Below are 57,671 nucleotides of genomic sequence, written 5' to 3' on the forward strand. Positions count from 1 at the left end.
CACCACTTCTTCTTTTCTCAAACGCTAAATCATTAACAAAACTTCAGCTGATTAATAAAAGCTTTTTAATACGCTAGTATTCAGAATGCGCCTTAAAACAGTTCGAACGTCGAAACGTAGCTTAAATACTCATACAGCTTAACGTTTCAATTTAGCCACAAAGCAACTGTATTATGCGATAGTCTCCATAAAGAACTATACTTAGGTCGTACATACCATGATAAGGTAAGTAAAAGTGAGAATTCTCATGACACAGAGGCTGCCATTCGATGAAACTACACTTAGCTAGAGATACTAAGTTGTTGATTGCTGAAGATCAGGTGCTTGCAAAAAGTCACATGCACTATGCGCTTGAGCAATTAGGTTTCAAGAATATGGATTATGTCGACCGACCGTCCCATGCTTTATCTGCTTTGCAAGAGCACGATTATGACGCCATCATTTGCTCATACAATTTACGCTCTGAACAAGGCGGATATTTTTTACTTGAACAGCTAAACGAATCTCACGCTCTTCCTCTTACCAGTGCATTCATCTTTACCAGCGCAGATACTTCAGCAGAAGTTGTACACGCAATTATTGAATTACAGCCCGATGAATTTATAGCAAAGCCTTTTTCGGTGAACGAGTTAGACAGACGGCTATCTAGAGTTTTATCAAGAAAGAAAGCGCTGAGAAACGTATATGCTTTCATGGATAAAGAAGACTATGAAAAAGCACTTGCTGAGGTTGAATATTTTTTGTTGCAGCCAGAGTTTGCCGAGCATTTCCCACTAGCAATGAAAATAAAAGGCGACTTATTTATTATTACCGAAAGGTTTCGTGAAGCGGTCGCTTTTTTCGAGTCGATTATTAACGTTCAAGATTTTGGCTGGGCAAAAATGGGAATTGCAAAAAGCCTTCTTGCACTTAACGAATTTGATGATGCAGAGCGCGAAATAATTCAACTAGCTATGCGCCCCGATTCAGCACTAGAAGCATACGACCTTTTAACCAAGCTGCAAATTAAACAATCTGCCTTCGATGACGCCTTAGAATGCACAACGCTTGCGTGTGATATATCCCCACAAAACATTCCAAGACACATGATGGCAATTAATTTAGCCCGCATTACTCATGATTACGAAAGCCAGTTTGCTAGTGCCAAAAAGGTAGTGCGCTATGCTAAAGATTCTATTCATGATAAACCTGAAATTTATCTAACCGCTGCCCGAGCGGGCGTTGATTTTGCAATGACATCCGAACCTGAGCACGTAAACAATATTGTAAAGCAAACCAATGAATATTTAAGGCAGTTAAAAAAAGCTCATCCCAAAGCCGCTTTAAATGATGAATTGACGGTTATAGATGCGCGTCTGCACTATTTGAAAGACGACACAGCTAAAGCACAAATGCTGCTATCTGACTTCCACACAGACCATGCTCAGCACCATTCAACAGAAGCCTTGTTAGACAGAGCCAAAGCGCTTCATGAAATTGGAATGAAAAAGGAATCCATTGCTATCTTAGATGCTATTTCATCAAGACAGGATGAAGAGCATGACGATTTAAACCTAATGGCTACTTACCTTAAACAAGAAAAAGCGGAAAAAGAGGCAATTACGCTCAGCCCTAAAGTGCTAAATAACACCGCTGTTGCACAGTACAAACAGGGTAACCTTGAACAGTCCTACACTACGTTTTCTCACGCATTTCGAGTAATGCCTAAAAACCCCTCTATCGCACTCAACTATTTACAAGCGATCGTTAGAGCAAGAAAAACAGGGGCACAAAGGGTTCCCAGTGCGCTTACCGAAGTTAAGAAGTGCCGTGAGATTCTAGAAACAGCAATATTATCTGACGAACAGAGGTCTCGTTACGAAAACGTGAAAAGCATTCTTAAAAGCGAGTGACGCTCTCTAATAAAGAGCGACTTAACGCCTGAGTTCATACCTAGTTTGTATAAACCACTACGGTTTCGTGATAAAGCTTATCTTTGTATTCCAACTCGTGGCTAAACGTCATACCTAGCTTTTTCATAATGTTAATAGACGCACTGTTTTGCGGATTCGCAATTGCAGAAAACTTCTCAACACCTATATCGTACAGCGCTTCCTTTACTGTACTTGCGGCCTCAGTGGCATAGCCTTTGCCCCACGTATGACGCTTGAAACGCCACCCTAGCTCCATATTGTCACTCTCTGGATCTTGGGTAAAGAAGCCAAAGGGGCGAACTAAAATCCACCCAATACTTTCTTTGTCGGCCAATGTTTCCACGCGCCACAAGCCCCAGCCTAAAGCCGGGTTGGAGTAAGCTTGAAAACGTGGAACAAAGATATCGCGAACATCTTCTTTTGAAGACTTTTTTCCACCGTTTATATACTTCATTACAAGCTCGTCTTGGTCGAGCTCCCATAAAAAGTCAGCGTCTTGTTCGGTGATGTAATGGTAGGAAAGACGCGCACTGTCCTTGATATGCATTTACTTCCTTTATCGTTATTATTTTATTTTACTACACCGCTGAATATAGCTCATTTTTACAACAAACCAAACTAATTCGGTGCATTAATTCACCCACATTTTCCTTAATGCAGACCAATCTTGAATTCTTCGTTAGCCACCTAGCATCGCAAGATGCTTGGTAGCGCCTGTTTTACCTTCATGTAAATAATGGGTTTCATGTTTTTGGCCCAGCACTTCTTGCAAAAACGCAACAACTTCATCAACGTTCCCATTGGCAAGAAGGTGCCTCATGTCGATACCATTTTCACTAAACAAGCAAAGGTGCAATTTGCCGGGTGCAGAGACGCGAAGGCGATTACACGTTTTACAAAAATCTTTACTATAAGGCATGATCAACCCAATCTTTCCAGCATAATCAGGGTGATAAAACTCCTGTGCAGGGCCTGCGTCTTTCCTGCGTATTAATGGCTGCCAGCCCATCTCTAACAACGTCGTTTTTAAAGGCGTACCGCTTTGATGTTGTTTATTGAAAAACTGATTTAAATTGCCTGTTTCCATTAACTCAATAAACCGAAGCGTGACTGGCATATCTTTAAGCCAAGTAAGAAAGCGGTGTAATCGACTATCAGAAAAGTCGTTAAGTAAAACTGAGTTCACTTTTACATCAAGGTCGGCATCAATTGCCGCATCTAACCCTCGAAGTACTGCCTTTAGCTTGTCTTGCCCAGTAATTGCTGCAAATTGGCGAGGGTCTAAACTATCTATGCTAACGTTAACTTGGTGAAGCCCGGCTTCTTTCCATTGGTGCGCAAATTTTTCCATACGCGCACCATGCGTGGTCATCGCCACACGCTCGATGCCAGGTGTACTACTGGTGAGTCGCAAGATATCAAGAAAATCTCTTCGCAGCGTAGGCTCCCCGCCTGTTAGCCGCACTTTTGAAGTGCCTAGTTTGGCAAACGCTTTAAGTAGAGTATCAATTTCACTTAGCGTCATAAACTGATCGCTAGACGGGCCTTCATAACCGTCAGGCAAGCAATACTGGCAGCGAAAATTACACGCTTCGGTCACTGACAAACGCAAATAGTGAAACTGTCTACCGAAACTATCTTGTAACAAATTAACTCCTTACCCCTTACCTGCTTAATGGAATGTGTGTTATTTTTTATCTTGCGAGCAGATGTCTAAATCTATTTTATGAACAACATAGTAACTAAATAACACTGCTCCTAGTCTACGCCCCGCAACAGGATAATTAAACATATTCGTTGCTATAAATAAGACCAATTTAATCTCTAAGTAATTTCAATACGTACACCCAGGGGCAAATATCACTATACTATGGCAGATTTGAATTTGCCTGTTAAATGGCGCTGGCGCTTTTATATTCAATTAATCTACGCCGCCTTATCACCAACGTTATAAACAATAAAGCACACTATAAAAATGAGAAAAAACCGATTTCCCACTAGCCCGGATGAACCTGTGAAATGGCAGGTTCTCTCGCAGCTTTGGCCCTATCTCCTTGAATTTAAACATCGCGTTTTTCTAGCGTTACTGTGTTTGGTGGCAGCAAAACTGGCAAGCATTGGTCTTCCTTATGTACTGAAATATACCGTAGATAGTTTGAATGGAGACCTCACTACGCTAGCTTTAGCTGTTCCTATTAGCTTAATTGTTGCGTACGGTACTCTGCGTTTACTGAACGTTTTACTTGGTGAAGTTCGCGATACGTTATTTGGTAGAGTAACCGAACGCGCCATGCGTAGACTTGGCTTGAAAGTGTTTAAACACTTACACAACCTCGATTTAGGCTTTCATTTAAACCGACGAACTGGCGGGCTTTCTCGTGACATTGAACGGGGAACAAACGGCGTTAGTTTTCTAATGCGTTTTATGGTTTTTAACATCGTCCCCACCCTTTTAGAAATTGCGCTAGTTGTTGGGTTGCTGTTATTTCAATTTGGCGTTTCTTTCGCATTAATCGTAGTAGTTAGTGTAGTGGCTTACATAGGCTTTTCGATGAAAGCTACCGATTGGCGTACCCGATTTGTCACCCAAATGAATGAAGCCGACTCCACCACTAACTCTCGGGCTGTTGATAGCCTTCTCAACTTTGAAACCGTGAAGTATTTCAACAATGAAGCGTTTGAAGCCAATCGCTATGACACTGATTTAGCAAAATGGGAAAAAGCGAGAAGAAAAAACCGTTTATCATTATTTGCATTAAATGGCGGACAAGCCGCTATTATCGCCATAGCCATGACATCCATGATGGCAAATGCCGCATTTGGCGTAATAAATGGCGAGATGACTATTGGTGACTTCGTGCTTATCAACGCCTTTACTATGCAAATATTTATGCCACTCAATTTTTTAGGCTTTGTTTACCGAGAAATTAGAGGAAGCCTTGCTAACATCGACAAACTGTTTGAACTGTTAGCTCAAACCCCGGCTATTAAAGATGCAGATAATGCCACTGAGTTAACATGCCTAAATCCGGCACTTCGCTTTCAGAACATTCACTTTTCATACAACGAGAACCGAAAAATTCTAAACGGCCTAAGTTTCGACGTACCACCAGGTGCGAAGGTTGCCGTAGTTGGTGAAAGTGGCGCAGGTAAATCGACACTAATGAAGCTACTTTTTCGTTTTTATGAGCCCACCGAAGGCAGCATCACAATAGACGGAAAAAACATCGCATCGCTCACTCAACAAAGTTTGCGCGCTCATATTGGAATAGTGCCGCAAGACACCGTGCTTTTTAACACGACATTGCTGGAAAACATACGCTACGGCAACCCAGATGCGACAGACGACGATATAAAACACGTATTAAAACTTGCCCACCTAGAAGCATTTGTAAACAGCCTGCCTGATAAGCTAGATACTACAGTTGGGGAGCGCGGCCTTAAGCTTTCTGGCGGAGAAAAGCAGCGTGTTTCAATAGCAAGGGCACTACTTAAAGGTGCGCCTATTATGATTTTTGACGAAGCCACTAGTTCTCTAGATAGCACGTCAGAACGCGCTATATTGTCTGCCCTTCGTGATGCAGCGAAAGGCCATACAAGCTTAGTGATAGCCCATAGACTTTCTACTATTGTTGATGCTGATAAAATACTGGTACTCAAAAACGGTACCATAGTAGAAGAAGGGACACACACCTCCTTGTTAGAGCAAGAGGGTGAATATGCCACGTTATGGCAAGCGCAGCAGCGTGAAAACGACGGCAATGGTATAGAGCACAACCCCGCAGGTATTTGATAGATGGACGCCACCCAAATAAAATCAGCCATTAACCAAGTTATGCCATTTGGAAAGTACGCGGGAAGGCGTTTGTTCCACCTGCCAGAGCCGTATTTGGTTTGGTTTCACAAGCAAGGCTTTCCAGAAAACAAACTGGGTGAACAGCTCGCACTTATGTACGAAATAAAGCTTAACGGATTGGAGTCGGTTGTAGCGCCACTCTTAGATGACGATTAAACGCTTAGTAACTCAATTTGTGTTACCTTTTTTCATGGACGTTTTGTTCCCACTATCAATAGAAGCTAAATAAAGAAAACATGTTTGCAAGACCACGAAAGTTACGTCGTAGCGACGTAAACGAACGAATCAAAAAAATACACAGTGCTATGGCAGATAAGTTATTGTCACGTCCAGAGCTGTTTACCCTTGCTGAAGATACGCTAGAGCAATGCTACCAGAACAACATGATGCGTTATGGCAGCTATCTTTTGTGGCAGGGCATTTTAGAAGCCAAAAGCGAGCCCAAAGTATTTAAAGCGCTCCTACTGGCTGACGACGAGCGTACAGCCAATTTAAGAAGAGAAACCATATTCACAGGTATCCTAAGCGAAGAGGAACGTGCTGCTTCGCTGGAAAGCTAGCCAATGGCTAACTTTGCCTCTGAATATTTGATACGACTAATTCGGGGGCTAGCAATAAAATAAGCCAACGTTAAAGGGCCAAGCCTGCCTGCATACATAAGCAGAATAATTACCCACTCACCCGCTTTTGACAGTTCGCCGGTAAGCCCACGTGAAAGCCCAACGGTGCCGAGCGCTGAAACAGCTTCAAACACTATATCTAGAAAGTCAGCGTTCTCGGTAATTAATAACAAGAAAATCGCTATCCACGTAATCCCAATAGAAATCATCGTAAGCGCGAGTGCTTTACTGATTGTATCTCTTGAGATTGTTTCACCAAACAGTCTAGGCGCAGAACCTCGCTGAATATAATTGTACGCAGCAATAAGCAATACAATAAATGTCATTAGTTTTATACCGCTTGCTGTACTCATAGAGCCGCCGCCGATGAACATGAGTAACAACATTATTGCCGTAGTTGGGTCTTCTAGTGACGCAATATCTAACGTATTGAAGCCCGCGGTTCTCGGTGTTACCGCTTGAAACCAAGATGCCCACAACGCCGTTTGAGTATCAAGGTTTGCCAGCGTTGCAGGATTATCGCTTTCAATGAGGAAAATAAGAAAAAAGGCAGTTACGTTAACAATGAGCGTACCTAAAACCATGGTTTTCGCGTACACCGATATCAATTGCCATTTGCGCTTTTTGCGTAATTCAATCCAAACAGAAAAACCAAGCCCACCGATAATAAACAAAGCCGAAATTGTAATGTTTATTATTGGGTCGCCAACATAGCCTGACAAACTATCACTGCTTAATGCAAAACCTGCATTGTTAAACGCCGATATGGTATAAAAGAACGCGTGGAATAACGCTTCCCCCACGTCTTTTTCTTGCATCCAATAAAGCGACAGTATGCTAAAGCCTATTAGCTCGATAAAAAAAGCAAAGATCAGTACCGACTTGGCCGTAGATACCAACGTTGAAAGGTCGGTTTGGTTGAACGCCTCTTTCACCGCCGACTGCTGTAGAAAGCTTATTTTGCTGCCTAGGGCAATAAGCGTTACGATTGCAAACGTCATCAAACCTAAGCCGCCAAGCTGTATTAGAATAGCGATTATTGCCTGCCCTACCGTGGTGAATGCGGTGCCAGTATCTACAACAACAAGCCCAGTTACAGTTACCGCAGACGTTGCCGTAAATAAACTCTGAACCCAGGAAATAGGTTCATGTGTCATCATCGGAAGTTTAAGCACTAAGGTGCCAACCAAAATGACTGTAATAAAACTCAGAGACAAAATAAGCGGTGGGCCAACCTGAATTTTATTGATTCCTTTGGGTGAGCGCTCAATAGGTCTATATGCCGGATCCCACTTATTCATGGCAACAACCTAGGCGCTATTTTTACAAGTTGCTCTCTTTGACCACAAAGAATAATGGTATCTTTTGGTTTGATTTCAAAGTTTGGGGACGGGTTGTGATGAAGTTGACTGCCTCGCATCACAAGCAAGCAGGAAACCTGCCCCTTACTCACCGACAATAGTTCACTGATAGGTTGCGTTGGGAAATTATCGACTAAGATTACGTCAACTATATAGATACCATGGCCTATACCTAGATAGTCGTTAACCATAGGGTAGTTAAGCGCTTGAGCTACCCTAGCCCCCATTTCTTCTTCTGGGTGGATAATTTTTGAAACACCTAATTTTGATAAAATGGCATGATGCGCTGAACAATTTGCTTTTACCCAAATATCACTAACACCTAAATTTTTAAGGGCTAATGTGCACATTAAACTCGCTTGCATATCTTCCCCGATAGCCACCAGCACCGCATCGCTTTGGCACAAGTTCAATTCTTTGAGCGCTCTTTCATCGCTGGCATCACACGCTACACACTGAGTAAATTCACCGGCGTATTGTTCAACCAGCTTCTCACTTTTATCAATGCCTGTAACCGTGTGCCCCATATGAATTAATTCCAAGCTAGCTGTTAAGCCAAATTTACCCAGCCCAATTACACTAAAATGCGACATTAATTATCCTCCGCTACATCAACAATTAATCGATAACCTTGTTTAGGCATGGTTTCAATTACCCCCTTATCAAACACATCTATTTTCTTTCTCAGTTGCCTTACAAGAATTCGAATATAGTGCGTATTTTCACTATGGTGAATGCCCCAAATTCTTCTAAGCAATTCTTGCTGACTCACAAACGCACCAGGATGCTTTGTAAGCTCATCGAGTAGCTGAACTTCTTTAGGTGCAAGCGCAATGGTGTGACCATTAATAACAAGCTCTCGTTCGTTAAATATCTAACGCTATATTGCCAACCTTTCTTTTAGGCTGGGATAGTGTCGGTTAAACATGGAAATAGCGTCTCGAACCGTTGAAGCATCAACGCAATAAAATCCTTCGGCTCCTAGTGCGATATTAAGCATCTTTCGAATGTTCATATCGTCTTCAACTATCAAAATAGTCTGGCTCATTGCGCTACGACCTCATAGAAACTGTAATGTTGACCAATAACCCTGGCTTGGTATTTACAAGCTCTATAGCGCCTTTGTGTGCGCTCACAATGCCAGCGGCAACACTTAACCCTAGGGCCAATCCCGCCCTTTCCACTGTCGCGCTTACGAGTCGTCTGAAAAAGCTGAAAAGGCTTACGAATTTGTGCGTCATCCAGCCCTACACCTTTGTCGGCAACGCTAAATGCTACGCCCTCTTCGGTATTGCGAACGTTTACTATGACGTCCTGTTCGCTGAACTTTAGGGCATTGTCGATAATGTTATACAGCGCTTGCTCGAAAAGAGATTCAGAAATAAACAGATTTGGCTGTGTACAGTTATTTTCTATTTTTAAACGCGAATTGCTCAAACGGTTTTCAAGGGAATTTAAAAACGTATCTAGGTTTATATTTGTAAGATTAAGTGCTAACGCATTGTGCTCTATTCGCGTTGCTTGAAGTAAGTTCTCGATATACACATATAGCCGCTTACCTTCATCATGCCCCTTTTAATAGCGCCTGCCTCTTAACTTCATCAAGCTTATTTTGGTAAGTCGTATAGGTTTCAACAGAACCAATAATGGTTGATAGAGGCGTTCGTAGGTCGTGTGATACCGAACGTAAAACGCTCGACTGCGTTTTAACAACGTGAAGCGCGTACTGCTGAGCGTTCACATATACCGCCAGTTCACTAATGAGAATTGCAACGATAATAAAAACAACGAAATTTATGCTGTCCTCAACCCGTTCAATTTGGAAAGAATACAGTGGGTCGGTAAAACAATAATGAAAGCTAAGAGCACCAGCAAGCCCAGCTACAATGCCGAAAAAGCGCGACGTGGTAAGCACAACAATAGCGCACGCTAATTGAAGTATAAGTAAAATTCCCCCAAGGGGTAAAAACCAATTACTAAGCGCTAAACAGCCCAAAATAGCCACTTCCATGATGAGCAGTGCATACAAGCCGTATTTTAATTGAGTCATATGGCATCATCTCAAACTTCGATTGTCTGAGCATACCAACCAAATAAAAAATAAACGCGTAAAAATTAGGTAAAAAAAGCGGCATCAAATTGATGCCGCTTTTTGTATTTATACTACGCAAGTTTTTGGCGTTATGCGTTACGCAGATGGTCCGCTACAAGGAATGCCATTTCAAGCACTTGGTCTGCATTAAGACGTGGGTCGCATTGTGTTTTATATGCTTGCGCTAGGTCTTCATCACTTATTTTATAAGCACCACCCGTACACTCAGTTACATGCTGGCCAGTCATTTCAAGGTGAATACCACCTGCGTGCGTTCCTTCTGACTCATGGGCTTGGAAGAATTGTTTTATTTCTTTCAAAATTGCATCGAAGTTACGCGTTTTATAGCCGCTAGACGCCGAAAATGTATTACCGTGCATTGGGTCTGAACTCCACACAACGTGACGGCCTTCCGCTTTCACTTTGCGAAGTAAGCGCGGTAAGTTGTCTGCCAAGTTGTCAGCCCCCATTCGTGTAATTAGCGTTAAGCGACCTGGGTCGTTCAGCGGGTTTAGTGTATCAATCAAACGAATAAGCTCGTCTTCTTGCATGCTTGGCCCTACTTTAACGCCAATTGGGTTGTGAATGCCACGGAAGAACTCAACGTGAGCGTGATCTAGCTGACGAGTACGCTCGCCAATCCACACCATGTGGGCCGAACAGTCGTAAGGCTTGCCAGTAAGCGTATCAACACGCGTTAACGCTTGCTCGTAGTTTAGTAGTAATGCTTCATGTGAAGTAAACAGCGACGTTTCATGCAGCGTAGAGCTGGTCTGGGCATTAATGCCGATTACATCCATAAATTCAAGGGTGTCTTGAATGCGGTTCGCCATATCAGAATAGCGTTCTTTAAGCGGGCTATTTTCAACAAACGCCATGTTCCAGCGATTTACCTCGTGAAGGTCAGCCAAACCACCTTGGGCAAATGCGCGAAGTAAGTTCAACGTTGACGCACTGCGGTGGTACGCTTCTAACAAGCGATCTGGGTCTGGTCGACGAGCGGCTTGTGTGAACTCAAAGTTATTGATGATATCACCGCGATAACTTGGCAGTGTCACGCCGTCGCGGGTTTCAAAATCTGATGAACGAGGCTTAGCATATTGGCCAGCCATACGCGCCACTTTGGTCACCGGGCAACGGCCAGCAAAGGTAAGCACAATGGCCATTTGAAGAATGACTTTGAACGTATCGCGAATTTTAGGTGCGTTAAACTCGTCAAACGACTCTGCGCAGTCACCGCCCTGTAAAAGAAAACCTTTACCGAGGCTTACTTCGCCAAGCTGGCGTCTCAGTTCACGGGCTTCGGCCGCGAATACTAGTGGAGGGTAAGAACCTAGTGTTTGCTCTACTTCTTTTAATCGTACTTTATCGTCGTACTCTGGTTGCTGAAGAATAGGTTTACTTCTCCAACTGTCTACTTGCCAATTATTCAACGGTATTCTCCTGATAAAAAACGTAGGGCAAACGTTTTACTGAAAGTATTTAATTGAAGCGCGTAGCTTCAAACAGCAAGACTGTAGTGCGCTTTATAGAAAAACTGCTGCGCTTTTTATAATCAGTCTAGTGTAAAAAATTTGAATCTATATTAAATGTGCTGGCACTTTACCACATTTATTCTAGGGAAATAGGGGCGCAAACTTGAATTTCTAGAAAGTTATCGTGCTTGCTTATAGCGAAATGGCATTCAAACACATTTTCAAGATTTGTTTGGGTAGCGACATTTTGCGGCGCGCCGCTCGCAACCATGCGACCGTTTTGCATTAGCCATAAGCTGTCGCAATAGTTGGCGCTTAAGCCGATATCGTGAGAGGTCATAAGCACTGTGTTTCCCTTATTACAAAGGGCCTTCGCTAAGCTGGCAAGGGCATACTGATGGCGAATATCAAGGCCTTGCAGTGGCTCGTCAAGAAAAGCTATGCCTTCCCCTCGCTCTAGCTGCGGCCAAATTTGCAGTAGCGAACGACAAATTTCCACCCGCTGACGCTCGCCGCCAGAAAGCTGAGTAAGGATCTTGTTTAAGAATTCAGACACCTCAAGTGCCTTTTCCAAAAGCTCAGGAATCAGTGAGCCTTGTTGCGCCGTTGTATAGAAGCTTAGGTACTCTTTTACCGACAAGTGAAAAGCACTTTCGCTTTGTTGTGCTAACAAGGTGCGAACACCTGCAAGCGTTGCCAGCGACCAACTGCTCATTGACTTACCATGCAGTTCAACCTCACCCGCATCGGCTTCAATAAGCCCGGCCAGGGTAAGCAATAACGTTGACTTCCCTGCACCATTTGGACCAATAATGTGAATACATTCGCCTTTTTCTGCGCTTAAACTTTCCACACAAAGTCGTGATGCGACCTTTACATTTTGAATGCTTAACACGGTTTGACTGTTAGTAAAATTACCTGTTTCGCTGAATCGCTGATTTTGATTCAGTTTACGGCTGACGTTTTCGCTATCGTGCTTTTCAACCCCGGCATTACCACTCTCCAAGGTTGACTGCTGAGGCTTTGAATGAGGAGGCTTTAAATGAGCAAGCTTTGAATAAGAATTTCGCAACGTCATACACTCACCCTCTAATTTGACCTTTCGCAAGTGCCCAAATAAGTAACGGTCCGCCGAGCGTTGCAGTAACCATTGAAACTGGCAGTGTAATTGCGCGGGTCATTTCAGAGCTTAACGCCACAAGCATCAAAAGGCTTGCGCCGCTTAATGCGCTTAGCGGCAACAGGTAGCGATTGTTGTGCCCTATAAGTAAGCGTAAAATATGGGGTACTAACAACCCAACAAAGGCGATAGACCCCGCCATAGAAACCGCCGTTCCCACAGCAACTGCACATACAATTAACGCGCGTTCAGTTAGCTTTTCTACATCCACCCCACTGCTTTTTGCTGCAAACTCTCCGGCATAAAGCTTATTTAAATCGCCTGAAAAATAAAGCTGAATTCCCACAGCAATGGCTATCAGCGGCCCTCCCACTGACAAAATCAACCAATTAGTTTGATACAAGCTGCCCATTAGCCAGAATGTAAGGTTACGAAGGGCGTTGGCGTCGCTAAACATATATAGCCACGCAATGATGGCGCCGCTCAGCGTCGATATTGCGATACCAGCCAATATAACGGCGGTGGAAGAGCCAAGAAGCTTTCTAGCCAAGCGATAAATTATAAAGGTTGACAGTAGTGCGCCAACAAAGCAGCCCAAAGGCAGCAGGTAATGCAAGTAAGCCGATGCCCACTGAGGCGTTAATAGCAGCAATAAAGCAGCGACCAAACTGGCCCCACTGGTGATGCCGATAATTCCTGGGTCGGCAAGTGGATTTCGCAGTACAACCTGCAAGGTTGCGCCGCTGACAGAAAGTGCTGCTCCTACTAAACACGCGGTAAGAATAAGCGGTATTTGAAGTTGAACAATGATGTGCTGCTTCAATTCGGCAGCCGTGTCAGAAAGGCCTGTCGCTCCGATGATCCCCATTACTCCGATTAAAAACGAAAAGAGTACAGTGAAAATCACCCAGGTGAAGGCCGCGCGTTTAGTCAACGTAAGTTCTCAACGTGTGTTTTCAATGCAAACTCCGCTTATTATTGGCGAGCTTGTTTGATATGTGTAATTAAACCGTCTGATGCTTCTTCAATTAAGTCTAACACCAGTTCAAAGCCGCGCTTGCCCCCATAATATGGGTCTGGCACTTCTTTTTCTTCTGTTTCAGCAAAGTCGAGGAATAACTTAATTTTGTCATGATATTGGCTTGGCGACATACCGTGTAAATTGGCAAGGTTACTGTTATCCATCGCCAATATAAAATCAAACCGCTCGAAGTCGCTTTCATCTACACGGCGGCATTTTAGTCCTTTGAAACTATAACCTCGTTCCAACCCAGCTGCTTGTGAACGCTTATCTGGCGGGTTGCCGATGTGGTAACCATGAGTACCCGCAGAATCTATTTCAATATCTAGCCCTGCCTGCGCAGCTTTGTGCTTAAACACGGCTTCTGCGGTTGGAGAACGACAAATATTACCCAAACACACGAACAACACCGATATAGATTGTTTCATTCAAAATCCTATTTTAACGCTATGACGGAGTGTGACTAAACTTTATGCCTAGTTTCACGTATGATACGCCGTCAGAAAAATTGTGGAGTTAGTATGACCGCACACGTACTTATGCTAAGCAGCTCTCGTCAAGGTGACGAAGCCTACTTAGAACACGCTAGAGCGCTTATTTTTGCACACTTAGGCGAAATTCGCGACCTTCTATTTGTTCCCTACGCTGCCGTTACGCAGTCGTACGATAGCTATGTTGATGCTGTTGCCACGGCACTACCAGAGTGCAATGTTACTGGGTTGCATGCCTACGAAGACCCTGTAGCAGCAGTGAATAACGCCAAGAAAAACGGCCAAGCCATTGTGGTTGGTGGCGGTAACACGTTTCACCTATTGTCCAAGCTATACGCCAATGCGCTTATCGTGCCAATGAAACATGCCATTGCTGATTGCACCCCTTATATTGGCTGGAGCGCTGGTTCGAACATTTGCGGTCAGTCAATTAGAACCACTAACGATATGCCTATTATCGAGCCGCCAAGTTTTGATGCGCTAGATATCATGCCGTTCCAGCTAAACCCGCATTACACTGATTATCAGCCGCCAGGTCATAACGGTGAAACGCGCGATCAACGCTTAGCTGAGTTCACCACGTTAAATCCAACTACGCCAGTGGTGGCTATACGTGAAGGCACGGCCCTTCGCCTTACGGACAATCAGCTTACCTTAGTTGGCGAGAAAGACGGTTTCATCTTTCTCGGCGAAAGCAAAACGCCTATTCGTTCAGGCGATGACTTAACGCAACTGTTGAATAGCGTTGAATAACGTCTCGGCACAAGGTTCAGACTGGTAAGGAATTTCCGCCAATAGTGGTTCAGGCAACATGGCTTTAAGCGAATACAGATTTTCTTGGTATCGCGACATGTTGCCTGTAATGTCATTTGCGACCCATCCTTTTATGGTCAGCCCATCTGCGCGAATAGCTTCTGCACTAAGCAATGCATGGTTTAAACACCCTAAACGCATACCCACAACTAAAATCACATCCATATTTAACGCTTTCACTACATCGGAAAGATAATGCGTAGGCGTATATTCGTCACCGACAGTGAGCGGCAAGCGCCAACCACCGGCCCCTTCCATCAATAACAGATCTGGCTGATATTCATTAAGTGCAGCAAGACCCTGAGCAATTTTATCAAACGTTAAAGTCACTCCCTCTTCAAGCGCGGCTATATGCGGGGCAATTGCCGGTTTAAGTGCAATTGGATTTATTTGATGTAGAGGAAGTGAGTGGCCACTGTCTTTATTTGAACCCAACTTGGCGCTCGCTTTTTGGATATTAAGCGCATCTTCGTTCACCCATTCATCGTTCACTAAGTCGCAACCTGCGGCAATGGGTTTATAGCCAATTGCAGTCAACGACGCTTTTTGGGCGGCGTGGAGTAGTTGGCAGGTGACATAGGTTTTACCCACTTCAGTGTCGGTACCGGTTACGAAATACTGTTTCATCGCTTTTCCAATCTAAAATGACAAACGCGGTAGGTAAGCGGTAACTTACTTTCTACCCCATTAATATTACTGTAAGCCATGGCTAGCTTTTTGATATCTCTGCGCGTTAGCGTTGGTTGCTTGCGTCCTGTCTCCCCTGCTCCTACTCCTTTCACAGAGTGTAATAGCGACATAATATTAGTGTGGGTATCGACATAGTCTTTAGTGATAACTCGCTGCAAAGACAGCCCTGCGTGCTTGAAGGCGTTTATCCACTGCATCGCCGTTGGCATGCAGGTTTCCGCTTGCGGAAGCTGCGCCACTTTGCGCGCGGTTTTAAGCTCGTTGAATGAACCATCTACCATGATAGCAAGCTCTGCAACGCCGCCATTGTTGAGCACCCGCGCTACCTGTTTGGCAGCAAGGCTTGTATCGCTCACCCACTGCAGCGCCATAGACGAAAACACCGTATCAAACCGTTTATCAGCAAACGGCAAATCAAGCACACTCCCCTGTATAAAATTGAGGTCAGAGTACTTTTTTCGCGCCTGCGCTAGCATGCCCGCGGCAATATCCACTCCGGTGGCATACGCGCCTTTCTCGAACAAAGCCTGTGTATGAATGCCTGTGCCACAACCAATATCAAGCGCTTCGTCTTGCAATGCCTGAGACAAATTTGCCAACGCTTTTTCGGCAATGACTCGCTGAATGCACGCAATGCTGTTGTACTTTTCTGCCGCTTTAGAAAACCGGTTTGCAATGTCTTGCTCATCTATTGCCGTAACAGGAACAAAGCCTTCTGGCGTATTACATTCAGCGTTGCCGTTTAACGGTTTTATTGGCGCAAGCGAGCTTATCGGTTTAACAGGGCTGTGTGACATTTTTATATCTCGTGTTTAACTTTTTATATGTCGTTTTTATCAGAAGAACGCTGCGTCAAGTCCACATCCATTTTACTAAGTGAAAGTTCGAGGGCGTCGAGCAGTACATCTATATCTTGGGTTGTGTGGTTTGCGGTAAGCGTAATTCGAAGCCTATCTTGGTTTTTTGGCACCGTAGGCTGCCTAATGGCTGTAACCCAAATACCTCGCTGCTTTAACCCTTCACTAAGGGCAACGGCTCGTTCTGGGCTGCCCACTATAACGGGCTGTATCGCGCTTTGTGAAAGCCCCAAGGTAATGCCACTTGCTCCGCCACTTTCTTCATTCACGCTGAGTGTCTGTCCAAAACGTTGGTGAAACGACTCTCTGAAATAGGCAATAGTTTGATTAAGCGTTTCGCGACGTGCCGTGTCGCTTGCTATGTGCGTAAGTGAATACAAGGTTGCCACGGCTTGGGCTGGCGGTAAGGCTGTGGAATACACGTAGTGCTTAGAAAAATTCACTAAGTAATCAATCAAGGTTTGGCTTCCGGCGATAAACGCACCTGCCGTGCCGACCGCTTTACCAAATGTCCCCATTACAACTGGAACCTGTTGCTGGCTTAGGTTAAGCGCTTCTGCTGTTCCAAATCCGTTATCGCCCAATACGCCCATGCCGTGCGCATCGTCTAACATAAACCACGCGTTGTATTTAGCGGCAATTTCAGCAATGTCTTTACTAGGCGCAACATCACCGTCCATGCTAAATACACCTTCACTGGCAATAAGAATATCTTGGTTTTGGGTGAGGGTGTGGGTATAGGAATGGGTATCAGAGTCAGCGTTACCTGCTAGCCCATTGCAGCTGCTCTCTAACAGGCTTTCTAGATGGCTAAGACTGTTATGCCTAAAGCGGCGAAGCTTGGCGCTGTCAGACACGCACTGCGCCCCTTCTAAAAAGGACGCATGCATTAGCTTATCGGCAATGATATGCCCTCTTGATGAGTGTGAAGTATGAGGGAAAAGCGCCATACATAAAGCTTGATTTGCCGCAAAACCAGAATTAAACAACAGAGCAGCCTCGCGATTGAGGCCATCAGCGAGATAAGCTTCAAGTGCTAAATGTGCCTGAGTATGCCCCGTAACCAAAGGCGAGGCGCCGCTACCACCACCAAATTGCGCAAGCCCCTCAACCCAGCTTTGCAATACCCCTTCATGCTGGCGCATGCCTAGGTAGTCATTGCTAGAAAAATTAAGGTAATGTTCACCGTTAATACAAATAATGTTGTCTTTTTCGTACTGCTGGCAATGGCGCTGACGCAACAAGCCCTGTTGGGCTCGTTCGCTAAGCCTATCATCTAACCAAGTAAAGGCCATTACGCCTCCGTCAAATGCTGTTTCTTTGGCGCTACCTTAGGCTTGGTTGCATCAATAAACAAGTCGTTACTGTCGTCGGCTTGTTCTTGTTGCTGAGCAATTTCTTCCTCTAGTACTTGTTGATGCGCTTCGTCAGAGTAGTCTCGAGTGCGCTCGGTATTTATACCAAGCTTCTTGAACAGCATGACATCTTCATGGGTATCAGGGTTTGATGTGGTTAACAGCTTGCAGCCATAGAAAATAGAGTTTGCCCCTGCCATAAAACAGAGCGCCTGCATCTGCTCGTTCATTGCTTCTCGCCCCGCCGACAAACGCACATGCGACTTAGGCATCATGATACGAGCAACTGCAATAGTGCGAATGAACTCAAAATAATCTAAGTCTTCTACACTATCTAACGGCGTACCTTTAACTTTTACCAACATATTAATAGGCACGCTTTGCGGCTGTTCGGGAAGGTTAGCTAGCTGCACCAACATACTGGCGCGATCACTTACCGTTTCGCCCATACCAACAATACCGCCAGAGCACACGTTCATGCCTGCCGCTCGCACGTTTTCTAGTGTGTTTAAGCGATCTTGATAGGTTCGGGTAGTGATAATATCACCATAAAACTCAGGAGATGTATCTAAGTTATGGTTGTAATAATCAAGGCCCGCCTGTTTAAGAGCAACGGCTTGATCTCGCGTTAACATGCCCAGCGTCATACAGGTTTCTAACCCTAAGCTTTTCACCTCTTCAACCATTTTAAGAATGTAAGGCATATCTCTGTCACGCGGGTTGCGCCATGCAGCGCCCATACAAAAACGCGTTGACCCTACTTGCTTCGCTTCTTTTGCACGCTGAATCACCTTTTCAATTTCCAAAAGGCGTTCTTTTTCAAGACCAGTATCGTAGCGGGCGCTCTGTGGGCAGTATTTGCAGTCTTCAGGGCACGCACCCGTTTTAATCGACAAAAGTGTGCTTACTTGCACTTCATTCGGATTAAAGTGCTGTCTATGCACTACTTGGGCATCAAACAGTAAATCGTTAAATGGCATGGCGAACAAAGCCTCTACTTCAGCTTTGGTCCAATCGTTTCGAATAGTTGTCGTTTGCGCAGAAGGCGCGTAAGCCAGTGTCATTGACTGTCCTTTACTAATTATTATTGCTGGCTTAGTCTATGCCCCAATATCGAGTTGTCAACTCTGACCAATTACAAACATTTACTAGCGGTTATTTTGTGAACAATATAGAATTTGATAAACAACACATTTGGCACCCTTATACCTCAGCCGTTAACCCTCTTCCCTGCTATGAAGTTACCGGTGCAAAAGGTGTCGAGCTTACTTTGGCAAGCGCTGAAGTATTGATAGATGGCATGTCTAGCTGGTGGGCGGCTATTCATGGCTATAACCACCCTGTACTCAATGAGGCTGCGCACAAACAGCTCGACGCGTTTTCACATGTTATGTTTGGCGGTATTACCCATCAGCCAGCAATTGACGTGTGCAGAACACTGCTTAACATGGTGCCGGCAGGCCTAGAGCGCGTGTTCCTGGCAGACTCAGGGTCAGTGTCAGTTGAAGTGGCAATAAAAATGGCTATTCAGTATTGGGCATGCCAAGGGCGCCTTGAAAAGTCGCGCATTGTTGCACCGCGCAATGGCTATCATGGTGATACCTTCGCCGCCATGAGCGTGTGTGACCCTGTAAATGGAATGCACAGTTTGTTTGAGGGCGTATTGAGTAAGCAAATTTTTGCACCAGCGCCTCAAACACGCTTCGGCCAGACCTTCAGCGAAGATGATATTCTGCCACTAGAGGAAATTTTCGAAAAGCATCACCACACCATGGCTGCGCTTATTTTAGAACCGATTGTTCAAGGCGCTGGAGGCATGCGTATTTATCACCCTGAGTATCTGAAGCGCTGTCGCCAGCTTTGCGATACCTACGATGTACTGTTAATTTGCGATGAAATTGCCACCGGTTTTGGTCGCACGGGTAAACTATTCGCGTGTGAACATGCAGGTATTTCGCCAGACATCATGTGTTTAGGCAAAGCTATCACCGGCGGCTACATGACGCTTGCGGCAACCTTGTGTACAGAAGATGTGGCGCTTGGCGTGTGCCAAGGTGAGCCTGGCGTTTTTATGCACGGCCCGACCTATATGGGCAACCCACTAGCTTGTGCAGTGGCTAATGCTAGCTTGTCGCTGATTAATGAAAACCAATGGCAGCAGCAAATTCCTGCCATAGAGAAACAATTACAAACTGAGTTAGCAAAATGTGCAGACTTACCACGTGTTGCGGATGTTAGGGTGTTAGGTGCTATTGGGGTGGTCGAGACGGTCAATCCCGTCAATGTTGCCGAAATTCAACGCCATTTTGTGAAACAAGGCGTGTGGATACGGCCATTCGGGAAATTGGTATACATTATGCCTCCGTACATCATATCTTCCGAGCAGTTAAGTAAGCTGACTCATGCAATTTACACGGCCTTGAAATAGCTAGAGAGGTTGTTACGCTAAGTATTTGCTTACCTCCAATTAAATGTGTCAAAAAAGATGAAGTTAACGTTCAAGCGCCGTTTATATAAATCAGTTTGGATAAAGCGTCAGACGTGAACGTTGAAGTGGGTCATTAACATTAGTTTTTATAGCGAGTTTTAAATGATTGTACGTGTTTTAGATAAAGTTGTGTTTGCAGTTTTGTTTATCATTACACTACAAGTCCCCATTTTGGCGGATCACTATCGTCAATACCTTAGCGGCTACTACGACGCACTAAGAGACGAAGTGTCGAGCTCTTCGGCACTTGCCAAACAACATGGGTTTTCTTCGGTGGAAGCTATGCTTGAAAGTTTACAAGAAAACAGCGAACCCGTGGTGCGCGAGAATGCATCAATGAAAGCGTCTCGATTTGCCCAAATCACTACGCTAGAACAAGGCATGAGGAAGCTAGAGCACGGCCATTATTTCGAAAAGTTAGTTTTTATGGCCTCGCCTTCTCAATATGAAACGCTCAAGCGGGTACTAGATAACTTTAGACCGTCAGTGCCTTTAACGCCTTCGTCTGTTGTTTTTAGTCTTGTCACCGCTATTTTACTTAATCTATTAATTTGGACCCCGCATTTTTGCTATTGTCAGGTAAAGAAAATTAAAGACAAACCCAAGCGTTACTCTTACAAGTAACCCTATTGTCGAAAACCTTTACACTACGCGCGTTGTACCGATGAAAAGTAGCCGTTTTTTGCTTTTTTAAACATTTGCGGCCTTACTTCTCACTTAACCTAAAAACTTAATTTTTCCAATATGCTAATGATATAAGCCGCCCAGAAATTCTGCAGCGTACACAGCCCACTTCTCTCTCGATAAAATTTGTTACCACGGTTTAAAAGCCGCGGGTATTTTAAGCAATTGTTTTAAGGCTATTTAACCCACCAAAAAATGTTTGCCGCTCCGCCTAGCTTTGTGCTGTCTTTCTTTTTATGACGTCAACTAACGAAGTGCCATAGCCAATTTTCCTATTGTTTGGCGTTCTGCCCGACTAACATTTTACATAATCTACGGCCGTGCTTTTACGAGTTGGCACCTTTGCTGCAACACTTAAAGCGAGAGTTGTTATTAAAAGTAGCTTGTTTTAGTCTAAATTAATCTCCAAGATTAAAAAGACACTTAGAAACAGCCACTTACTCTCAAAATGTTATACAGGAGTGATTATTATGCCAACAGATGCACAATTGTTAATTGGGAAAGTGTTGCAAATAAAAGACAAAATTATTGCAAAACGCCATTGTATTCCAAGTGACCTGAAAGCTGAGTGGAAAACGTTGAATGAGCAAACTGTATGCTTTGAAAGCGACGCGCTTTATAAAAGTGCAGTAAAAGGTCAGGAGATGAATAAGCACATCAATTATTCAGGCTCAGTCAAAGAACTATCTCAGTTGGTGAATAAGCTCAAAACACTGAATAAAAAAGTGAATGTAACCCAAATTCATCACTAGGGGGTGACGGCATTTAGTTTTGCCTTCCCCCTAGTTTAAAAAACGAGTTACTTTTTCTTTTTTAGAAGCACAAGTGTCCTTACTTTGCGCGTGCCATAGCTGGCAAGCCTTAAAAAGTCTTCGCGGGCGACCGGAATGTGTTGATACTCAACAGGCTGCCCCTCACTTGCATCTGGGTCGTGCAAGTAATAGCAATGTGCATCACAGCTTGTAACAGCTACCCAGTGCGGCACTTTTTTCTTATCAAAAGCGTACGTGCTGATTAAGCAAAGAACTGCACCGCCAGCTTTTAGCGTTTGGTCAATAGTATCAACGCGCCAGTCTGTTATTTCAACAGAAATGCCTTTGTTGCGGGCTTCTGCCATAAATTGCGACTCGACATTTTCAACAATCGCTTTCTTGTTGGCATCACGCACGCCGTCTACAAACAGCGGAACATCTTGATTAATGACCACTTTCGCTGCATATCCCTCGTTCACTGCGGCAAGCGCCAACCCCACCGGGTGACACCCACCGTGCCCCGACATCATGAATATCGTAGTAGCAGTGCGCCACAGCGATAGTTCTTTTTCTTGGGTCATCTCAAAACGATTATTCAGCGCACACATTGCCATCATGAGCGCCGAAGGGCCACATGTGAAATCGGTGGTTTGCTGATACCAAGGATAAATTTCAGGTTTTACTGACTTGCTCGGCACTAACACTTTTTGCATGCGCAGCGCGTCAGTGTGATCATCATAATAATCGGTATACATACCGAACTGACTAAACCCTAATTTTTTGTAAAGGGCTATTGCGCCAGCATTATCTACTGCCACTTCCAGACGCATAAATCGCTTTCCCCGCAACAGCGCCCGCTCCCCCAAGCTGTTAATGAGCTTTTCAGCAACGCCTAGCCCTCGAGCCTCAGGCAATACAGCAATAGAGTACAATCGAGTCAGCTGCGTTCCGCGACGAAGTAGCAACAGACCATAGCCCACAATGATATTCACAGTTGGCTTGGCCATATCCTGTTTGGAATCCAAAGCCGATGGCTCTCGCTCGGCTACGATAAGCTCTGCATGCTGCGCCTCAATATAAAACTTAAAGCGGCTTTTGCTTAGCCTGTCCGTTGTGAAGCAGGTTTGCTCAATATGCTGTAACGATGCTAAATCCTGCATCGTTGCCACCCGCAACACAACATTCGCTTTCATTGAAGACACCATGGAGTCTTCTGGCATAGATGTTGTCGATTTATCTCTATTCAAACTGCTTGTGCTATCAATTGCGCTTGCTCTAGTCACTTCAGTTACCAGCTCAGCCGATGTGTTCATCGCCCTCTTTGCTCCAACCTATCGGCAAACTCCTGCATTATGAGTTCATACAGTTCTTTGCCTAAATATTTATCTTCGACCCCCGAGTCTATGCTTGGGTTGTCGTTTACTTCAATGACATAAACCGCATTACCGGTTTGTTTTATGTCTACGCCATAAAGGCCATTGCCCACTGCTTTTGCAGCTTTAATCGCGGCTTGCAATACCGGCTTAGGTACTTCAAACGTTGGCATAGTGGCAAACCCACCTGATGAGAAACGGTCTCCCTGATGGTTATAAATTTGCCAATGGTTGCGCACCATAAAGTACTGGCATGCATAGATTGGCTTGCCACCTAGCACACCAATTCGCCAATCGAATTCGGTGAATATATATTCCTGAACTAACACCAACGCCGATTCTGCGAGCATTTGCTCTAGTCGCGTTTTTAACGCTTCTTTGTTTTCAGCTTTGTGCACGCCACGAGAAAATGAACTCTCAGGTAGCTTTAATACCAACGGCAAGCCAAAGTCAGCAATCAGCTTGTCGCACACGTCGTCAGTGGCGCTTGAAACAAACGTAGCTTTTGGCGCAGGCACTTTTTGGTAAGCAAACGCGTCTTGCAAATACACCTTGTTACAGCAACGCAAAATTGACTGCGTGTCGTCCATAACCACAATGCCTTCTCGCTCAGCAGCACGCGCTAATCGGTAGGTATGATGGTCAATTGCTGTCGTTTCACGAATGAACAGGGCGTCGTAATGTCCCAACTCTTCTTGTGATAAGCGGCTCACCACATCTGCACGAAAGCCCGCTTTTTCGGCCGCTTTCACAAAGTTTTTTATGGCGCGTTCATCGCTTGGCGGCGTGCTTTCTTCGGGGTTAACCAAAATGGCCATGTCCCACCGTGTACGCTTGCTCGTTTTACCGGCCTTCCACTGTATTTTTGTGTGTGCTTCCAGCTGCTCAATGAAGCGTGCTTGTTGCTTGGCATCTAAGTCTTTAAATGCTTTAGCCGAAACACTTGCGAAACCTTCAATTTGCACCTTCCCACTGGCTTTTGCCGATACTTTAGTGTCGGTAACGGTTGGGCTTAACACCAACACTGGGTATGGATACTTTTCAAACGCTTGGCGCGCAAGACGCTTAAAGCGCTGATCTTTCACTTCGCCAAAAAGTACTAATAAAGGCTCATCGGAAAGTGCAGTATTGTCTTGTGGTACCGACAACGAGAAAACGATGCGATCAATACTTTTCTCTTCAGCCATTCGTAAATCATTAATGGTATTTACTGAAGGCAAAACAGAGTGATTACGCGCTTGAGCCAAAAGTGAACAGTAGTAACCCTCGCTTAAATAACGCGTGGTATCGCAAATATTGATAACGCGTGTTTTGGGTTCATTCAACTTCGGGAACTCAGCAAGATAATCTTGAAAAGTCAGCACGGTTAAAGCTGTGTTACAAAAAGGAGTAACATCATCAGTAACAATCAGTGTATTGTGCATGTAATTCGCTTCTAAATAGTGTGTTGTCAGTTACAATTATTGTTGTGTTTGCTCAAATTACAAACACAATTAAAGTTGCGCTGAGTTTACGCTTTACTCGTCATTTGCATAGCATTATCAGCACGGCTTTTTTTCATCGTTATGACAACAAAAACTAATGTGCAATTGGAGCAACCAACACTACTTTTGTTTATTACGTTTGCCTATACATTGAGGTAAGCAGGCAAGACACAAATGGTTTAAGGAGTACGTATGTTATTAGCCAGCCTGGCTATTTTAATTGGGTTACCGGTTCTAATTTGGAGCGCAGGGAAGTTTGTCGGTGGTTCCGCGTCCGTAGCTAACCATTTTGGAGTTTCTCCTCTGCTCATCGGCATGCTTATTATCGGATTTGGAACATCAGCCCCTGAAATCATCGTTTCCATATTCGCTGCAATCCAAGGTAACTCAGGAATAGCACTGGGTAATGCTTATGGCTCTAACATCGCTAACATTTTGTTAATTCTTGGCTTAACCGCGCTTATCAGCCCCATTGCAGTTAAGTCAGAAATAATTAAAAAAGAACTGCCTGTTTTATTGGGTATTACTTTTTTTGCCGCATGGCAAGTCTGGGATTTACGTATCTCTAAAGATGATGCGTTCTCACTGTTAGGTCTATTTGTTCTTTTAATTTCGTGGAGTATTTATCACGGCATGAAAGGCGACAAAGACGCCCTTGCCGATGAATACGATGAAGAGATAAACAGTAATGAAGGCACGGTTAAAACCCATGTTATGTGGCTAATTGCAGGGTTATTACTACTTGTGGCCAGTTCGCGCATGCTGGTGTGGGGCGCAGTCGAAGTGGCGACTTTCTTTGGCGTAAGCGATACTATTATCGGCCTTACCGTCATTGCAATCGGTACCTCTTTACCAGAATTGGCGTCATCACTTATGGCCGTTAAAAAGGGCGAGCACGACTTAGCAATTGGTAACGTAATTGGCTCTAACATGTTCAATACATTGGCAGTTGTGGGTATAGCTGGCACCATTCAGCCAATGGCGGTAGGTTCTGAATTCTTATACCGAGATGTTATGGTTATGTTTGCATCGACCATTGCATTATTTATTTTCTGCATTGGCATAAAACGCCAAGGACGCTTAAACCGTTTAGAAGGTGGCGCATTTGTACTAGCCTATGCAGCCTATACATACTGGCTTATACAAGCCGCGTTTATCTGAAGGTTAATAATTTAAGCTTAAACCTGACAATCACGCTCGTTATTCGCGGCTTAATAGCCGCGGTTTATAGCTAATCGTGCTTTTCAGTTAATTATGCTTTTTCAGATAATCATGCTTTTTCAGATAATCATGCTTTTTCAGATAATAGAGTGCCGAGCGAAAGCTAAATAAGCTTTTTACGCTAAAACATTTGCTTTCATTGTGCTCACAAACCCAATGTAATAGCCAGCGTAGCTAGGCTTATTGTGGCAATGCCGAACAGAATAAATAGGTTCACCCCAAAGCTGTCATTTTCGCGACGTGTTCGTCGGGCGCGCATAATAATGCTAACTGCACTCACTATCAGACATACTTGCAGCACAATAGTCATTGCAGATAAGTGGGTTTCAGACCAAGTAGTATCCCCTTTTATTCCCCAATACTCTTGAACCCCAGTAATGAAATCGGGCCTTGCGTAATGAAACAAAATTAAGACAACGACCATTCCAATCCAGCCGATAATATTTAATGCCAGCATAATTCTATAGAAGGGTGTTTTAGCACGCGGGGTTGAACGTCTTTCTGCGAGTTGTTCGTAAGTCATAGTACTTCTCTCAGTTTCAAGGTCACCAGAGCGGTTAACATCACTTAGCCTAGCGCTCTTTTTTGGGACTTCTTGCTGCACATGAGTGCCTGAATCATTTTTATTTCCCATTTGTCACTCTGTTCTCTGGCATCCCGCATTAGGTTGGGTATACTAGCGTGCTATTGGATTGTATTTTATTGGTTATTTTTACATCACCAAGTCATATTTTGATCTGTACTGGTTCAAATAACGCACTTCAAATGCAACGCGCATTTACTTAGACGTTAAAAACTTTGACAGGTTCTAGCGATTTATCGGCATGACAGTCCAAAAACATTGACCATAAAGCAAATTTAAGTGCATTTTTTCATTCACAGTTTAATGCACTGTGTTGTTGAAAATGACGCAATTACAAGCAACAACATAAAATTAGTAAGACGGAGAAATTAACATGACGCATGCGCCCGTAGTTGACGTACTTAAAGGTAAGTACGCCGTTGGCGAATCGGTAACCGTGAAGGGTTGGGTAAGAACACGCCGCGACTCGAAAGCGGGGTTATCATTTATTGCACTACACGACGGTAGTTGCTTCGATCCTGTACAAGTTATTGCGCTAAATTCTCTGTCTAATTATGCCGATATTCAGCGCTTAACAGCAGGCTGTTCGTTGTCGGTAACCGGTACAGTGAAAGAATCGCAAGGACAAGGTCAAGCGCTTGAAATCGACGCAACCGACGTTGAGATTGTCGGCTTGGTGGAAAACCCTGACACTTATCCAATGGCTGCGAAGCGTCACAGCATTGAGTACCTTCGTGAATATGCGCACTTGCGCCCTCGTACTAATGTTATTGGCGCAGTAACCCGTGTTCGTAACTGTTTGTCTCAAGCAATCCATCGCTTTTTTCATGAGAAAGGCTACTATTGGATCTCTACGCCAATCCTAACGGCAAGTGATACAGAAGGTGCAGGTGAGATGTTCCGCGTATCTACGCTTGATATGATGAACATACCTCGCGATGATAAAGGCAATGTAGACTACTCAGAAGATTTCTTTGGCAAGGAAACTTACCTTACGGTTTCAGGCCAGCTAAACGTAGAAACTTACTGTACTGCCATGTCTAAAGTGTACACTTTTGGCCCTACTTTCCGTGCAGAAAACTCAAACACATCTCGACACCTGGCCGAGTTTTGGATGATTGAGCCTGAAGTAGCATTTGCTGAGCTTAAAGACGTAGCGCAACTTGCCGAAGACATGCTGAAGTACGTGTGTAAAGCTGTGCTTGAAGAGCTACCTGATGACATGGCGTTCTTCGCCCAACGCATTAAGAAAGACGCTGTTGAGCGTTTAGAGAAGTTAGTGAGCTCTGACTTCGTTCGCATGGACTACACTGATGCCATCGAAATTCTGCAAAACTGTGGTAAAGAGTTCGAGTTCCCAGTTGAATGGGGCATCGACCTTTCCTCTGAGCACGAGCGTTACCTAGCTGAAGAGCACGTAGGTGCACCTATCATTATGCAAAACTATCCGAAAGACATTAAAGCGTTTTATATGCGCATTAATGACGACGGCAAAACTGTTTCGGCAATGGATGTACTTGCACCTGGTATTGGCGAAATCATTGGTGGTTCACAACGTGAAGAGCGCTTAGATGTTTTCGATGCGCGACTTGAAGAAATGGGCCTATCGAAAGAAGACTACGCTTGGTATCGCGACCTTCGCCGTTACGGTACTGTACCTCACTCAGGTTTCGGTCTTGGTTTCGAGCGCTTGGTTGCGTACGTAACTGGCATGCAAAACGTGCGTGATGTAATTCCGTTCCCACGTACACCAGGCAACGCCAGCTTCTAAATTAAGCGCTAAGAGTGATACGGCATATCCATTACTCTTAAGAAAAATAGAGAAAGCCCACCACTAGGTGGGCTTTTTCGTATACTTGTTTTGCAAATTCAACGATTAGCTTATTATTTTCAATAAACTACTAATAGGCACCATTGCCAATTGCAGCCGAGATGCATGGCTCAACGGAATACGCATACCCCTCTTCCATCTCCGCAGATGGGCTAATTTGCAGTATTTCATAGTCATTCAGTTCAATGACCCGAGTACCCTCTGGGTGAGCGCAACGAGAGCGAGAGTCAGCTTCAAACTCATAAATAAACTCTGCTAAAAAACGCCGCTGTCGCTTTCTATAGTTAATACTTTTTTGCTTCGTATCGGTCAATAATGCGTTTATCTCGCCTTCTAACCTACTAATATCTTCAACCTGTTTTTCTGTGAGCTCGGAAGTTCCACTTTCTGACTGTTCGGCCGAAGTGGTATCAATTGAAATAACCGGGTTGTCTAGGTCGCTATCAAATTCAGAAAGTAGCCCCACCTGCTCTGCTACAACACTTAGCTGAAGCGCTACACCCAATGTCCAAGCAAAACGTGCAACGGTCGTTGTCATTGCAAATCTATAATGGCGAGGGTGCCAAAAGCGTTGTACGCCGAACGGCTTTAATAGTAACAAACAGAATAAGTACACCATGGTAAGCATCATACCGATAACCAGCCCAAGAATTGTGGTAACAAAAAACCAGCTAGGGACCATAAGTATAAGTGCAAAGTTATGGCTGTAGGGCAATGCGCTTGCAGACACTCCACTTACGCTATTGACCAGTCCACTTGCAGATGCCAATGCAAAATTGGCAATAACCGCGTAAATGAACAAAATTAATGCTTTGCCAGGCAAGCTGTTCCAAAGCGACATGAATTTTGGCCATATTTCATTGATGATGCCAGCCAATGCCAAGCAAAACATTGCGGCTTCTAACACGCCATTATTAAAGTTAAACAGCAATTGAAGCAGCAATACAGCTGTTGCTAGAAAATAGCAGCGTTGAGCAAATGTTAGACTCGACCAAAAACGCAAAAAGCCAATTCGCCGTTTGATAAATACACGGTGTCCTTGTTTCTTTCCTTTCGCAAAAATGCGATGAATTTCGTTTTTTATTTCCATGGGTTGTTACCAATTATCGTTGTTATTATTCAAATAAAGCTGGCTTTACTTCACGATGTACTCGCAATAGGCTATGCTGTTGGCACGAAAAATCAACAGGTTATATAGCAATGCTGCTGCGTGGCGTATGAATTTTTTATGGTGCAATCTAATAAATTATCGATAGTCTGTGAACAATGCCACACTCCGGTCAACATTCCCGCGCTCACGCATAGACAACGGGCCGTTTGCCCAGTTTGCAATCATACGCTTATTTCACATCGAGAAGGCGCCAGCGAAAAACTCATCGCTTATACAATCAGCGCGTTAATTTTTTTACTGCTTTCGCTGCCTTTCAACTTTCTAACTTTTAAAGCCAGTGGACAAAAGCACAGCATCGATTTACCCACAGGGATCACCGTACTTATCGAGAACGATTACCTGTCCCTTGCGATAATAACGACTCTGGCCACACTCTTACTACCTGGTATGGTGTTATCAGGCATTTTATTGTTATCACTGGCTCAATTAAAAAACCGCCGACCGTTTTATCTACCTAGACTATTTAGGCTGGTAAAAGCTTTGCTGCCTTGGAGCATGGCTGAAATTTTTCTCGTCGGCACGCTGGTTAGCCTAATAAAAATTACCGAGCTTGCCGATGTCACGATAGGCTTATCTTTCTATGCATTTGTTGGCTTTTCTGCTTTCACCGTTTTATGTGTATCCCAATTTGATATCACTCGGTACGCCATGTGGTTGTCTCAAGGTGAACCACCGAAGCCAAAGCCGTTTTGCGAAGCTCAGGCTAATGAAAGTATCCAGCGCACGTGGGCACTTCTAATAACGGCCTGCATTTTATATATACCTGCTAACACCTTACCAATTATGTATACTGAATTCTTTGGACAAGAAACACCAAATACAATTATTGGCGGTGTAATTTCTTTGTGGGAGTCAGGCTCTTACCCTGTCGCTATTATAATTTTGATTGCCAGTGTGATTGTGCCAGTGGCGAAAATTGTCATCCTTGCTTGGCTCAACTTTTCTGTCCAGCGAGAAAAAACCACCTCGAAACAACTGCGTATTCGTTATTACCGTATTACCGAATTAATAGGGCGCTGGTCAATGATTGATGTTTTTGTTGTGGCAGTGCTAGTTTCATTAATTCAAATGGGTAACACCATGTCAATTTATCCTGGCCAAGCGGCGCTCGCCTTTTGTGCCGTAGTATTCGTAACAATGATAGCTGCGATGACATTTGATTCTCGGCTAATTTGGCAGCAGTGGAAGCAACTACCATGACCGTAGACGATCCGAATATAAATGAAGCAAAGGTGAAACCAACCTCAACAATTTCACGAATATGGATTATTCCCATTCTTGTAATTGTAATTGGCGGCTGGATGGTTTACTACCAATGGAAAAATCAAGGCCCGCTTATAACCATTGAACTTAATTCTGCAACGGGTATTGAGGTGAATAAAACCCCAATTAAGGTGCGAGATTTAGATATTGGCCAAGTAAAGAAAATTACGTTAATGCCTGATTTGAACGGGGTGTTAGTAACCGCAAGAATAGATGCTAGTGCCGCACATTTGCTTAATGAAAATGCGAAATTTTGGGTTGTTGCGCCGCGTATAAGCTTCTCGGAAGTATCTGGTTTAAATACCTTATTATCTGGCAGTTACATTGCCATGTCTGCACACGAACAAGGCAAAGAGCAGCTTCACTTCACCGCCCTTGAGCGTCCACCTGTAACACCGCCCGGAACACCAGGATTACACGTCATGCTTAAAAGTGATGACGAGTTTGCTTATAAGCCCGGCGATCCCATCATCTACAAAGGTTTTAAAGTAGGTGAATTTGAAGATGCAGCGTTCAACATTGAAGAGCGCGTTGTGTATTACGATGCATTTATTGAAGCCCCTTATCACAAGCTTATTACCAATACCACGCGCTTCTGGGATGTAAGCGGCGTAAAGCTGCTGCTAGAATCAAAGGGCGTAAGTGTAGAAACAGGCAGTTTAGAAACATTGTTAGCTAACGGTATCACCTTTGGTATTCCAGACGGTGTGCCAAAAGGCGAACAAGTATTAGACAACGCATTTTTTACCATTTATGAAGATGGTACCGCGGCCTCAGATGCCCGTTACAAAGTGGCAGCAGAATACTTATTGTTAATTGATGAAAGTGTTCGCGGATTAACCGTAGGTGCTCCGGTCGAATACAGAGGCATTGAAATTGGCAACGTTACGGCAATCAATTCGTTCTCAGCGCTTGAGGGCAATATTTTAGAGCGCGACTACCCCATTCCTGTTTTGATCAATATTTATCCCGGGAAGGCGAGACAGCCCGACACTGAAGAAGGCCTAAACGCAATCAAGCAAACTATTAGAAACTGGCTTGAAAGAGATTTACGCGCATCACTACGCATGGGCAATGTCCTTACAGGAGGACTGTATGTCGATTTACAACACATCCCCGATGCTGACGCGAGCAGCCACATTGAAGTACTTAATGGATACGAAATCATTCCAACAGTAAGCAATGAATTTACTCAATTAACTCAAAAAGCAGACGCCATTTTAGACAAAATAAACCAGTTACCACTTAAAGAAATGGTAGAGAATGTTCAACTAGCTGTAGAAGATATGCGTCTAGCGGCAGAGTCGGTTGAAACAGCAAGTAGTGATTTCGACTTACTTATTGCAGACATTGATGCCAAAGCGCTCAACAGTAATCTTAATCAGGTGCTCGTCAGTCTTGACGGACTACTGAAAAACTATAGCGAAGGTGGCTTTAACCAGTCAGAAATTAAAGAAACCGTAGATGCTTTACAAGAAACCATGCGCAACATTCAGCCGTTACTGTTAAAGCTAAACCAATCTCCTAATAGTTTGATTTTCTCTAATGATGACGAGGCAGATATTCAGCCCAAAGCAAAAGATTAGAATGTCGAACCATGCAAAATGGTCAACATTCAAACAAACATGGCGTGAAAAATGAATGCTTTTTAGCTTTATTTTTAAAAACACATTACATTAGGTGTTAAAAGTCGCGCGATTGTAGCGAAACATCCAAATCAAGGATGAAAGGAACAGATAGAATGATAAAGCAGAGTAAAACAGCGCCTTTAACGGTGAGAAGTAAACCATTGTTTATTTGCGTGTTTATGCTAGTTACATGTTTATTATCTGCTTGTAGCAGTTCGCCTCGCTCGCTCACCTACTATCTGCTTCATTCAACAGGTGATGCTTCGTACACGACAGAAGAGACAAGCAAAACCGTCATTTTAGATAAACTCACTTTGCCTGAATATCTAAAACAAAGAGGGCTGGTATATCAAACCAGCAACACAAATCTTCATATTTCTACTAGCCACTTATGGGCAGAGCCTGTGGACGAAGGGCTAACAAAAGCACTGACAAACAAACTTGTTAAGCAAAGTATATCGCTTGTACGCCCTGACCATTACGCCAGCGAAGAAGCTATACATATGGCGTTGCATATTAATGACTTTGTTAGTACACATGAGGGTGAAGTAATATTTTCAGGTCAATATGTTATAACACGCGTTTCAGGAGAGGTGTCCGTCTCCCCTTTCCTAATCAACACTCCTCTTGAAAATGACGGCTTTTCATCTAGCATAAATGCGATGAGAAACGCCATCGCTCAGCTAGCAAAAAATATTAAAAAAACAATAAATAAAACCGGTTAGGTATGTTGGGTTCAATCAAACAATATGTATTTAGTGGTGTAAGAGGCCACTATAAAGACGAAACTAACAGGCGCATTGTAGTTGTTAACCTATTTGCGGCTGTGGGTATGTCTATTACATTTTTGCTTGGCACGCGCGCATTTATTGACGCAGAGTATCCGCTAGCCATAACACTTTACACGGCGAGTGTGGTGTTTGCGTTTTCTCAGCGTATTCAAGTTCGCTTTCCCTCCCCCAAAGCACGCACATTGTCTGTTTCACTGCTTATTTTCTGTTTAATGATACTCACGTTGTTGCTTTTGATAACTGGAGGAAAAGACAATACGGGGCCTTTGTGGATCTATCTCGTGCCCCCCGTCACCATGTTTTTTGCCGGTTTTGTACGTGGGCTTATTACGCTAATCGCTTACACAATAGTAAGCGCTATCGTGCTCTTCGGTTTTGACGAGTCTACCTTCGTCGCCAGCTACACCTACGCCTTTAAAACTCGTTTGCTTTACTCATTTTTAACCGTTTCTTTTCTTTCTGCCTTTTATGAATACAGCAGACAAAAAAGCTACGACACAGCACTTTATTTAAGTGAACAGTTTGAGCGTCAAGCAAAGCACGATCACCTTACTCAGCTGTTAAATAGGCGGGGGGCACAGCAGTGCCTTGAGCGCGAGTATGCCGGAATGCTTCGCAACAATCGTAAGTTATCAATCGCCATTGCCGATATTGACCGTTTCAAACGCATAAATGACACACTAGGTCACGAGCAAGGTGACGAAGTGTTACGACAAATTTCAAATGTATTTAGCTCTAGGTTGCGTGCGCAAGATGTTTTAGCGAGATGGGGCGGTGAAGAATTCATGTTTATTTTCACTGATACAGACGAAGCAGGTGCAGTAAAAGCACTGGAATACATAAAGGACAAGTTAAACAAAGCCCCGCTCAACATAAATGGTAGCGACATTCACGTAACAAGTAGTTTTGGCGTAAGTGAAGTGAGCGCTGACGTTGGCATCTCGTGCGCCATCCGTCTTGCAGATCAAGCGCTATATTATGCTAAAGACAATGGCAGAGATTGTGTATGCGCTGCTTCTTCACTAGACACTCAATCACTTGCAAAAAACTGATATCCTTTTTCCCCCCCTAAAATTACGTAGTTAACTATCTTTACACAAAATTGACTCATGTTTAGTTACATTTGCGCTGTATTCCTGAAACACTTTAGCGCTAAACTATATGGAGTTTTCGTTATTAAAGTAGAATTGGCTATGAAATGGATGAAGTTTGCACTACCAGTTGGTGTTTTATTAGTGGGCTATATAGGTATGAAAGGAATTGAAGCCTCAGCCTCTGACTCTGCTATCACTGAAGAAGTCGACACCCGCCCTACCGTTACAATTGAAGCACTATCGCCAGAAGACGTGAGAGTTCAATTAACCTCGTATGGCGAAATAACCCCACTTGAAACCACCAACCTTGCTGCGCAAGTGTCCGGCGAAGTAGAGCGATGGAACCCTAAATTTGTAAGTGGCGGCTTAGTAAGGCGAGGCGAGACCCTCTTTGAAATTGAGGCAGACGCATACGAAGCAGCGCTATTGCTAGCTGAAGCAAACCTTGCCAGCGCCCAAGCGCAACTTATACAGGAACAGGCTCAGGCAGATGTTGCCGCGAAAGAAGCGAAGACCATGCCTAATGCACGAGTTACCGATCTTTATCTTCGCAAGCCACAAGTAATGAGCGCGCAAGCTGGCGTTAAATCTGCTGAAGCACAACTTAAAATTGCAAAGCGTGACCTTGAAAACTGCAAAGTTAAGGCACCTTACGATGCACTTATCGTATCAAGAGACATCAGTACTGGTGACTATGTAACGCAAGGGTCTCCTGTTGCTGTTATCAATAACATTGAGTATGCGGAAGTCACTTTTCCTGTCGCTGGTTTCGACCGCGTATTTCTTGCTGATAAAACAATTGGTAGTGAAATAGCTATTGAGATTGATGATGTTCAAGGGGCAACGGTGAAAGGTGTTATTCATAGAGATACCGGCGTTGTCGATAACAATACTCGAATGACTTACTTTGTTGCGCGAATTGAAGATCCATATGCAATGAATTCATCCAAGCCTATCGTAAAATTTGGTTCATACAGCACTATTACCTTTGAAGGAAAAACCCTAAGCGACGTGTATCGCATACCTCAAGAGCTAGTAAACAATCGCTTATTGTGGACACTTGATGAGCAAAACAGACTTAAATCTCAAAAAGTTACTGTTGTTAGAGAAGAAAATGGTGATTTTCTAATTCAAGGTGATTTTAACGAGAAAAAAGTAGTGATGAGTTTACCTGAGTACCCTCAAAATGGGATGCCTGTAAAGGTTATAGAAACCACTACTGACCTAGTGACAGCAAAAGCAAATTAAGGAGCTGTCATGGAAAATCACAACGACACCCAAAGCGGTATTATTTCTTGGTTTGCAAGAAACTCAGTCGCAGCCAACCTACTCATGATATTTATTATTATCATGGGTATAGCCAGCTATTTCACCATTCAACGTCAGATGTTTCCCAACATCGAAATTAACTATATTACCGTAGAGGCAAACTACTCTGGCGCCTCTCCTCAAGAAATTGAAGAGAGTATCTTCATTAAAGTAGAAGAAGCAGTCAAAGATATTACTGAAATTAAGCGTACGGTTTCACGGGCACGTAGAGGCGGTGGTGCAGTTACCCTCGAAATCGACACCAAAGCCGAGCTTACTGATGTATTAGACAAGGTAAAGTTACGTGTAGATAGCATTGCTACCTTCCCTGCTGGAATGGAACCCGTAAATGTTTCGCAGGTAGAATTCCAACAGCAAGTTATCGAGATGCCACTTGTAGGCGACCTACCGCTTTCAGAGTTAAAGATTTTAGCAAAAGAAGTGGAAGATGAGCTTTTACAGCTAGGCTCAATTTCGTTGGTTCAAGCCAGTACTCCCGACGATGAAATAGCCATTGAAGTTAAGCCCGACACCCTTAGAAAGTATGGGCTAACCATTTCTGACATAACACGTGCAATTAATAACTACTCGGCAAATATCTCGGCAGGCCAGCTCAGAACTAATTCAGGTATTGTCTCTGTACGCGTTGAAAACCAATATTACAGCGGCGATGAGTTTAAGCAAATTCCCATTAAAATTGGTGCAGGTGGCGCTAAAGTAACCCTTGGCGATGTTGCTTACATCAGCGATGGATTTGTTGAAGGCGAGCGCTATTTCAAATACAACGGTATGAACGCTATTTACATTGCCGTGAAAGCGACCAAAACCCAAAATACCATACCGGTAGCTGAAACCGTAAAAGCCTACATTGAACAGAAAAACGAGTCGCTCCCTCAAGGCGTAAGCTTGGAAGTATTGGTCGATATGACCTACTACCTCAATGCTCGCCTAGACATGATGCTTTCAAACCTAGTTCAAGGTTCTATTCTAGTGGCGCTAATGCTTACCCTATTCTTACGCTTTAGACTGGCGGTTTGGGTAATGGTGGGGCTTCCAGTGTGTTTCCTTGGTGCAATGATGCTAATGCCTATATTCGGCGTGAGTATTAATATTCTTTCGCTTTTCGCCTTTATTATGGTGCTTGGTATTGTCGTTGACGATGCCATAGTAATAGGTGAAAGCGCCTACACCGAAATTGAAAGTAAAGGTGGCGGTGTAGATAACGTGATTCGCGGTGCTAAGCGAGTGGCAACCCCTGCAACATTTGGCGTTCTAACTACTATTGCAGTATTTGCACCGTTTACGCTAAGCAGTGGCCCTGAGGGTGAGTTTTTCTATAACATCGCCGTGGTTGTAATTTTATGTCTAGCCTTTAGCCTTGTGGAATCAAAGCTAATATTGCCTGCTCACTTGGCCCACACGAAGTTTTCACCAGTGAAGCAAAACAGTTGGCGCTCACGCTTTAACAAGCGCTTCTTCGCCTTTGTTAATGGCCCGTATAAGCGCACCGTTACAAAAGCTATCGAATGGCGCTGGGCCGTGCTTATGATGTTCGTGGCTATGTTAATGCTAAGCATGGGGCTTATTGGTGCCAATTACGTAAGAATGGTACCTAACCCTAAGGTGCCTCACGACTTCCCTAGCGTTAAAATTGAAATGAACGAAAACGTCTCTGACTTAGCAACAATAAATGCGCTCAAAATTGTCGAGAAAACCATTTTAGACGTGGAAGAGCAAATCATTGACGAGTTCGGTCAGGGCATGATTAGAGATCGCCTTGCGTTTAATGAAGATAGAACTGAAGGTCGAATTCTAGCGCCTTTGGTTAATGAAGAAGACCGCCCTATCGATACATTTGAACTCGCTCGCCGTTGGCGTGAAGCCATTCCTGATATTACAGGTATGAAATCGTTTACTGTTATCGACGATGTAAACGGCGATGGGGATGGTGACGGTGAGTTCGGTTACCTTCTGTTTGGCCCTGACATTGACACATTAAATGCCGCAGGCCTTAAATTCATTGAAATGTTACAGCAACAAGAAGGCTTGTTTGACGTTAGTTCAACCATTGACCCACCAAGTAAAGAAGTGCAAATGACACTGCTTCCTGTGGCTTACGATTTAGGGCTTACTTTATCTAGCATTGCATCACAGGTTGGTGCAGGCTTCTATGGAGGCGAAGCACAGCGCGTCATTCGAAACGGCGAAGAAGTGAAAGTTATGGTTCGCTATCCAGAGCTTACCCGTGAACGCTTTGCTGACCTTAAATACTCACTTATCACCACACCAACAGGCCAAGAAGTGATGCTAGGTGATGTTGTTGCATTAGAAGAAAAGCCAGGCATTAGCTATATTCGTCGTGAGGGTGGCTATCGCAGTGTTTACATTTGGGGCAACATCGACGAAGAAAAAGTTGAACCTAATGAAGTAGTTACTGAAATACAGGATAAACTTCTGCCGCAGTTGAAAGATTCATTCCCGTCAGTGATGACTGAACTTGGTGGTGATATTGAAGAGCAGCAGGCCCAGCAAAACGAACAGATTCTGTTTTTCTTGGCGGCTATGATCATGGTTTATATTTTACTTGCGGTTCCGCTTAAGAGTTATGGTCAGCCACTTATTATTATGTCAGTTATTCCGTTTAGCTTTACTGGCGCGGTATTTGGTCACTTCGTTTTAGGCCTAGACTTATCGATGATGTCTAATTTCGGTTTGATTGCCGCAGCGGGTGTTGTAATTAACGACTCGCTGGTGATGACAGATTTTGTAAACCAGCGCCGTGCTCAAGGCTATAGCATTAAAGAAGCAGTTACCGAAGCCGGAGCCGCTCGCTTTAGGGCCATTACCCTAACTTCAATTACGACATTCGTAGGCGTACTGCCGATTATGTTTGAAACCAGCTTACAGGCAGCGTTTGTAGTTCCAATGGCCGCAGCGCTTGGTTTCGCAGTGCTGTACGCTACCTTAGTAACACTTATCTTGGTGCCGTGCTTGTATTTAATTCTGCTAGATTTGCGCGGGCCATTTACGTTTATTAAAAGTAAATTAGTTCGCAGAAAGTCTGAAAAAACTGAAATAGACGTAAGCGCTACTACAGACCATATACCGCAAACAAGCGGCTCGGTTGATTAGTCTTTTTTAATCGTGATGTAACGTGATATAAACACGTAAAGTAATGCGAAAAATGAGCCTTTATCGGCTCATTTTTTTTCACCTTTTATAATGGAAGTTTCTATGAATAATTTAATATCAATCAGACCTGCCTGTGTTGAAGATATCCCACAAATTCGCCAATTCATTCTTGAACTCGCTATATATGAAAAAGCGGAGCACGAAGTAGAAGCGTCAGAAGAAGCGCTTTTAAAAACTTTGTTTGGTGAAAAATCTACTGCTCATTGTGTGATTTGTGAAAACAACAATTCGCCAATTGGATTTGCGGTTTATTTCTTTAACTATTCAACATGGCAAGGACGCAATGGCCTTTACCTTGAAGATTTGTATGTATCTCAAGCATCTCGTGGGCTTGGTGCAGGTAAGGCACTATTGCAACACCTCGCTAAAACGGCTGTAGAAAATGATTGCGGGCGTTTTGAGTGGAGTGTATTAGACTGGAACAAACCAGCCATAGATTTTTACGAATCGCTTGGCGCTAAGCCGAAAAGCGAATGGGTTGGGTATCGCATGGATGGACAGACGCTGATAGATTTTGCCAACCAGCAGTAGAATTAACGGTGCATGTAACGTTATAACGAGTTTTTTAACCTTGAACTGCCAAAAAAAAGCCATTCCCAAAGGAATGGCTTTTTGCATCTAAATGTATACTCGTCTTTTCTTAGAAAGAGCCAATCAATGAAAGTCTTGCATTAATTGGTGCACCTACTGTTGCTTGGTGCGTAGAGTGTGCATTAGGGAAATACAAGGTATCGGTTAGGTTTTCAACGTTAAGCTGTAAACGCATTTTGTCGTTAAGCGCATAGTAAGCTGATGCATCAACACGAGTATAGCTTGGTAGTACCGGTGAATTTTCTTTAGTCACTACGAAGCTTTCATCTTGGTACGTTGCGCCAACACCAAAACCAAATACATCGTTTACTTCGTATGTTGTCCATACCGACATAGTGTTTTCTGGAAGCTCGCGAAGTGCTACACCGCTTGCGTTTTCACCGTCAAGGTTGCTGTAGTTCGCAGTGATGAACCATTTGTCAGTGATGTAACCTTGTAGCTGAAGTTCGAAACCAGACACATCAGAGTCTACTTCTACGAAACCTTCTGGATCGTTCGGGTCGTTATCTAAAGACGTTTGCTCATTCTCGAAAATAGCAGCGGTAAAGCTCATGCTATCGTTAAAGTCCCACTTGATACCAATTTCTTGATTCGAGAACGTATCTGGGTCTAGCTGGTCTGCATCACCATTAATGTTCGCATATTGCTCGCCACTGCGCGGTAGGAACGATTCGCTGTAGCTTGCGTAAATTGAGATGTTTTCTTGAGGCTTGTATACAAGGCCCGCACGTGGAGACACTTCTTCGTCTGTTCTGCTGCGTGTTTCAGCTGCTTTAACGTTAAACACTTCAATATCGAAGCTGTCAAAACGGGCACCTAATACTAGGTCGAAGTTATCTGATAACGCAATTTCGTCCTGCACATAGAATGAGTACACGTCTAGGTCAACGCGTGTGTCATCGTTTAGGTTTGAGAATGTAGCTGTGGTTGTTCTACCCGCACTTGTGGTGCCAGTAAGACCACGGAAAGCTAGTGGACGTGTAACATCGAATACTTCTCTGTCATTGCTTAAATCAGGGTTACCGATTCTGGTGTCAAATACAGGGTTGAAACGGTTTTGATCTGACTTAGTGTTAATTAGCTCACCACCAAAGATTACCGTGTGTTCAATGTTACCTGTTGTGAATTCACCCACTAAGTTAGAAGATAGAATCAAGTTCTCACGTTGCGTGTTATCTACATAGCCGTCTAGTGTTACTTGATTTGCTGCTGCATCATAACCCGCTGCATAGAAGTTTGCATAAACCTTGTCGTAATCACCGTAAAATGCGTTGAAGTTACCTTTAAGGTTGTCAGAGAAAGTGTGCTGCACGTTTGCGCGGAACACATCTGCATTTAACGTTTGATAGTTATTTTCAGGGTCGCCAAAAACAATCTCTTCAAATGCTTCTACTGGCTCGCCGTTTGCTGTAGGTACACCACGGTCGATAAAGCGCTCGTGATCGATGAACTCATATGATAAATCAACAACAGTATCGTCGCTTAACTCAAAACGTGCAGTTGGGTTGAAGCCGTAGCGGTCACCATAGAAAAAATCACGGTGATTATCTAAGCTTTCGTACATTGCATTAATACGAATTGCAGACTTCTCGTCAGTAACCACGTTTGTGTCTAACTGAAGATTGTAAGCACCAAATGTATTAGCAGAAACGTTGTAGTTTACAAACTGCTCGCCTACTTTCGCTTTCTTAGATACACGGTTTAGAATACCACCTGTACCACCGCGACCAAATAATAGTGCATTTGGACCACGTAGAATTTCTACCTGCTCTACATTGTATAGTGCGCGGTAGTATTGAACGTCGTCGCGGTTACCATCAATGTAGAAATCTGCGGTTGAGCGAACCCCACGGAAAACAACAGCATCGCGGTGGCCTTCACCTTGCGATGTATTTACACCTGGTGTGTAATCGATAATTTGACCAACGCTAGTAATACCACGGGCAGTAATTTCTTCAGACGTCATGATTGACAAGCTCTGTGGCACGTCAATGATTGGCGTTGGGCTCTTAATTGAATTCGACTGATTTACAGAAAGGTACTTACCTTCTACTGTTAGTCTTTCAATGTCTTCCATATCGGCAGCAAACGCCGCAGGGCTGAGAATTATCGCAGTAGCAATACTCGTAAGTTTAAATTTCAAAATTGCTCTCCAAGTGTTCTTAAAGTCTTTTGTGTTTATTTTTGAATAAATTGTCGATTCCTATTATTACTGCGTGCTTTTGAGCGCAAATCGTAATTGCAAATAATAATAGTTGTCATTTTTGGTCGAGATAGTATAGAAATTTTAAGCAAATGACGAGTGCTAAAAAGAGAAAATTTGAAAACTCTTTATAAATTCTCTTTATTTAATATAAAAATGAGACTCAAACGCACCAAAAGTGCGAGAAGAAATACAATTCAATGAGCATAAAACGTAGAGATTGGCTAACTATTGAAACACTTCAATAAATTTCTAGCAGTGAAGAGTTTGAAATAAGATGTCGCGGAACAAAAAGGCGTAATAACAACGCCGCTTAAAAAACGTAATTTTTTTGGGGGCTGCACTGATAACGTCAGCGCATGGTAGAGACTAGAATCGAGTAGAAAATAGAAAACAAAAGAATCGCTATGGCAACCGATTACTTAAAACCAAGAAACAGCTTCGTTTTTATAAACGCTACTTGGCCGCGTAGCGACTTAGAATGAGCGCTACCGTGTTTTGCGCCACCTTTCTTTTGTCACTTTCACTAAGCGCGTCTTCAAGCTTAAATAGCTGAGGCCAGAAACACTGCCCTTTCACTAAGCTGTCAATTTCATCAACAACTCGGTCTAAGTCGTCAAACACTAGCTTTTTGTCGGCTTTTGCATCTTTTAACCAACGATGCATCGCTGTCTCTTGTGCCTTCAGCTGGGCCACTTCATCTTTAAGCTTTTCCGGTTCGTAAAAGAAGTGCCCAATGGCTACGCGGGCTAAATCCAGATGAGATTCACTCACCATAAACTCAATATCCTGCAAAATAAGATCTTCAAGCTGCTCATCAAGCGGCAGGTCAGCAACATACTTTTTGTTGATACTTAAAATTGCGGTTTGCCACTGCTGCGTAACCAAGTGCATCACCAATTCTTCTTTGGTAGAAAAGTGATTATAAACCGTGCGTTTAGACACGTTGGCCAGCTCAGCCAGCTTATCCATGCTAGTGCCGTTTACGCCAAACTCTTGGAATGCCTGTGTCGCCGCATTAATAATAGCTTCGCGCTTAATGTCACTTCGCGTACGTGTATTGCCTACCATATCGAATATCTCAGAATTAGTTACTCACTACTTTGCCTTGATCATTTTACACCGAACAGTTTACTTTTCAATGTAGCCACACTAAAATGCACTCATCAGTTTACTTTGGTAAACATCAATTTGCAGTAACAGCTGCATCGACGATTGCCTAAGTACACATATCTATACCTTATTTACCCTGACTATGGATTACACACTTATGTCCATGATGCGATTTTCTCACATTATTTTTTTAAGCGTTTTATCAATCTCAACCCTCTCTGCCTGCTCGTCTGAAGAGCCAGCCGTGCAGCAAGCGAAAGATGCACCACGCTATGTTAAATTAGCTACGGTTAGCAATATTCCAGATTTCGACGAATTTACTTTCCCCGCCGTGGTATCTGCGGTGAAAACCGTCGATTTAAGTTTTGAAGTGTCAGGTCGACTGATTCAAACCGACTTGGTTACGGGTAGTGACATTAATAAAGGAAAGCTACTGGCGACTATTGACCGCAAACCGTTCGAGCGACGCGTAGACGAATCGAAAACACGCCTTGATCAGGCTAAACGCGAACTCGATAGAATTGAGAAAATGTTCGCACAAAAGTTGGTTGCCCAAAGCTCGCTAGATTCGGCAAAGACATCGTATGAACTTGCGGTTATTGACTTAAAAAATGCCGAACAAGATTTGAGTTATACCCAGCTTTACGCCCCGTTTGATGCCAAAGTGTCGCAGCGCCTTGTTGAAAACAATAGCTTTGTTGGTGCTGGTAAACCTATTGCTCGCCTGCAAGACGTATCTAAAATTTATTTCAACATCAACGTACCTGAGCGTTTGCTTACGGCCAACATCGGCCGAGGCATTAAGCAAGCCAGTGCCACGCTAGCAACAAACCGTAGCCAGTGGTATCCGGTTAATTATGTAGAACACTCCACCCAACCCGATCCTGTTTCACAGACTTATGAGGTAGTGTTTGCTATGGAGCCGCGAGAAGAACTGCCGTTAACGCCCGGAGCACGAGCAGTAGTGAAGGTGAGCTTACAAGGCACGTTATACCCAGAAGGCTTTGTTGTACCTGTTCGTTCACTAGTGGGCGATGAAAACTCGGGGTTTGCTGTTTGGGTATACAACAACGAAACCAATACGGTCAATAAGCAATCTGTTGACGTTAAACACATAGAGAATGCGCTAGCAATTATTGAAAGTAGCGCACAAGAACAAGGTAAAGGTGCCATAGCACTTGGCCAACAAGTTGTAGCCGCCGGCGCTACACAAATGCGTGCAGATATGAAAGTTCTTCCTTATCAGGGAGAGAAGTAACGTATGGATATCGCACGCTATTCAATTGATAAGCCCGTTAATGTTTGGTTGATGGTGGTAATACTGCTTCTAGGTGGTATTTTGGCTATGAGCAAAATTGGCCGTTTAGAAGACCCCGCCTTTACTATTAAGCAAGTAAAGGTATACACCAACTACCCTGGTGCAAGTGCAGAAAAAGTAGAACGTGAAGTAACCGAACGCTTAGAAATTGCCATTCAACAAATGCCGCAATTAAAAGAAGTTACGTCAATTTCATCGCCTGGGTTATCTGAAATTACTGTAGAAGTAAAAAGTACTTACGACAGTAATTTGCTACCACAAATTTGGGATGAACTGCGTAAGCGATTGCGAGATACAGCAAGTTCATTGCCTACGGGGGCGCATGACCCTCTTGTTTTTGACGACTTTGGTGATGTATACGGCCTTTATTACGCGCTAAGCGCTCCAGATTTTGATACCCGCGAGCTTCGAGAGTTTGCGCGTATTATTCGCCGCGACCTGCTAACCACAGAAGGCGTGGCCAAGGTAAATGTCACTGGCGTACAGAAAGAGCAAATTGTTGCTTATATTAACCCTTATCAATTAGCTGGTTTAGGCATTTCGTTCCCTGATCTGGCGGCCCTATTTGAAGACAACTTACGCCCTTTTAATGGCGGCCGAATTAAGGTTGATGAAAAAAATGTGCGTTTGATTGTGGAGCGCGCCCCCGACAGACTAGAAGAAATATCAAACCTTTCAGTCGTTGTGCCCGGCACTAATCGCTCGTTACGCGTTGCAGATATTGCAACCTTAAAACTTGAACCAGCTGATATTCAGCCCGTTCACGTGCGATACAACGGGGAAGATGCACTTACCCTTTCTGTATCCGCACTGACCGACGTAAACATTGTTGATGTAGGCGAGCGCGTAAATGCTAAGGTAGAAAAACTGCTTCAAGAGCTTCCCGTAGGTATTACGCTAACGCCTATTTACGACCAAGCCTCGGTAGTTGACGAGTCTGTAACGGGTTTCATAAATAACCTTGTGATGTCTGTCGCAGTGGTAACCCTAACCTTGTGTTTATTTATGGGGTGGCGTTCAGGCGTGGTGGTTGGCGCCGTGTTGCTAGTCACCGTACTGGGTACTATTCTTATTATGTGGCTGATGGATATTCAGCTTCAGCGTATATCACTAGGTGCTATGGTTATCGCAATGGGTATGCTAGTAGACAACGCCATTGTAGTTGCTGAAGGTATGATGCTTCGCATGGCAAGTGGCTCTACGGCGAAGGAATCTGCCAGCTTTATTGTTAAACGAACGCAGTGGCCTCTGCTCGGTGCAACCGTTATCGGCATTGCGGCGTTTTCAGGCATTGGGCTTTCTAACGATGCCACAGGCGAATTCTTGTATTCGTTATTTGCCGTTGTTTTGGTATCACTTATGATAAGTTGGGTGTTGGCTGTCACGTTAGTGCCCGTGCTTGGGGCGTACTTTTACCGCAAAGGTATAGGCCAAACCACCAGCAATGAATTGTCTGCCTCACAGCGCTGGTTTAAAGGCGCATTGCTTGGCGCACTCAAACTTCGTTGGGTAACTATTGGCGCATTGTTTGTTATTACTATTGTGGCCTATGGAAGCTTTGGCATGGTTAAGCAAGGCTTTTTCCCTCCATCAAATGCGCCGTTATTTTTTGTGCACTATTGGGGCCCGCAAGACAGAGACATTCGCGCCACTGAAGTTATCGCCAAAGAAACCGAAGCACGTATTTTAGAAATGGAAAACGTTACCGCAGTCACCACCTTTATTGGGCAAGGTGCAGATCGTTTTACCCTTACCTATGCGCCCAAAAGTGCCAACGAAAACTACGCTTTTTTCATGGTTCGTGCCAACGAGCTTAAAAATATACCAGCCATTCAAAGTGCCCTTGCAAATAAACTCGGCGACCTAGATTTTGACGCAAGCTTTTATATGGAACGCATGCAGTTTGGCCCGGGTTCTGGCGCTAAACTTGAAGCCCGTTTTTCTGGCCCTGACACTGAAGTGCTTCGCAAGCTAGCAGATGAAGCAAAGGCGCGATTTTTCGCCGACGGACAAGTAAAAGATGTACGTCATAATTGGCGCGAGAAAGGCTTTGCCATTAATACTCAGTTCGACAATTACAACGCGGGTATTGCTGGCGTATCACATAATGACTTCAGCCAAACTATTCAGTATGCAAGCAGTGGCGTTCGATTAGGCACAGTGCAAGACGGCGACTATGCCTACAACATAATTGCAAAGATGAGTAAGGCTGAAAACACTGAACTACAGTCCATTCGCGCATCGCAAGTTTGGTCTACACAACAGCGCCAATATGTGCCCTTCACACAGGTCTCGCAAGGTTTAGAGTTGATGACCGAAGAGATGCGCATTCACCGACGCGACCGCGTGCGCACTATAACGGTAGAAGCTGAACCAGGCGACGATGAAACGGCCGCTAAAGCGCTTGCCCGTATTCGCCCTGTTATCGAAGACATTGAATTGCCCGCTGGCTATTCATTGGAATGGGGCGGCGAGTTTGAAAGCTCTAGCGATGCGCAAAAAGCCCTTGGTGCAGGCCTGCCCGCTGGCTTTTTGGTAATGTTTATTATATCGGTATTACTGTTTGGTCATGCGCGACAACCGCTTATTATTTGGCTTGTAGTACCTATGGCTATTGTTGGTGTGGTTACTGGCTTGCTCGTTACCGATATGCCGTTTGGCTTTATGTCGCTATTGGGCTTTTTAAGCTTATTCGGTATGCTTATTAAAAATGCCATTGTGCTTATTGAAGAAATTGACCTTCAAATAGAGGAAGGCTTAGCCATTCGACACGCTATTGTAGAAGCCACCATCAGCCGCGTTCGCCCGGTTTCATTGGCTGCGGTGACAACTATTTTGGGTATGGCCCCGCTTTTATTCGACGCCTTCTTTGCCGATATGGCAGTAACCATAATGGGCGGCTTAGCCTTTGCGACGGTACTGACCCTTATTGCCGTGCCTGTGCTTTACAGCTTGCTGTTTAAAGTAAGCTATCGCAACAGCTAACGCTTTAACAAACTTGGCCTCTTTACCGAAAAAGCGCTAAGCCCAAGGTAGAGAGGCTATTGTCAGTTAACAGTTTTACTGACCTATACTTAGCGCTTTGCCTCTACCCTACTTTGCATAAACTTCATCACATCTCGCCACGATACCATTCCAACGGGGTGCTTATTTTTATCAATGATGGGAATACAGGATATTTTGTGCTTGTTAAAAAGCTCAATAGCGGCGAAAACAGTATCTGCTGCTGTTAGCGTAATTACTTCACGCGTCATAATCTGATGCGCGCGCTTATCAAGCGTTGCACGGTCAATAGACCGCTCGCTCAATGTATCAACAAATGGGCTTACCGCCTTCATCAAATCTCTATCTGAAATAATGCCCTGTAGTTTATTGTCGTGCACCACCACTAAATGATGAAAGCCTGTGGCGGCAAACAGCTCTCTTAACGACTGCAAGCTATCGTCCATGTGTACACTTACTACTCGCTTAGACATAATATGTGCAATGCTCAATGCTGCCCCTCCTTTTTAGTTCAATCCTAGCTTTTGGCGCTAATTCGTTAGCTCAATTATAGATAGCGCACGAAAATAGTATGCTTTTCCTTTGGACTTAACATATTGCGCCCTCCTTTTAGTGGAAAAACATTACCCGTACGGGTTCTGCCGCAAGGCAACAGCCACACAGAATAGTCGCAAGTCTAGCTCTAGCTGATGGTAATCAGGCTCCATGTAACAGCAAAGCTTGTAAAACGCTTTGTTGTGATCTTTTTCTTTAAAGTGAGCCAATTCATGCACCACCAGCGCTTTTAGTAAAGGCTCTGGTGCATACAGTAAGTCGTTATTAATCGCCAAATCGTGTTTACGCGTTTTACCCTGCATACGGTAAGTATGTGTACCTAGCGCGTTAGTTATCATATCCCCTTGTTTTTTGAAGGCGGCGCGTCCAAAAGGCGGGGCATTTTTTAAAAACCGTTTTTTTAAATCGGTCGCGTATTCATAAAGCAACTTGTCAGTCGTAATGTCATGGGCATGGGGGTATTTTTTCAGTAGGTAGGGTTTTAACTGATTGTTTGAAATGAGTTGAAGTGCTTGCTCCACAATAGTTGAAGGGTAGCCATTAAAATACCGAGCATATTCATTCACGTTTTTCTCTCCTTTGCAGGAGGAATTATAAAGCAAAAAAGTAACAGTAGGCAGCGAGTGTGCGTACCTTTAGCGTGCATTTTCGCTTTTGTTTATAACCGATACCTTTATGGTTTAGTTGGTTTGAAGCCTATTGCGAGCGTAATAAATGTGGGATAAAACTAGATATAAAGATGATAATTACGCTATAAAAGTAAGCGTTATTTAGGTTTTATTGACAATTACGATGAATATAGAACATCTTAAACTTTTTGTACGCGTTGCAAATACGTCAAATATAAGCTTAGCGGGCAGAGAACTTAATATTTCGCCAGCCGTGGCCAGTGCCCACATTGGAAAACTGGAAGAAACTTTAGGTGTTCGCCTTATTCATCGCACAACCAGAAAAGTGTCGTTAACTGACGATGGCAAGCTTTTCTTACCTCATGCTCTAGAAGTACTAGACAGTGTAGAAACTGCTCAGGCTGCCGTAGGGAGTGGTGCGCAAACACCTCAGGGCACATTGCGAGTTACTGCGCCAGCGTCGTTTGGTCGCATGCATTTAGTTCCGGCCATTAAAGAATTTCTAGAAAAATACCCAAAACTCACTATAGACTTTCGGTTCAGCGACAGTATTTTGGATGTGGTTGAAGGTGGCTTCGATGTCGCCATTCGCGATGCCGAACTCAAAGATTCTAATCTACACGCGAAAAAGCTTGCTGACGATAAGCGCATTATAGTTGCATCGAAACATTATATTGAAAAGTATGGCGAGCCAGAAACACCCGCTGACCTGAAAAAACACAAAATTGTAAGCCTAACAGGGTTAGAAGTTTGGGATTTCAAAACCTCCCACGGTATATCTTCAATGAAAACGCCTCATTTTTTGCGAATGGACAATGGCGAGGCTGTGCGTGACGCTTGCATTGAAGGTTGCGGAATAACACTTACTGCAACTTGGTGTAGTTATCGACACCTAGAGCGTGGCGAATTGGTACAAATACTAAAGGAATTCCCATTAGCGGCGGAATGCGCACTGTGGGCTGTTTACCCTAGTAATCGTTTATTAGCGCCCAAAGTGCGTGCTTTTATTGATTTTTTAGCCGAACGTTTCAGCGGCACACCCTACTGGAACACAAGGTTAAGTGGACTTGTAGTTTGAGTATTAACTCACAACGGATTTCTTAGCGCTTGCTCCATCGAAAAAAAGTAATTGGCTTTTCACTCGCTTTTTAAATTTTTAACTATGCTTGTAGTACCTAATATCCTTAAAATTTTGTTTTTTTAAGTTTAATAAATTTTATTTGGACACGAGTAGATGATAAAAAAGCCGCTTTCTATCATCGCAGTATTGATAGGTGTACTAACAACTAGTAATGCACTGTCAGAAGAGGAAAGCTTAACTTTTAGTGGCTTTGGTGCTCTTGCTACGGCTTCCTCTGATTCAAGTAATTATGAATTTCGCCACGACCGCTCTCAGGCAGAGTCTGCCAAAAAAGATGGTTTTGCGTTTAAACCCTTAAGCGCGTTAGGCGTGCAGCTTAATTTTAACTTTTCAAGCGATCTCGACTTCGTAGGGCAATTTGTTTATCGGGACCAAGATAGACAAACTATCGACACCATTACTCAAATGGCTTTTCTTAGATACGAGATAACGCCTTCGTGGCATGTTAGAGCAGGAAGGCTGGCGGCCGACATTTTCCACTTCAGTGATACTCGAGATGTGGCGATTGCCTACCCTTGGGTAAAAGTTCCAACGGAAGTCTATGGAATCGTTCCGGCAAGAAGCTTTGATGGCGCAGATATTAGTTTTCTCAAGCCTTATCGCAACTTTAATGTACAGCTAAAAGCGTTTTGGGGTGAAGGAGAAAGCGATTTTACCAGTAATGATTACAGCCCTATAAAATTCAACAATATACGCTCTCTTGGCATTGAATTTGTTGCTTTTGATTGGAGTATTGCGTTAAAGCATACTCTTACTGAGGCTAAAAATGACAATGCAGACTCTGCGTTAATTGTGGGGGCAGTGGCGCAGTTACAACCGCTTTGGAGTGGCGCAACGGCTTTTGCTGATTCACTGAGTTTTAGTGGCGCATCGATTCACTATACGTCTTTGTATGCTAATCGCCATTTTGGAAAATGGGAGCTTTCAGGCGAGTTTTCCCATATCGACTCAAGCTCAATTGCTCTCAGACATTCTTATAACGGCTTCGTTAACCTCAGTTACCTATTTGGCGCTCACACTTTCTATGGTTTGTATTCATTTGCAGACACAGACTCCTACTTTCTAATGCAAGAACAACCTGACTTTCCGTTAAGCGCAAATACAGCGCAATTGGCGACTTTGGTAGAGGAAGCAGCAAATTCGTTGGCACACCGTCAACACACTTTTTCTGTGGGTTGGCGCTGGGACTTACAAGAGAACCTTGCATTAAAAGCGCAAATTGAACGCACGGATATAGAAGCTAGAGGCAGTGGGCTTAGGGCGCGAGATGGGCTAGTCGTTAATGGTGAAGAAGGCGTTGTACATACTTTACTCCTTGCGTTGAATTTTAGCTTCTAGGGGGAGATATGACGTTTTTAAAACCTCTTTCCCTAGTCATAATTGCGCTGTTCGTATTTCATAGCTTACCCAGCGTAGCATCTACGCAAGAAAAGATTGTCGTAGTGACCAGTTTAAAAAGTGACGTGCAAGCATTAGATAAGAAAGGGGTAATTGACATTTTTATGGGCAAATACGCTGCTTTTCCCAATGGCAAGGAAGCAACGCCTATCGATGTTGAGGCTGATGCCAAGCTAAAAGCGCAGTTTTATGAAGCGTTAGTTGGATTGCCGCTTGCGCGGGTAAATGCCTATTGGTCTAGACTAAAGTTCTCTGGCCGCGCAAAGCCACCTGCTACTGAACAAACACTAGATGATGTTAAGCATCGCCTAGAGAGGGATGAGTCGGCTTTAGCCTATATATATGAGTCGTTCGTTACGAATAACATGAAGGTAGTGTATCGGTTTGATTAATGTACATGGATTGGGCTTTCGTTTTGCGCTTTTCTTGGTGCTTGCGGCAATGTTGGTGGTGTTAACCACAGCAGAATTTTTCTATCGCAATACATTTGAGAACGAATTAATCGAAGCTAACAACGACATAAAAGAGCTTTATGAAACCGTAGCCTCGACGGCGTCTATCTCTGCGTATTTGGAAGATGAAGAGTTAGCAAAAGAAGCTATAAACGGATTGGTTAAAAGCGACAAAATTCTTGCCGCATCAATTAAAAGCGATGCATTGTATTACCAGTACAATGTCACCCAAGCCATAAATAAAGAAACCAAGCCCCGAGTATTCGTAGTTCGCCATCCATTTATACCTGAAGACCCCCTTGGTGAGGTCAATGTCTACCCAAACTTTGATCACATCATTGAGCAAGCTGAAAATATCAGTATCGGAAACAGCTATTCACTATACGCTGAAGCCTTGGTTGTAAGTATTGTTGCTCTGGCAATTACCTACTACATCATTATTTCCCCCATGTTGCGCGTAGGGCGCTCTCTACACGGAATTACACCAGGCACAAAACAACGTATTGCTGTTCCGGAATACCATAGCCAAAGCGAAATCGGTGAGTTGGTTGACGATACCAATGAATTGTTAAACAAGGTCGAGGAGCAGTTCACTCGTGAACGACAATTACGAGAAGAAATTGAGTTCTTAGAGAAGCGTTTCAGAATGCTGTTTGAGAATGCCAAGTCGGCAACGGTTTTAATGACCGAAAACGGCATCATTGAACTAAGAAACAATGCATTTAACGAACTCGTTAAGAAGGTCGGTTTAGAAGTTAAACAGGGCTACGGTGAGCTTCTTGAAGAGTTATTTGAAAACGCCTCATCAATGAAATTGGCGCTATCAGAAGCCTTTGCTCGTAACGAGTTTGCCACCGGAGAGTATAAACTCAAATCCCTGAATGACTCTGTAACGTGGGTTCAATTAATCGCAAGCCCTTTATTAACTGATGATGGTGAACGGTACTACCAACTTACGCTAAATGACATATCAAGCCGGAAACAAGAGCTACAAAAACTGGCTTTACAGGCAGACTTTGACGCGCTTACTGGTATTTACAATCGAAACGGTGGCGAAAAGCTCATTGCTAAACTCATGAGCAAAGATCACCATTTTGCATTAGCATTAATTGACCTAAACGGCTTTAAAGCAGTGAATGATATTTTTGGCCACGATGCTGGTGATGAAGTACTTATTTTCGTTGCTGAGCAATTAAACGAAAACATTCGAAAAAACGATGTTGCTGTACGCTGGGGCGGCGATGAGTTTGTGCTTCTGCTTCAAGCTGACGACGAAGAATCTGTTCAAAACGTCATAGAAAAAGTAAATAACGCGGTAAAACAGCCATTCTATTTCAATGGAGATACCACGCCGACGGTGGTTTCCATGAGCGTTGGCGTTTCGTTTTACCCGCAGACTAGCAGCAACTTGCACGCTCTTATAAAGTTGGCTGATATTGCCATGTATAAAGCAAAGCAAAACAAGATAGCCGCACCTGACAACTACCTTATTTTCGCCGAGCCAGAAACGCGGGGCGGTATTTAGCCTTTTTCATCTTCAAATTGCAGTAAAAAGTGCTAGACGCAAAACACTTATAACGGCGATAGATTATTTCTAAGAACCTTGTAGCCAGCACGATAAATTACACTTAGACTGCAAGAATAAAAATAAAAACGACAGGTATTACGCGGGCGTGTTTAAACGCTTCGTTCGACATCGTTTGTTTGCAGGTAACATTCAACAAATACTGTAGTTGCGTGTATTAAACGCTTATAAACACAGACGATAAAGTACTTTTCATTTTAGCAACAAGGGTTCTCTATTTAATGTCACATCAAAAAGTAGGTTTAGTGGGCTGGCGCGGTATGGTTGGCTCAGTATTAATGCAGCGCATGCGAGAAGAAAAAGACTTTGCGCACATTGAGGCCACCTTTTTCACTACCTCGCAAAAAGGCAGTGCTGCACCAGATTTTGCTGGAAAAGATTCAGGTGTTTTAGAAGACGCGCATGACATCGAGGCGCTTTCAAAACAAGATATTATTATTACATGCCAAGGCGGTGACTACACCAAAGCGGTATACAGTGACCTGAGAGCTACTGGCTGGAACGGTTACTGGATTGACGCTGCATCAGCACTTCGCATGAAAGATGATGCAGTGATCATTCTAGACCCTGTCAATCGCAAAGAAATTGATAGCGGTATCGAAAAAGGTGTTCGCACGTTTGTCGGCGGAAACTGTACGGTTTCGCTTATGCTTCTTGCTTTAGGTGGTCTTTTCGAAAAAGGCCTAGTTGAGTGGGCCTCGCCTATGACTTATCAAGCCGCTTCAGGTTCTGGCGCTCAGCACATGCGTGAACTAATCACCCAAATGGGTGCAATTCACGACAATGTGAAAGATAAGGTAGAAGACCCAGCAACGGCTATTTTAGAAATTGATCAGCAAGTATCTGAGTTTATTCGAAGCAGCGATTACCCCAGTGAGCAGTTTGGTGTACCGCTTGCGGGTAGCTTGATTCCGTATATCGACTCGCAACTACCTTCAGGCCAAAGCCGCGAAGAATGGAAGGCGCAAGCTGAAGCCAATAAAATTCTTGGCACTAAAGGCGGTGAAGTGCCTATCGATGGTATCTGTGTGCGCGTAGGCGCTATGCGCTGCCATAGCCAAGCTGTAACGCTTAAGCTTAAAAAAGACTTACCGTTAAGCGAAATTGAAGAGATTCTTGCTAGCCACAACGACTGGGTAAAAGTTATTCCTAATGACCGTGATGCAACCATGCAGGAGCTAACGCCTGCTAAGGTTACAGGCACACTTTCTATTCCTGTTGGCCGTATTCGCAAACTCACCATGGGGCCAGAATATATTTCTGCGTTTACTGTGGGCGATCAGCTTTTATGGGGTGCTGCAGAGCCGCTGCGCAGAATGTTGCGTATTGTGCTTGAGCAAAATTAATCGTTAAACACTTAAGACATTGTTAAAACGCCTTGGTATGTAAGTACATTCAAGGCGTTTTTTATGTGCGCTGATTTACAGATCAAATAAGAAAACGACTTAGGGCTTTGCTACTTCGTTAATGTTATTTTGCCGATTCAGACCAAACAGCAAGTTCATTGCCGCCGGGTTCTATAAAGTGAAAGCGGCAACCTCCCGGAAAATCAAAGAGTGGCTTACTAATCGTTCCCCCCGCCTTTTCAATACGGCGTTGCGCGTCGGTAATGTTATTGGCGTAGAGCACAAGTAAAGGAGCACCACTTTCAGCTTGTGAGACACGCTCAGATTCAAAAATTCCTCCATCGAGACCTGCGTTGCTAAACGCGCTGTATTCACTACCGTAGTCGGTGAAACGCCAGTTGAACGCGTTTTCAAAAAATGTTTTTGAACGAGATACATCTAAAGAGGCAAATTCAACATAATTTAGTTTTGTGCTTTCTTGCATGTGAGTGAAGTCCTTTAGTCAAAAAATTAACAATATACTAACATTAAAATTTAACTAATAGACTGAACTATTCAGCGTTTGTCGTTGAAAATGTTTTGATGCCACTGGAGTCAGAAGCTTACGTCCCATTGCAGTGAATAAATAATACTGTCTGCTACTTCAATACCAAATTGCTCAAGATGAACTTTACTTATCTCTGCGGTTATTTTGTTGTCATGGCCGTTGAAGAAATAATTAAACGCCAACGTCTTTTCATAGAAGTTGTCATCTTTTTCGCTTGTGTTTGGATAGTACGTGGCATACCGAACCGCCACTTCCAGCGGCTCAGGCCACCAGCTAATCGATTCACTTAAAAAGTAACCTGCTTGTGCATAATATCCACGAAGCGTAGTTTCGGTATTCTCAACGCGCGTATTTACAATTTCTTTTTCATGGTATTCGGCTTGCGCATTAAAACCTTTGTAGAAGTACGCACCATCAATGACAAATTGTTGAATATCGTACTGCCCTTCTACTTCACCTTCGTCAAAATTGGTTAAGTTTCCGGCCCCAGATGAAGAAAAACGAGTAAACTGACTTTTAAATTTAGCCGCTGCAATGGCAATTGACGCTTTCGGCGTTAAAGAGCGCTGAATATCACTGTTGTCGAACCCTACCTTTTCACCTAAAAAATTCCACTGCAAACGGCTTGTGTACATGGCCTCGCCATCGTGATTACTGTAATCACCACGCCCGGAACCGTTAAACACGCCCACCCAGTAATTAATATTGGCAGCACCTCCATTATCAATGTTACCGTAAATTGACGCCCCCATTTGTCGGTCTAGCGTAAATATTCTATTGATAATTGAACGGTCTAAAAGTTGTTGTCCGCCGCTACTTACGCTTCGTTCTCTTGAATACTCTACCTTCCATTGGCCAAGCTTAAACCTAAACGCTTTGTATTTTTCAAGCGTTAACGCAGCTGTGAGCGTACGTTGATTAACTGCATCGTATTCAACGCCATATTTGATCCACCGCGCTCCAATGTGGCCGTCTAACTTAACCCGCGCCCTTCTCACTCCAAAAAGATTTCCAGCGTTTTTGGAAAAGTCGGCAAGCTCGGTAGGTTGACCCGCACCAGGGTTGGAATAACGAAATTGTATTCGACCATGTGCGCGAAGGGTAAACGCGTCGTTAGCACTTTGAAACTCAACGCCTTTGCCTTTGTGAGAAAAAGTAAACGCTTCAGCATCAAGGATGTTCTCAATATCTGACGCCACACCTCTCGTAGATAGAAGCGACAAGATGAGAAAAATTAAAATTAAGCAGTATGAAAAAGCGTTTTTAGTAAGCAACGTCGTTAAACTAATAATGGTTTTAGCGCAGAATATATACTTTAGTATAAGAATCAAGGGATTCGACATAAAAATGTCACAAAACTGTAATATTCCACGATAAGTCGAATTTTAATTAGGGAAGCAATGCCTCAGCGGATAGTTTTGGGCTTCCAACTTGTGCCTTCTCGGATTGTTTCACTAAGTCGACAATGTGGTCGTTAACGGGTGTAGGTACGTGGCTTTTTATTCCCAGCCTTACAATTTCTCCGTTAAGATAATCGACTTCCGTGCGTCTTCCCAACATTAGGTCTTCATACATTGATGAACGCGCTTCAGGATCAATTTTGAGTGTTGAAGCCGCTACAATGTTAAAAAGAACATTGGGTAACTTCATTATTGTTGGCATAAGTTTAGGTATGACTTTCCCCGTTCTCGCCGGCGTTACCCCTTCTGCTTTAAGCACAGTTAAAGCTTCAGATAGCACTTCTGCCATCACCAGCCTGTAACGTCTATTACCAAGCTGCGTTTTTAGCGGAATACCAGACAAAGCATTCACTGCATTATTCAAGTTCATAATAAGCTTGCCGTATTGCACAGCAGATAAATCGTTGTATACCGTCACGGGTAATGAAGCTTTGTTAAGCGCAGCCGTTAATGGCTGACAAAGGCCATTAGGATCTTCAATTGCTAAGTTACCTTCTGTGCCACAATGAAAATGACCATTTCCCTTATAAAAAACGTTAAACGGAACCATGCCAGCAATTATGGGTTGGGATAAATGTTGGCGCAGCACATTTGCATTGTTCACGCCGTTTTGAAAGCTAACTACCACTGCCGTTGGCTTTGCCCACTGCTTAATGATGGAAGACGCCTGTTTAGTATCTTGGCTCTTTACGCAAAGTAAAATGTAATCGGCATCTGCTAAGCAGTCGTTTTCGACGGTAAAAGCTACATGGGAAGCTCCAATTGATTCATGTCGCCCCTGCCAGTCAGTTACTATAATTCCGCTACTCACAATGTCTTGCTGCAAACGCTGGCGACCTATAAGGGTAAGTGTGCCGGGCTTTCTCATTTGTAAGTTAGATGCCAATAAACAACCTGCTACATAACAACCAATACTGCCTGCACCCAACACTGCTATTTTTGTCATTTTGCTTCCCAGTTAATACTTAGCTTCTCTACAGCTAACAGTAAGACTGCGATTAAACGATCAAAATGTAAACACTAAAATTACAGTTAAATAACAAGAAAGTGTTTGAGTATCAGATATTTCCTATCAGCATGATTCATTCTTTCAATTTTCACACGTTGCTTGATCTCTCTACAATTTGACTAAGTAGTCACTTTATATGTGTTCAAAAAGAGGGGTTTCATGTTTAGTCAGCCAACTGCTTTCTTAGAAAAAGCCGCTTTTCCGGTACGTGGTAATGCAGACAGCCTCAACTCAGGCAAACTCGCGTTAGTTGCAGAAGGTGGTGGACAACGTGGAATTTTCACCGCGGGAGTACTTGATACTTGGCTAGATGCTGGACACGACCCATTTGACATTCTTATTGGCACTTCGGCCGGTTCTCAAAACCTAACGAGCTTTGTTGCCCGTCAGAAAGGTTATGCTAAGCGCCTTATTCGCGGCTTAACCAGACACAAACGCTTTTTTCAAATGGGTCGAGGTTTAATGGGTAAGCATATTGTCGATTTAGACTGGTACTTTGAAAAAACCCAAGAAGCAAACCGCCTGCTAGATTTAAACACCGCAAAAGCCAATGTGGCTGATAGGGAAATTCTGTTTACGGCAACGAATTCAAGAGACCGACAAGCCTATTTTTTAAACCCCTTGAAAAGTCAAAACAACTGGGTTGAATTGATTAAAGCGTCGAGCGCCTTGCCCCTTCTTTACAAACAAGGTGTACCACTTTTTACTGAATTTGAAACTAGGCAGGCAGCCAATACTGACTTTTATTTAGACGGCGGGTTGGCCGCACCTTTACCTGTAACCGAAGCCTATAA

Annotated in this window: 52 protein-coding genes (1 of these 52 cut by a window edge); 25 read left to right on the forward strand and 27 right to left on the reverse strand. The window is 43.7% G+C overall.

The window, feature by feature from the left end:
* Nucleotides 1-269 precede the first annotated feature (269 nt).
* Complete coding sequence (locus ACHUFN_RS03350; protein ID WP_394220883.1) at nucleotides 270-1,892, forward strand: response regulator; 1,623 nt, start codon at nucleotides 270-272, stop codon at nucleotides 1,890-1,892.
* Nucleotides 1,893-1,932: 40 nt separating this feature from the next.
* Here the strand turns inward: ACHUFN_RS03350 and ACHUFN_RS03355 are convergent, their stop codons facing one another.
* Together ACHUFN_RS03355 and moaA are read right to left on the reverse strand one after the other, a co-directional pair.
* The gene (locus ACHUFN_RS03355; RefSeq protein ID WP_394220884.1) at nucleotides 1,933-2,460 is read right to left on the reverse strand and encodes a GNAT family N-acetyltransferase; all 528 of its coding nucleotides are present in this window, start codon (nucleotides 2,458-2,460) and stop codon (nucleotides 1,933-1,935) included.
* A 132-nt stretch (nucleotides 2,461-2,592) separates the two neighbouring features.
* Nucleotides 2,593-3,561 carry a GTP 3',8-cyclase MoaA gene (moaA, locus tag ACHUFN_RS03360; RefSeq protein WP_394220885.1) on the reverse strand — a complete coding sequence of 323 codons (969 nt, stop codon included), beginning with the start codon at nucleotides 3,559-3,561 and terminating at the stop codon, nucleotides 2,593-2,595.
* 327 nt (nucleotides 3,562-3,888) lie between these two features.
* Here moaA and ACHUFN_RS03365 point away from each other — a divergent pair, with 327 nt between their 5' ends.
* The 3 genes from ACHUFN_RS03365 (at nucleotide 3,889) to ACHUFN_RS03375 (ending at nucleotide 6,329) form a co-directional block, all read left to right on the forward strand.
* Nucleotides 3,889-5,706, forward strand: a complete 1,818-nt coding sequence (locus ACHUFN_RS03365) for an ABCB family ABC transporter ATP-binding protein/permease (RefSeq protein ID WP_394220886.1) — start codon at nucleotides 3,889-3,891, stop codon at nucleotides 5,704-5,706.
* Between the two features lie 3 nt (nucleotides 5,707-5,709).
* A complete protein-coding gene (locus ACHUFN_RS03370; protein WP_394220887.1) occupies nucleotides 5,710-5,925 on the forward strand; it encodes a DUF3820 family protein in 216 nt (71 codons plus the stop codon).
* Nucleotides 5,926-6,005: 80 nt separating this feature from the next.
* On the forward strand, nucleotides 6,006-6,329 hold the full coding sequence (locus tag ACHUFN_RS03375) for a hypothetical protein (protein ID WP_394220888.1): 324 nt from the start codon (nucleotides 6,006-6,008) through the stop codon (nucleotides 6,327-6,329).
* On the opposite strand, the gene ACHUFN_RS03380 is transcribed toward ACHUFN_RS03375, so the two are convergent.
* The 10 genes from ACHUFN_RS03380 to ACHUFN_RS03425 form a co-directional block, all read right to left on the reverse strand.
* A complete protein-coding gene (locus ACHUFN_RS03380) occupies nucleotides 6,326-7,690 on the reverse strand; it encodes a TrkH family potassium uptake protein (protein ID WP_394220889.1) in 1,365 nt (454 codons plus the stop codon). The genes ACHUFN_RS03375 and ACHUFN_RS03380 overlap by 4 nt on opposite strands.
* Nucleotides 7,687-8,343, reverse strand: a complete 657-nt coding sequence (locus ACHUFN_RS03385; protein WP_394220890.1) for a potassium channel family protein — start codon at nucleotides 8,341-8,343, stop codon at nucleotides 7,687-7,689. Before ACHUFN_RS03385 ends, ACHUFN_RS03380 begins: the two co-directional genes overlap by 4 nt.
* The gene (locus ACHUFN_RS03390; protein ID WP_394221040.1) at nucleotides 8,343-8,624 is read right to left on the reverse strand and encodes a winged helix-turn-helix domain-containing protein; all 282 of its coding nucleotides are present in this window, start codon (nucleotides 8,622-8,624) and stop codon (nucleotides 8,343-8,345) included. Before ACHUFN_RS03390 ends, ACHUFN_RS03385 begins: the two co-directional genes overlap by 1 nt.
* Nucleotides 8,625-8,630: 6 nt before the next feature.
* Nucleotides 8,631-8,798, reverse strand: a complete 168-nt coding sequence (locus ACHUFN_RS03395) for a response regulator (RefSeq protein ID WP_394220891.1) — start codon at nucleotides 8,796-8,798, stop codon at nucleotides 8,631-8,633.
* Nucleotides 8,795-9,295, reverse strand: coding sequence for a sensor histidine kinase (locus tag ACHUFN_RS03400; RefSeq protein WP_394220892.1), 501 nt, complete (start codon nucleotides 9,293-9,295; stop codon nucleotides 8,795-8,797). Before ACHUFN_RS03400 ends, ACHUFN_RS03395 begins: the two co-directional genes overlap by 4 nt.
* A 19-nt stretch (nucleotides 9,296-9,314) precedes the next feature.
* Nucleotides 9,315-9,800 (reverse strand): DUF4118 domain-containing protein, encoded by a 486-nt coding sequence (locus tag ACHUFN_RS03405; protein ID WP_394220893.1) that lies wholly within the window; start codon nucleotides 9,798-9,800, stop codon nucleotides 9,315-9,317.
* 131 nt (nucleotides 9,801-9,931) lie between these two features.
* Nucleotides 9,932-11,275, reverse strand: a complete 1,344-nt coding sequence (locus ACHUFN_RS03410; protein WP_394220894.1) for a class II 3-deoxy-7-phosphoheptulonate synthase — start codon at nucleotides 11,273-11,275, stop codon at nucleotides 9,932-9,934.
* Nucleotides 11,276-11,453: 178 nt separating this feature from the next.
* A complete protein-coding gene (locus tag ACHUFN_RS03415) occupies nucleotides 11,454-12,395 on the reverse strand; it encodes an ATP-binding cassette domain-containing protein (RefSeq protein ID WP_394220895.1) in 942 nt (313 codons plus the stop codon).
* Nucleotides 12,396-12,399: 4 nt separating this feature from the next.
* A complete protein-coding gene (locus ACHUFN_RS03420) occupies nucleotides 12,400-13,371 on the reverse strand; it encodes a FecCD family ABC transporter permease (RefSeq protein WP_394220896.1) in 972 nt (323 codons plus the stop codon).
* A 41-nt stretch (nucleotides 13,372-13,412) separates the two neighbouring features.
* Nucleotides 13,413-13,886, reverse strand: a complete 474-nt coding sequence (locus ACHUFN_RS03425; RefSeq protein ID WP_394220897.1) for a low molecular weight protein-tyrosine-phosphatase — start codon at nucleotides 13,884-13,886, stop codon at nucleotides 13,413-13,415.
* A gap of 93 nt (nucleotides 13,887-13,979) precedes the next feature.
* Here ACHUFN_RS03425 and pepE point away from each other — a divergent pair, with 93 nt between their 5' ends.
* Nucleotides 13,980-14,702 (forward strand): dipeptidase PepE, encoded by a 723-nt coding sequence (pepE, locus tag ACHUFN_RS03430; RefSeq protein ID WP_394220898.1) that lies wholly within the window; start codon nucleotides 13,980-13,982, stop codon nucleotides 14,700-14,702.
* On the opposite strand, the gene bioD is transcribed toward pepE, so the two are convergent.
* The 4 genes from bioD to bioB are packed head-to-tail and all read right to left on the reverse strand — an operon-like array spanning nucleotide 14,673 to nucleotide 18,728.
* Nucleotides 14,673-15,389, reverse strand: coding sequence for a dethiobiotin synthase (gene bioD, locus ACHUFN_RS03435; RefSeq protein WP_394220899.1), 717 nt, complete (start codon nucleotides 15,387-15,389; stop codon nucleotides 14,673-14,675). The two genes, pepE and bioD, sit on opposite strands and share 30 nt — an antisense overlap.
* Nucleotides 15,386-16,249, reverse strand: coding sequence for a methyltransferase domain-containing protein (locus ACHUFN_RS03440; RefSeq protein WP_394220900.1), 864 nt, complete (start codon nucleotides 16,247-16,249; stop codon nucleotides 15,386-15,388). Before ACHUFN_RS03440 ends, bioD begins: the two co-directional genes overlap by 4 nt.
* A 23-nt stretch (nucleotides 16,250-16,272) precedes the next feature.
* Nucleotides 16,273-17,604, reverse strand: coding sequence for an aminotransferase class I/II-fold pyridoxal phosphate-dependent enzyme (locus ACHUFN_RS03445; RefSeq protein ID WP_394220901.1), 1,332 nt, complete (start codon nucleotides 17,602-17,604; stop codon nucleotides 16,273-16,275).
* Nucleotides 17,604-18,728, reverse strand: a complete 1,125-nt coding sequence (bioB, locus tag ACHUFN_RS03450; protein WP_394220902.1) for a biotin synthase BioB — start codon at nucleotides 18,726-18,728, stop codon at nucleotides 17,604-17,606. Before bioB ends, ACHUFN_RS03445 begins: the two co-directional genes overlap by 1 nt.
* 98 nt (nucleotides 18,729-18,826) lie before the next feature.
* Between bioB and bioA the strand changes: the two genes are divergently transcribed.
* The 3 genes from bioA to ACHUFN_RS03465 all read left to right on the forward strand — a co-directional run bounded on the left by bioA (nucleotide 18,827) and on the right by ACHUFN_RS03465 (nucleotide 21,588).
* Nucleotides 18,827-20,092, forward strand: a complete 1,266-nt coding sequence (gene bioA / locus ACHUFN_RS03455) for an adenosylmethionine--8-amino-7-oxononanoate transaminase (RefSeq protein WP_394220903.1) — start codon at nucleotides 18,827-18,829, stop codon at nucleotides 20,090-20,092.
* A gap of 162 nt (nucleotides 20,093-20,254) precedes the next feature.
* Nucleotides 20,255-20,776 carry a DUF2937 family protein gene (locus tag ACHUFN_RS03460; RefSeq protein ID WP_394220904.1) on the forward strand — a complete coding sequence of 174 codons (522 nt, stop codon included), beginning with the start codon at nucleotides 20,255-20,257 and terminating at the stop codon, nucleotides 20,774-20,776.
* Nucleotides 20,777-21,306: 530 nt separating this feature from the next.
* Entirely contained in the window at nucleotides 21,307-21,588 is a 282-nt protein-coding gene (locus tag ACHUFN_RS03465) for a hypothetical protein (protein ID WP_394220905.1), read from the forward strand.
* A 47-nt stretch (nucleotides 21,589-21,635) separates the two neighbouring features.
* On the opposite strand, the gene ACHUFN_RS03470 is transcribed toward ACHUFN_RS03465, so the two are convergent.
* Together ACHUFN_RS03470 and ACHUFN_RS03475 are read right to left on the reverse strand one after the other, a co-directional pair.
* A complete protein-coding gene (locus ACHUFN_RS03470; RefSeq protein WP_394221041.1) occupies nucleotides 21,636-22,808 on the reverse strand; it encodes a GNAT family N-acetyltransferase/peptidase C39 family protein in 1,173 nt (390 codons plus the stop codon).
* A gap of 89 nt (nucleotides 22,809-22,897) precedes the next feature.
* The gene (locus ACHUFN_RS03475; RefSeq protein ID WP_394220906.1) at nucleotides 22,898-24,385 is read right to left on the reverse strand and encodes a RimK family protein; all 1,488 of its coding nucleotides are present in this window, start codon (nucleotides 24,383-24,385) and stop codon (nucleotides 22,898-22,900) included.
* Between the two features lie 252 nt (nucleotides 24,386-24,637).
* Between ACHUFN_RS03475 and ACHUFN_RS03480 the strand changes: the two genes are divergently transcribed.
* The gene (locus ACHUFN_RS03480) at nucleotides 24,638-25,606 is read left to right on the forward strand and encodes a calcium/sodium antiporter (RefSeq protein ID WP_394220907.1); all 969 of its coding nucleotides are present in this window, start codon (nucleotides 24,638-24,640) and stop codon (nucleotides 25,604-25,606) included.
* A gap of 205 nt (nucleotides 25,607-25,811) precedes the next feature.
* Here the strand turns inward: ACHUFN_RS03480 and ACHUFN_RS03485 are convergent, their stop codons facing one another.
* Nucleotides 25,812-26,300, reverse strand: a complete 489-nt coding sequence (locus ACHUFN_RS03485) for a hypothetical protein (RefSeq protein ID WP_394220908.1) — start codon at nucleotides 26,298-26,300, stop codon at nucleotides 25,812-25,814.
* Nucleotides 26,301-26,622: 322 nt separating this feature from the next.
* On the opposite strand from ACHUFN_RS03485, the gene asnS reads away from it, so the two are divergent.
* Nucleotides 26,623-28,020, forward strand: coding sequence for an asparagine--tRNA ligase (gene asnS / locus ACHUFN_RS03490; RefSeq protein ID WP_394220909.1), 1,398 nt, complete (start codon nucleotides 26,623-26,625; stop codon nucleotides 28,018-28,020).
* A gap of 130 nt (nucleotides 28,021-28,150) precedes the next feature.
* On the opposite strand, the gene ACHUFN_RS03495 is transcribed toward asnS, so the two are convergent.
* Complete coding sequence (locus ACHUFN_RS03495) at nucleotides 28,151-29,170, reverse strand: hypothetical protein (protein ID WP_394220910.1); 1,020 nt, start codon at nucleotides 29,168-29,170, stop codon at nucleotides 28,151-28,153.
* Nucleotides 29,171-29,308: 138 nt separating this feature from the next.
* Between ACHUFN_RS03495 and ACHUFN_RS03500 the strand changes: the two genes are divergently transcribed.
* The 7 genes from ACHUFN_RS03500 to ACHUFN_RS03530 all read left to right on the forward strand — a co-directional run bounded on the left by ACHUFN_RS03500 (nucleotide 29,309) and on the right by ACHUFN_RS03530 (nucleotide 39,058).
* Nucleotides 29,309-30,451: a paraquat-inducible protein A gene (locus ACHUFN_RS03500; RefSeq protein WP_394220911.1), complete on the forward strand. Its 1,143-nt coding sequence runs from the start codon at nucleotides 29,309-29,311 to the stop codon at nucleotides 30,449-30,451.
* Nucleotides 30,448-32,100, forward strand: coding sequence for an intermembrane transport protein PqiB (gene pqiB / locus ACHUFN_RS03505; protein WP_394220912.1), 1,653 nt, complete (start codon nucleotides 30,448-30,450; stop codon nucleotides 32,098-32,100). The genes ACHUFN_RS03500 and pqiB overlap by 4 nt, the downstream gene beginning before the upstream one ends.
* Nucleotides 32,101-32,255: 155 nt before the next feature.
* Entirely contained in the window at nucleotides 32,256-32,867 is a 612-nt protein-coding gene (locus ACHUFN_RS03510) for a PqiC family protein (protein WP_394220913.1), read from the forward strand.
* A 2-nt stretch (nucleotides 32,868-32,869) separates the two neighbouring features.
* Complete coding sequence (locus ACHUFN_RS03515; RefSeq protein ID WP_394220914.1) at nucleotides 32,870-33,985, forward strand: GGDEF domain-containing protein; 1,116 nt, start codon at nucleotides 32,870-32,872, stop codon at nucleotides 33,983-33,985.
* Nucleotides 33,986-34,126: 141 nt separating this feature from the next.
* Nucleotides 34,127-35,275, forward strand: coding sequence for an efflux RND transporter periplasmic adaptor subunit (locus ACHUFN_RS03520; protein ID WP_394220915.1), 1,149 nt, complete (start codon nucleotides 34,127-34,129; stop codon nucleotides 35,273-35,275).
* Between the two features lie 9 nt (nucleotides 35,276-35,284).
* Nucleotides 35,285-38,467, forward strand: a complete 3,183-nt coding sequence (locus tag ACHUFN_RS03525; RefSeq protein WP_394220916.1) for an efflux RND transporter permease subunit — start codon at nucleotides 35,285-35,287, stop codon at nucleotides 38,465-38,467.
* Nucleotides 38,468-38,569: 102 nt separating this feature from the next.
* A complete protein-coding gene (locus tag ACHUFN_RS03530) occupies nucleotides 38,570-39,058 on the forward strand; it encodes a GNAT family N-acetyltransferase (protein WP_394220917.1) in 489 nt (162 codons plus the stop codon).
* 109 nt (nucleotides 39,059-39,167) lie between these two features.
* Here the strand turns inward: ACHUFN_RS03530 and ACHUFN_RS03535 are convergent, their stop codons facing one another.
* Both ACHUFN_RS03535 and ACHUFN_RS03540 read right to left on the reverse strand, forming a co-directional pair.
* Nucleotides 39,168-41,261, reverse strand: a complete 2,094-nt coding sequence (locus tag ACHUFN_RS03535; RefSeq protein WP_394220918.1) for a TonB-dependent receptor — start codon at nucleotides 41,259-41,261, stop codon at nucleotides 39,168-39,170.
* 516 nt (nucleotides 41,262-41,777) lie between these two features.
* Entirely contained in the window at nucleotides 41,778-42,392 is a 615-nt protein-coding gene (locus tag ACHUFN_RS03540) for a TetR/AcrR family transcriptional regulator (protein ID WP_394220919.1), read from the reverse strand.
* A 205-nt stretch (nucleotides 42,393-42,597) separates the two neighbouring features.
* Here ACHUFN_RS03540 and ACHUFN_RS03545 point away from each other — a divergent pair, with 205 nt between their 5' ends.
* Nucleotides 42,598-43,692, forward strand: coding sequence for an efflux RND transporter periplasmic adaptor subunit (locus ACHUFN_RS03545; protein ID WP_394221042.1), 1,095 nt, complete (start codon nucleotides 42,598-42,600; stop codon nucleotides 43,690-43,692).
* A gap of 3 nt (nucleotides 43,693-43,695) precedes the next feature.
* On the forward strand, nucleotides 43,696-46,737 hold the full coding sequence (locus ACHUFN_RS03550) for an efflux RND transporter permease subunit (RefSeq protein ID WP_394220920.1): 3,042 nt from the start codon (nucleotides 43,696-43,698) through the stop codon (nucleotides 46,735-46,737).
* A gap of 89 nt (nucleotides 46,738-46,826) precedes the next feature.
* On the opposite strand, the gene ACHUFN_RS03555 is transcribed toward ACHUFN_RS03550, so the two are convergent.
* Both ACHUFN_RS03555 and ACHUFN_RS03560 read right to left on the reverse strand, forming a co-directional pair.
* Nucleotides 46,827-47,246: a CBS domain-containing protein gene (locus ACHUFN_RS03555; RefSeq protein ID WP_394220921.1), complete on the reverse strand. Its 420-nt coding sequence runs from the start codon at nucleotides 47,244-47,246 to the stop codon at nucleotides 46,827-46,829.
* A 132-nt stretch (nucleotides 47,247-47,378) separates the two neighbouring features.
* A complete protein-coding gene (locus ACHUFN_RS03560; RefSeq protein ID WP_394220922.1) occupies nucleotides 47,379-47,876 on the reverse strand; it encodes a M48 metallopeptidase family protein in 498 nt (165 codons plus the stop codon).
* A gap of 226 nt (nucleotides 47,877-48,102) precedes the next feature.
* Between ACHUFN_RS03560 and ACHUFN_RS03565 the strand changes: the two genes are divergently transcribed.
* The 5 genes from ACHUFN_RS03565 to asd all read left to right on the forward strand — a co-directional run bounded on the left by ACHUFN_RS03565 (nucleotide 48,103) and on the right by asd (nucleotide 53,861).
* On the forward strand, nucleotides 48,103-49,017 hold the full coding sequence (locus ACHUFN_RS03565; protein WP_394220923.1) for a LysR family transcriptional regulator: 915 nt from the start codon (nucleotides 48,103-48,105) through the stop codon (nucleotides 49,015-49,017).
* Nucleotides 49,018-49,173: 156 nt separating this feature from the next.
* Nucleotides 49,174-50,418 carry a porin gene (locus ACHUFN_RS03570; RefSeq protein ID WP_394220924.1) on the forward strand — a complete coding sequence of 415 codons (1,245 nt, stop codon included), beginning with the start codon at nucleotides 49,174-49,176 and terminating at the stop codon, nucleotides 50,416-50,418.
* Between the two features lie 8 nt (nucleotides 50,419-50,426).
* Nucleotides 50,427-50,870, forward strand: a complete 444-nt coding sequence (locus tag ACHUFN_RS03575; RefSeq protein WP_394220925.1) for a hypothetical protein — start codon at nucleotides 50,427-50,429, stop codon at nucleotides 50,868-50,870.
* Entirely contained in the window at nucleotides 50,863-52,455 is a 1,593-nt protein-coding gene (locus tag ACHUFN_RS03580; RefSeq protein ID WP_394220926.1) for a sensor domain-containing diguanylate cyclase, read from the forward strand. Before ACHUFN_RS03575 ends, ACHUFN_RS03580 begins: the two co-directional genes overlap by 8 nt.
* A gap of 281 nt (nucleotides 52,456-52,736) precedes the next feature.
* Entirely contained in the window at nucleotides 52,737-53,861 is a 1,125-nt protein-coding gene (gene asd, locus ACHUFN_RS03585; RefSeq protein ID WP_394220927.1) for an aspartate-semialdehyde dehydrogenase, read from the forward strand.
* A 124-nt stretch (nucleotides 53,862-53,985) separates the two neighbouring features.
* Here asd and ACHUFN_RS03590 read toward each other — a convergent pair whose 3' ends face one another.
* The 3 genes from ACHUFN_RS03590 to ACHUFN_RS03600 form a co-directional block, all read right to left on the reverse strand.
* Nucleotides 53,986-54,345: a VOC family protein gene (locus ACHUFN_RS03590; protein ID WP_394220928.1), complete on the reverse strand. Its 360-nt coding sequence runs from the start codon at nucleotides 54,343-54,345 to the stop codon at nucleotides 53,986-53,988.
* 110 nt (nucleotides 54,346-54,455) lie between these two features.
* A complete protein-coding gene (locus tag ACHUFN_RS03595) occupies nucleotides 54,456-55,607 on the reverse strand; it encodes a porin (protein WP_394220929.1) in 1,152 nt (383 codons plus the stop codon).
* A gap of 190 nt (nucleotides 55,608-55,797) precedes the next feature.
* Nucleotides 55,798-56,814: a 2-dehydropantoate 2-reductase gene (locus ACHUFN_RS03600; protein WP_394220930.1), complete on the reverse strand. Its 1,017-nt coding sequence runs from the start codon at nucleotides 56,812-56,814 to the stop codon at nucleotides 55,798-55,800.
* Between the two features lie 222 nt (nucleotides 56,815-57,036).
* On the opposite strand from ACHUFN_RS03600, the gene ACHUFN_RS03605 reads away from it, so the two are divergent.
* Nucleotides 57,037-57,671, forward strand: partial view of a patatin-like phospholipase family protein gene (locus tag ACHUFN_RS03605; protein ID WP_394220931.1) — the 5' portion only. The gene runs 403 nt beyond the window's last position; 635 of the gene's 1,038 nt are visible here — the first part of the coding sequence; the start codon lies at nucleotides 57,037-57,039; the stop codon falls past the right edge of the window.

Origin of the sequence: Alteromonas gracilis (assembly GCF_043642145.1) — a bacterium.
GTDB classification, from domain to species: domain Bacteria; phylum Pseudomonadota; class Gammaproteobacteria; order Enterobacterales; family Alteromonadaceae; genus Alteromonas; species Alteromonas gracilis_B.

Coding starts and splice junctions, on each gene's coding strand:
- ACHUFN_RS03530 (WP_394220917.1), top strand. CDS start 38,570: ATGAATAATTTAATATCAATCAGACCTGCCTGTGTTGAAGATATCCCA.
- ACHUFN_RS03520 (WP_394220915.1), top strand. CDS start 34,127: ATGAAATGGATGAAGTTTGCACTACCAGTTGGTGTTTTATTAGTGGGC.
- pqiB (WP_394220912.1), top strand. CDS start 30,448: ATGACCGTAGACGATCCGAATATAAATGAAGCAAAGGTGAAACCAACC.
- ACHUFN_RS03540 (WP_394220919.1), bottom strand. CDS start 42,392: ATGGTAGGCAATACACGTACGCGAAGTGACATTAAGCGCGAAGCTATT.
- ACHUFN_RS03475 (WP_394220906.1), bottom strand. CDS start 24,385: ATGCACAATACACTGATTGTTACTGATGATGTTACTCCTTTTTGTAAC.
- ACHUFN_RS03545 (WP_394221042.1), top strand. CDS start 42,598: ATGATGCGATTTTCTCACATTATTTTTTTAAGCGTTTTATCAATCTCA.
- ACHUFN_RS03355 (WP_394220884.1), bottom strand. CDS start 2,460: ATGCATATCAAGGACAGTGCGCGTCTTTCCTACCATTACATCACCGAA.
- ACHUFN_RS03515 (WP_394220914.1), top strand. CDS start 32,870: ATGTTGGGTTCAATCAAACAATATGTATTTAGTGGTGTAAGAGGCCAC.
- ACHUFN_RS03445 (WP_394220901.1), bottom strand. CDS start 17,604: ATGGCCTTTACTTGGTTAGATGATAGGCTTAGCGAACGAGCCCAACAG.
- ACHUFN_RS03470 (WP_394221041.1), bottom strand. CDS start 22,808: ATGCCAGAAGACTCCATGGTGTCTTCAATGAAAGCGAATGTTGTGTTG.
- ACHUFN_RS03350 (WP_394220883.1), top strand. CDS start 270: ATGAAACTACACTTAGCTAGAGATACTAAGTTGTTGATTGCTGAAGAT.
- bioD (WP_394220899.1), bottom strand. CDS start 15,389: ATGAAACAGTATTTCGTAACCGGTACCGACACTGAAGTGGGTAAAACC.
- ACHUFN_RS03590 (WP_394220928.1), bottom strand. CDS start 54,345: ATGCAAGAAAGCACAAAACTAAATTATGTTGAATTTGCCTCTTTAGAT.
- ACHUFN_RS03425 (WP_394220897.1), bottom strand. CDS start 13,886: ATGAAACAATCTATATCGGTGTTGTTCGTGTGTTTGGGTAATATTTGT.
- ACHUFN_RS03500 (WP_394220911.1), top strand. CDS start 29,309: ATGGTGCAATCTAATAAATTATCGATAGTCTGTGAACAATGCCACACT.
- ACHUFN_RS03510 (WP_394220913.1), top strand. CDS start 32,256: ATGATAAAGCAGAGTAAAACAGCGCCTTTAACGGTGAGAAGTAAACCA.
- ACHUFN_RS03570 (WP_394220924.1), top strand. CDS start 49,174: ATGATAAAAAAGCCGCTTTCTATCATCGCAGTATTGATAGGTGTACTA.
- ACHUFN_RS03385 (WP_394220890.1), bottom strand. CDS start 8,343: ATGTCGCATTTTAGTGTAATTGGGCTGGGTAAATTTGGCTTAACAGCT.
- ACHUFN_RS03465 (WP_394220905.1), top strand. CDS start 21,307: ATGCCAACAGATGCACAATTGTTAATTGGGAAAGTGTTGCAAATAAAA.
- ACHUFN_RS03565 (WP_394220923.1), top strand. CDS start 48,103: ATGAATATAGAACATCTTAAACTTTTTGTACGCGTTGCAAATACGTCA.
- ACHUFN_RS03600 (WP_394220930.1), bottom strand. CDS start 56,814: ATGACAAAAATAGCAGTGTTGGGTGCAGGCAGTATTGGTTGTTATGTA.
- ACHUFN_RS03375 (WP_394220888.1), top strand. CDS start 6,006: ATGTTTGCAAGACCACGAAAGTTACGTCGTAGCGACGTAAACGAACGA.
- ACHUFN_RS03395 (WP_394220891.1), bottom strand. CDS start 8,798: ATGAGCCAGACTATTTTGATAGTTGAAGACGATATGAACATTCGAAAG.
- asnS (WP_394220909.1), top strand. CDS start 26,623: ATGACGCATGCGCCCGTAGTTGACGTACTTAAAGGTAAGTACGCCGTT.
- ACHUFN_RS03480 (WP_394220907.1), top strand. CDS start 24,638: ATGTTATTAGCCAGCCTGGCTATTTTAATTGGGTTACCGGTTCTAATT.
- ACHUFN_RS03440 (WP_394220900.1), bottom strand. CDS start 16,249: ATGTCACACAGCCCTGTTAAACCGATAAGCTCGCTTGCGCCAATAAAA.
- pepE (WP_394220898.1), top strand. CDS start 13,980: ATGACCGCACACGTACTTATGCTAAGCAGCTCTCGTCAAGGTGACGAA.
- ACHUFN_RS03485 (WP_394220908.1), bottom strand. CDS start 26,300: ATGGGAAATAAAAATGATTCAGGCACTCATGTGCAGCAAGAAGTCCCA.
- ACHUFN_RS03575 (WP_394220925.1), top strand. CDS start 50,427: ATGACGTTTTTAAAACCTCTTTCCCTAGTCATAATTGCGCTGTTCGTA.
- ACHUFN_RS03460 (WP_394220904.1), top strand. CDS start 20,255: ATGATTGTACGTGTTTTAGATAAAGTTGTGTTTGCAGTTTTGTTTATC.
- ACHUFN_RS03415 (WP_394220895.1), bottom strand. CDS start 12,395: ATGACGTTGCGAAATTCTTATTCAAAGCTTGCTCATTTAAAGCCTCCT.
- asd (WP_394220927.1), top strand. CDS start 52,737: ATGTCACATCAAAAAGTAGGTTTAGTGGGCTGGCGCGGTATGGTTGGC.
- ACHUFN_RS03365 (WP_394220886.1), top strand. CDS start 3,889: ATGAGAAAAAACCGATTTCCCACTAGCCCGGATGAACCTGTGAAATGG.
- ACHUFN_RS03405 (WP_394220893.1), bottom strand. CDS start 9,800: ATGACTCAATTAAAATACGGCTTGTATGCACTGCTCATCATGGAAGTG.
- ACHUFN_RS03370 (WP_394220887.1), top strand. CDS start 5,710: ATGGACGCCACCCAAATAAAATCAGCCATTAACCAAGTTATGCCATTT.
- ACHUFN_RS03380 (WP_394220889.1), bottom strand. CDS start 7,690: ATGAATAAGTGGGATCCGGCATATAGACCTATTGAGCGCTCACCCAAA.
- ACHUFN_RS03495 (WP_394220910.1), bottom strand. CDS start 29,170: ATGGAAATAAAAAACGAAATTCATCGCATTTTTGCGAAAGGAAAGAAA.
- ACHUFN_RS03525 (WP_394220916.1), top strand. CDS start 35,285: ATGGAAAATCACAACGACACCCAAAGCGGTATTATTTCTTGGTTTGCA.
- bioB (WP_394220902.1), bottom strand. CDS start 18,728: ATGACACTGGCTTACGCGCCTTCTGCGCAAACGACAACTATTCGAAAC.
- ACHUFN_RS03550 (WP_394220920.1), top strand. CDS start 43,696: ATGGATATCGCACGCTATTCAATTGATAAGCCCGTTAATGTTTGGTTG.